This is a genomic window from Rhodothalassium salexigens DSM 2132 (genome assembly GCF_004341375.1).
In the GTDB taxonomy this organism is placed as follows: domain Bacteria; phylum Pseudomonadota; class Alphaproteobacteria; order Sphingomonadales; family Rhodothalassiaceae; genus Rhodothalassium; species Rhodothalassium salexigens.
In genome coordinates this window covers 1-56,363 of the sequence record NZ_SLXO01000005.1, presented here as the reverse complement: position 1 = coordinate 56,363, position 56,363 = coordinate 1, and the positions used below count along the sequence as shown (strand labels likewise).

The 56,363-nt window shown below is 67.2% G+C and carries 51 protein-coding genes, 1 tRNA gene and 1 pseudogene (1 of these 53 running past the window's edge); 17 read left to right on the top strand and 36 right to left on the bottom strand.

The features are described from left to right. Both EV659_RS08035 and EV659_RS08030 read right to left on the bottom strand, forming a co-directional pair. Positions 1 to 446, bottom strand: the 5' end (the start) of a protein-coding gene (locus EV659_RS08035; RefSeq protein WP_132708363.1) for a BCCT family transporter. It extends 1,519 nt beyond the left edge of the window; the window shows 446 of its 1,965 coding nt (coding positions 1–446); it begins with the start codon at positions 444 to 446; its stop codon lies beyond the left edge, outside the window. A gap of 81 nt (positions 447 to 527) precedes the next feature. After that, entirely contained in the window at positions 528 to 2,270 is a 1,743-nt protein-coding gene (locus EV659_RS08030) for a methyl-accepting chemotaxis protein (RefSeq protein WP_165878792.1), read from the bottom strand. 275 nt (positions 2,271 to 2,545) lie between these two features. Here EV659_RS08030 and EV659_RS08025 point away from each other — a divergent pair, with 275 nt between their 5' ends. Further along, positions 2,546 to 3,355: a glucose 1-dehydrogenase gene (locus tag EV659_RS08025; protein WP_132708361.1), complete on the top strand. Its 810-nt coding sequence runs from the start codon at positions 2,546 to 2,548 to the stop codon at positions 3,353 to 3,355. A 115-nt stretch (positions 3,356 to 3,470) separates the two neighbouring features. Continuing rightward, positions 3,471 to 3,644 carry a hypothetical protein gene (locus EV659_RS14685; protein WP_165878789.1) on the top strand — a complete coding sequence of 58 codons (174 nt, stop codon included), beginning with the start codon at positions 3,471 to 3,473 and terminating at the stop codon, positions 3,642 to 3,644. Positions 3,645 to 3,857: 213 nt separating this feature from the next. Here the strand turns inward: EV659_RS14685 and EV659_RS08020 are convergent, their stop codons facing one another. The 18 genes from EV659_RS08020 to EV659_RS14680 form a co-directional block, all read right to left on the bottom strand. Further along, positions 3,858 to 4,247 (bottom strand): YdbL family probable chaperone protein, encoded by a 390-nt coding sequence (locus EV659_RS08020; RefSeq protein ID WP_200287778.1) that lies wholly within the window; start codon positions 4,245 to 4,247, stop codon positions 3,858 to 3,860. Between the two features lie 4 nt (positions 4,248 to 4,251). Further along, positions 4,252 to 4,548: a YnbE family lipoprotein gene (locus EV659_RS08015; RefSeq protein WP_132708360.1), complete on the bottom strand. Its 297-nt coding sequence runs from the start codon at positions 4,546 to 4,548 to the stop codon at positions 4,252 to 4,254. After that, entirely contained in the window at positions 4,545 to 7,832 is a 3,288-nt protein-coding gene (locus tag EV659_RS08010; RefSeq protein ID WP_132708359.1) for an intermembrane phospholipid transport protein YdbH family protein, read from the bottom strand. Before EV659_RS08010 ends, EV659_RS08015 begins: the two co-directional genes overlap by 4 nt. Positions 7,833 to 8,071: 239 nt before the next feature. Next, the gene (gene atpC, locus EV659_RS08005; RefSeq protein ID WP_132708358.1) at positions 8,072 to 8,485 is read right to left on the bottom strand and encodes an ATP synthase F1 subunit epsilon; all 414 of its coding nucleotides are present in this window, start codon (positions 8,483 to 8,485) and stop codon (positions 8,072 to 8,074) included. A gap of 128 nt (positions 8,486 to 8,613) precedes the next feature. Next, positions 8,614 to 10,038: a F0F1 ATP synthase subunit beta gene (gene atpD, locus EV659_RS08000; RefSeq protein ID WP_132708357.1), complete on the bottom strand. Its 1,425-nt coding sequence runs from the start codon at positions 10,036 to 10,038 to the stop codon at positions 8,614 to 8,616. Between the two features lie 58 nt (positions 10,039 to 10,096). After that, positions 10,097 to 10,984, bottom strand: a complete 888-nt coding sequence (locus tag EV659_RS07995; RefSeq protein ID WP_132708356.1) for a F0F1 ATP synthase subunit gamma — start codon at positions 10,982 to 10,984, stop codon at positions 10,097 to 10,099. Between the two features lie 12 nt (positions 10,985 to 10,996). Beyond that, complete coding sequence (gene atpA / locus EV659_RS07990) at positions 10,997 to 12,526, bottom strand: F0F1 ATP synthase subunit alpha (protein WP_132708355.1); 1,530 nt, start codon at positions 12,524 to 12,526, stop codon at positions 10,997 to 10,999. A 3-nt stretch (positions 12,527 to 12,529) separates the two neighbouring features. Continuing rightward, the gene (locus EV659_RS07985; RefSeq protein ID WP_132708354.1) at positions 12,530 to 13,087 is read right to left on the bottom strand and encodes a F0F1 ATP synthase subunit delta; all 558 of its coding nucleotides are present in this window, start codon (positions 13,085 to 13,087) and stop codon (positions 12,530 to 12,532) included. A gap of 308 nt (positions 13,088 to 13,395) precedes the next feature. Continuing rightward, complete coding sequence (locus tag EV659_RS07980; protein WP_132708353.1) at positions 13,396 to 15,087, bottom strand: AMP-binding protein; 1,692 nt, start codon at positions 15,085 to 15,087, stop codon at positions 13,396 to 13,398. An 86-nt stretch (positions 15,088 to 15,173) separates the two neighbouring features. Then, a complete protein-coding gene (locus EV659_RS07975) occupies positions 15,174 to 17,411 on the bottom strand; it encodes a primosomal protein N' (RefSeq protein WP_132708352.1) in 2,238 nt (745 codons plus the stop codon). A gap of 156 nt (positions 17,412 to 17,567) precedes the next feature. After that, complete coding sequence (locus EV659_RS07970) at positions 17,568 to 18,065, bottom strand: PaaI family thioesterase (RefSeq protein ID WP_132708351.1); 498 nt, start codon at positions 18,063 to 18,065, stop codon at positions 17,568 to 17,570. After that, the gene (locus EV659_RS07965) at positions 18,058 to 18,531 is read right to left on the bottom strand and encodes a PaaI family thioesterase (RefSeq protein ID WP_132708350.1); all 474 of its coding nucleotides are present in this window, start codon (positions 18,529 to 18,531) and stop codon (positions 18,058 to 18,060) included. The genes EV659_RS07970 and EV659_RS07965 overlap by 8 nt, the downstream gene beginning before the upstream one ends. Positions 18,532 to 18,626: 95 nt before the next feature. Continuing rightward, entirely contained in the window at positions 18,627 to 19,070 is a 444-nt protein-coding gene (locus tag EV659_RS07960) for a SufE family protein (protein WP_200288080.1), read from the bottom strand. A 140-nt stretch (positions 19,071 to 19,210) separates the two neighbouring features. Further along, complete coding sequence (locus tag EV659_RS07955) at positions 19,211 to 22,534, bottom strand: TonB-dependent receptor domain-containing protein (protein WP_132708349.1); 3,324 nt, start codon at positions 22,532 to 22,534, stop codon at positions 19,211 to 19,213. A gap of 233 nt (positions 22,535 to 22,767) precedes the next feature. Then, entirely contained in the window at positions 22,768 to 23,151 is a 384-nt protein-coding gene (gene pspC / locus EV659_RS07950) for an envelope stress response membrane protein PspC (protein ID WP_132708348.1), read from the bottom strand. Then, entirely contained in the window at positions 23,138 to 23,377 is a 240-nt protein-coding gene (pspB, locus tag EV659_RS07945; protein ID WP_200288078.1) for an envelope stress response membrane protein PspB, read from the bottom strand. Before pspB ends, pspC begins: the two co-directional genes overlap by 14 nt. Positions 23,378 to 23,380: 3 nt before the next feature. After that, the gene (pspA, locus tag EV659_RS07940) at positions 23,381 to 24,094 is read right to left on the bottom strand and encodes a phage shock protein PspA (RefSeq protein WP_132708347.1); all 714 of its coding nucleotides are present in this window, start codon (positions 24,092 to 24,094) and stop codon (positions 23,381 to 23,383) included. Between the two features lie 178 nt (positions 24,095 to 24,272). Beyond that, complete coding sequence (locus tag EV659_RS14680; protein WP_165878791.1) at positions 24,273 to 24,449, bottom strand: hypothetical protein; 177 nt, start codon at positions 24,447 to 24,449, stop codon at positions 24,273 to 24,275. Between the two features lie 228 nt (positions 24,450 to 24,677). Here EV659_RS14680 and pspF point away from each other — a divergent pair, with 228 nt between their 5' ends. The 6 genes from pspF (at position 24,678) to EV659_RS07910 (ending at position 32,431) form a co-directional block, all read left to right on the top strand. Then, on the top strand, positions 24,678 to 25,820 hold the full coding sequence (gene pspF / locus EV659_RS07935; protein ID WP_132708346.1) for a phage shock protein operon transcriptional activator: 1,143 nt from the start codon (positions 24,678 to 24,680) through the stop codon (positions 25,818 to 25,820). Between the two features lie 58 nt (positions 25,821 to 25,878). Then, positions 25,879 to 26,286: a hypothetical protein gene (locus EV659_RS07930; RefSeq protein WP_132708345.1), complete on the top strand. Its 408-nt coding sequence runs from the start codon at positions 25,879 to 25,881 to the stop codon at positions 26,284 to 26,286. A gap of 64 nt (positions 26,287 to 26,350) precedes the next feature. Continuing rightward, positions 26,351 to 28,030 (top strand): amidohydrolase, encoded by a 1,680-nt coding sequence (locus EV659_RS07925; protein WP_132708344.1) that lies wholly within the window; start codon positions 26,351 to 26,353, stop codon positions 28,028 to 28,030. 98 nt (positions 28,031 to 28,128) lie between these two features. Beyond that, a complete protein-coding gene (locus EV659_RS07920) occupies positions 28,129 to 28,836 on the top strand; it encodes an ABC transporter ATP-binding protein (RefSeq protein WP_132708343.1) in 708 nt (235 codons plus the stop codon). A gap of 6 nt (positions 28,837 to 28,842) precedes the next feature. Continuing rightward, the gene (locus tag EV659_RS07915; RefSeq protein ID WP_132708342.1) at positions 28,843 to 31,224 is read left to right on the top strand and encodes an ABC transporter permease; all 2,382 of its coding nucleotides are present in this window, start codon (positions 28,843 to 28,845) and stop codon (positions 31,222 to 31,224) included. A gap of 4 nt (positions 31,225 to 31,228) precedes the next feature. After that, positions 31,229 to 32,431 (top strand): efflux RND transporter periplasmic adaptor subunit, encoded by a 1,203-nt coding sequence (locus tag EV659_RS07910; RefSeq protein ID WP_132708341.1) that lies wholly within the window; start codon positions 31,229 to 31,231, stop codon positions 32,429 to 32,431. Between the two features lie 157 nt (positions 32,432 to 32,588). Here the strand turns inward: EV659_RS07910 and EV659_RS07905 are convergent, their stop codons facing one another. From EV659_RS07905 to EV659_RS07895, 3 genes are read right to left on the bottom strand one after another with little or no spacing between them, the layout of a single operon-like run. Continuing rightward, complete coding sequence (locus EV659_RS07905) at positions 32,589 to 32,846, bottom strand: YtxH domain-containing protein (protein ID WP_132708340.1); 258 nt, start codon at positions 32,844 to 32,846, stop codon at positions 32,589 to 32,591. A 44-nt stretch (positions 32,847 to 32,890) separates the two neighbouring features. Continuing rightward, positions 32,891 to 33,070 carry a DUF1328 family protein gene (locus EV659_RS07900; RefSeq protein ID WP_132708339.1) on the bottom strand — a complete coding sequence of 60 codons (180 nt, stop codon included), beginning with the start codon at positions 33,068 to 33,070 and terminating at the stop codon, positions 32,891 to 32,893. Positions 33,071 to 33,111: 41 nt separating this feature from the next. Continuing rightward, positions 33,112 to 33,375, bottom strand: a complete 264-nt coding sequence (locus EV659_RS07895; RefSeq protein WP_132708338.1) for a hypothetical protein — start codon at positions 33,373 to 33,375, stop codon at positions 33,112 to 33,114. A gap of 305 nt (positions 33,376 to 33,680) precedes the next feature. Between EV659_RS07895 and EV659_RS07890 the strand changes: the two genes are divergently transcribed. Beyond that, the gene (locus EV659_RS07890; RefSeq protein WP_132708337.1) at positions 33,681 to 35,828 is read left to right on the top strand and encodes a TonB-dependent hemoglobin/transferrin/lactoferrin family receptor; all 2,148 of its coding nucleotides are present in this window, start codon (positions 33,681 to 33,683) and stop codon (positions 35,826 to 35,828) included. 257 nt (positions 35,829 to 36,085) lie between these two features. Continuing rightward, positions 36,086 to 36,727, top strand: a complete 642-nt coding sequence (locus EV659_RS07885; RefSeq protein WP_132708336.1) for a PAS domain-containing protein — start codon at positions 36,086 to 36,088, stop codon at positions 36,725 to 36,727. Positions 36,728 to 36,984: 257 nt separating this feature from the next. Here EV659_RS07885 and EV659_RS07880 read toward each other — a convergent pair whose 3' ends face one another. Together EV659_RS07880 and EV659_RS07875 are read right to left on the bottom strand one after the other, a co-directional pair. After that, positions 36,985 to 37,977 (bottom strand): zinc-binding dehydrogenase, encoded by a 993-nt coding sequence (locus tag EV659_RS07880; RefSeq protein WP_132708335.1) that lies wholly within the window; start codon positions 37,975 to 37,977, stop codon positions 36,985 to 36,987. A 238-nt stretch (positions 37,978 to 38,215) separates the two neighbouring features. Beyond that, positions 38,216 to 38,974 carry an SDR family NAD(P)-dependent oxidoreductase gene (locus EV659_RS07875; RefSeq protein WP_132708334.1) on the bottom strand — a complete coding sequence of 253 codons (759 nt, stop codon included), beginning with the start codon at positions 38,972 to 38,974 and terminating at the stop codon, positions 38,216 to 38,218. A gap of 155 nt (positions 38,975 to 39,129) precedes the next feature. Between EV659_RS07875 and EV659_RS07870 the strand changes: the two genes are divergently transcribed. Together EV659_RS07870 and EV659_RS07865 are read left to right on the top strand one after the other, a co-directional pair. Continuing rightward, on the top strand, positions 39,130 to 39,879 hold the full coding sequence (locus tag EV659_RS07870; protein WP_132708333.1) for an EF-hand domain-containing protein: 750 nt from the start codon (positions 39,130 to 39,132) through the stop codon (positions 39,877 to 39,879). Positions 39,880 to 40,184: 305 nt separating this feature from the next. Next, a complete protein-coding gene (locus EV659_RS07865) occupies positions 40,185 to 42,512 on the top strand; it encodes a TonB-dependent receptor family protein (RefSeq protein WP_132708332.1) in 2,328 nt (775 codons plus the stop codon). A gap of 30 nt (positions 42,513 to 42,542) precedes the next feature. Here the strand turns inward: EV659_RS07865 and EV659_RS07860 are convergent, their stop codons facing one another. After that, on the bottom strand, positions 42,543 to 43,232 hold the full coding sequence (locus tag EV659_RS07860; protein WP_132708331.1) for an MOSC domain-containing protein: 690 nt from the start codon (positions 43,230 to 43,232) through the stop codon (positions 42,543 to 42,545). Between the two features lie 105 nt (positions 43,233 to 43,337). On the opposite strand from EV659_RS07860, the gene EV659_RS07855 reads away from it, so the two are divergent. After that, a complete protein-coding gene (locus EV659_RS07855) occupies positions 43,338 to 45,476 on the top strand; it encodes a M13 family metallopeptidase (protein WP_132708330.1) in 2,139 nt (712 codons plus the stop codon). Between the two features lie 574 nt (positions 45,477 to 46,050). Here EV659_RS07855 and EV659_RS07850 read toward each other — a convergent pair. Further along, positions 46,051 to 47,358, bottom strand: a complete 1,308-nt coding sequence (locus EV659_RS07850) for a class I SAM-dependent RNA methyltransferase (protein WP_132708329.1) — start codon at positions 47,356 to 47,358, stop codon at positions 46,051 to 46,053. 215 nt (positions 47,359 to 47,573) lie between these two features. On the opposite strand from EV659_RS07850, the gene EV659_RS07845 reads away from it, so the two are divergent. Continuing rightward, on the top strand, positions 47,574 to 48,593 hold the full coding sequence (locus tag EV659_RS07845; RefSeq protein ID WP_132708328.1) for an MraY family glycosyltransferase: 1,020 nt from the start codon (positions 47,574 to 47,576) through the stop codon (positions 48,591 to 48,593). Here EV659_RS07845 and EV659_RS07840 read toward each other — a convergent pair. Then, positions 48,576 to 49,292 (bottom strand): TetR family transcriptional regulator, encoded by a 717-nt coding sequence (locus tag EV659_RS07840; RefSeq protein WP_132708327.1) that lies wholly within the window; start codon positions 49,290 to 49,292, stop codon positions 48,576 to 48,578. The two genes, EV659_RS07845 and EV659_RS07840, sit on opposite strands and share 18 nt — an antisense overlap. A 283-nt stretch (positions 49,293 to 49,575) precedes the next feature. Here EV659_RS07840 and EV659_RS07835 point away from each other — a divergent pair, with 283 nt between their 5' ends. After that, positions 49,576 to 50,373 carry a TorF family putative porin gene (locus EV659_RS07835; RefSeq protein ID WP_132708326.1) on the top strand — a complete coding sequence of 266 codons (798 nt, stop codon included), beginning with the start codon at positions 49,576 to 49,578 and terminating at the stop codon, positions 50,371 to 50,373. Positions 50,374 to 50,650: 277 nt separating this feature from the next. Here the strand turns inward: EV659_RS07835 and EV659_RS07830 are convergent. Beyond that, a tRNA-Arg gene (locus EV659_RS07830) sits at positions 50,651 to 50,727 on the bottom strand. Positions 50,728 to 51,057: 330 nt separating this feature from the next. Between EV659_RS07830 and EV659_RS07825 the strand changes: the two genes are divergently transcribed. After that, a complete protein-coding gene (locus EV659_RS07825) occupies positions 51,058 to 51,291 on the top strand; it encodes a hypothetical protein (RefSeq protein ID WP_132708325.1) in 234 nt (77 codons plus the stop codon). A gap of 53 nt (positions 51,292 to 51,344) precedes the next feature. Here EV659_RS07825 and EV659_RS07820 read toward each other — a convergent pair whose 3' ends face one another. From EV659_RS07820 to EV659_RS07805, 4 genes are read right to left on the bottom strand one after another with little or no spacing between them, the layout of a single operon-like run. Next, positions 51,345 to 52,103 (bottom strand): hypothetical protein, encoded by a 759-nt coding sequence (locus EV659_RS07820; protein WP_132708324.1) that lies wholly within the window; start codon positions 52,101 to 52,103, stop codon positions 51,345 to 51,347. A 25-nt stretch (positions 52,104 to 52,128) separates the two neighbouring features. Then, complete coding sequence (locus tag EV659_RS07815) at positions 52,129 to 52,488, bottom strand: hypothetical protein (RefSeq protein ID WP_132708323.1); 360 nt, start codon at positions 52,486 to 52,488, stop codon at positions 52,129 to 52,131. 35 nt (positions 52,489 to 52,523) lie between these two features. Beyond that, a complete protein-coding gene (locus EV659_RS07810; protein ID WP_132708322.1) occupies positions 52,524 to 52,925 on the bottom strand; it encodes a DUF1249 domain-containing protein in 402 nt (133 codons plus the stop codon). A 29-nt stretch (positions 52,926 to 52,954) separates the two neighbouring features. Beyond that, positions 52,955 to 53,161 carry a hypothetical protein gene (locus tag EV659_RS07805; RefSeq protein ID WP_132708321.1) on the bottom strand — a complete coding sequence of 69 codons (207 nt, stop codon included), beginning with the start codon at positions 53,159 to 53,161 and terminating at the stop codon, positions 52,955 to 52,957. A gap of 272 nt (positions 53,162 to 53,433) precedes the next feature. Here EV659_RS07805 and EV659_RS07800 point away from each other — a divergent pair, with 272 nt between their 5' ends. Then, entirely contained in the window at positions 53,434 to 53,991 is a 558-nt protein-coding gene (locus EV659_RS07800; protein ID WP_165878790.1) for an ankyrin repeat domain-containing protein, read from the top strand. Positions 53,992 to 54,098: 107 nt separating this feature from the next. Here EV659_RS07800 and EV659_RS07795 read toward each other — a convergent pair whose 3' ends face one another. From EV659_RS07795 to EV659_RS15210, 3 genes and pseudogenes are all read right to left on the bottom strand, one after another. Beyond that, on the bottom strand, positions 54,099 to 56,039 hold the full coding sequence (locus EV659_RS07795; protein ID WP_132708319.1) for a DUF3732 domain-containing protein: 1,941 nt from the start codon (positions 56,037 to 56,039) through the stop codon (positions 54,099 to 54,101). After that, on the bottom strand, positions 56,036 to 56,299 hold the full coding sequence (locus EV659_RS15215; protein ID WP_420877601.1) for a three component ABC system middle component: 264 nt from the start codon (positions 56,297 to 56,299) through the stop codon (positions 56,036 to 56,038). Before EV659_RS15215 ends, EV659_RS07795 begins: the two co-directional genes overlap by 4 nt. Further along, positions 56,269 to 56,363, bottom strand: a pseudogene (locus EV659_RS15210) (IS5 family transposase); the annotation flags it as partial. The gene EV659_RS15215 and the pseudogene EV659_RS15210, both read right to left, overlap by 31 nt.

The following is a 56,363-nucleotide window of genomic DNA, read 5'->3' as shown; positions in this document are numbered from 1 at the left end:
ATCGCCCAGGCGTGGATGCCGTAATGGAAGAAGGTCAGCTTCATGGCTTCGCGCGCGGCGTCCACCGTGCCGCCCGCCCCTTCGGGCGGTTCGACGAAGTGCATGACCGGCTCGGCGACGCCAAAGAACAACAGCCCGATCCCCATGCCGGCGGAAAACAGCATGGCGAACCAGGACAGGTGGCCATATTCGGGCTCCGAATTGTCGGGGCCCAATCGAATATGACCGTGGCGCGACATGCCCAGGTAGAGCACGAAAACCAGAAAGCCGGCGACCGACAGCAGGTAGAACCAACCGAAGGTGTCGGTAATCCAGTCGAGCGCGTGGGTCAGCACCGGTTCGGCATCGGCGCCGAACGCCACGCCCAGCCCGGCCAGGGTCAGGATCAGCCCCGCCGAGACGAAAAAAACCGGCGGGTTGATTTGAGGGTCGCGATCATCGGCCATGGGGTACCCGTCTGTTCCTTACCAAAGCCCGGGCTTCTATCAGGTTTTTGGGGCCGCTGTACACGTTTTCGCGATAGCGGGTCAGGCCGACTGCAACTGGGCGACGAAGGTGTCCGACTGCGCGCGGAGCCGGGACGACTGGGTTTGCAGGGTGCGCGCGGCCTCGCCCACATCGGCGGCATGGCTGCGCGTCGGCTCGGCAGCCTCGTTGACCGAGCGGATCAGCCGGGCCAGATGGTCGGTGCCGTCGGCGATCTCGGCCACCGAACGGACGATCCGCTCGGTGGCACGACCCTGTTCCTGCACCGCCGCGGCGACGGTGGTCGAGACCGCGCCCAGATCGTTGATCGTCCGCGTGACGCCGCCGATGGCCTCGACGGCCTCGCCGGTGGCCCCTTGAACCGAGGTGATCAAGGCCGCGATGTCGTCGGTGGCGCGCGCCGTCTGTGTGGCCAGCGACTTGACCTCTGCCGCCACCACGGCGAAGCCCTTGCCGACCGCGCCGGCACGGGCCGCCTCGATGGTCGCATTGAGCGCCAGCAGGTTGGTCTGCGCGGCAATGTCGGCGATCAGGTCGACCACATCGCCGATCCGCTGTGCTGCCTCGGCCAAGCCGGTCATGGTCTCGGACGTGGTCTCGGAGCGGTCGACGGCGTCGCGGGCCAGGGCGGCGGCGCGTTCCACCTGGCTTTCCACATCCTGGACCGAGGCTCGCATGCTGTCGGTTGCCTTGGCCACCTCGCGCGCCGCCCCGCTGGTCTGGTCCACCGAGACCATGGCGTCCTGAGCCGCTTGGCCGGTATGCGTCGCCAAGTCAAGGAGTTGGGCGGCCGCGGTGTCCACCTGGGCGGCCTTGTCCGAGACCGCGCCGACGACGGTGGCGATATCGGTGTGGAACTGGTTGGCAATGTCCGCGCGCAGCGCTCGGGATGCGTCCTGGCGTTGGCGCTCGGCGTCGGCGGTGCGTTGGCGGTCCTGCTCCTCGCGTGCGCGCTCGGCCTGTTCGTGGCGGCGGGCTTCGGCGCTGCGTTGGCGCTCCACTTCGGCCTGTTGGCGCTCGGCCCGGCGTTTCTCGGCCAGGGCGGCCCGAAACCCGGTCAGGGCCCGGGCCATGTCCCCCAGTTCGTCACGGCGGCTCTGACCGGGGATTGCCACGTCGGCGGTTTCGTTGTCGCTGAGTTGGCGCATGGCAAAAGCGATTGCCTTCACCGGTCGGCTGATGTTCAGCGACAAGCCACCGGAAATGCCGGTACCCAACAGCACCGACGCCAGCGATAGCCAGATGATCCGCCGGCGTGTGGCCCCGACCTGGGCTTCGCCTGCCGGACCCAGCCGATCCTGGGCGGCCTGAAGCCGGTTTTGAAGCTGATCCAGATCGTCCGCCAGTGTGGGGCCGATGGTGTCGAGCCGCTCGGCCAAGGCCGTGGCCTTGGCCGTTCGGTCCGGGCCGGTGGCGGGCGATGGGGTGATGGCGGTCAGGGCGCCGAACACCTGTCCGTAGGTGGTGCTGGTGTCGCTCAATCGCTCGAGCAGGCGGGCGGTCTCGGGGTCCTTCACGATGGTGGCGATCTGCCCGCGCATGGCGTCGATCTCGGCCAGGTTGGCCGTGACCTCGTCGGCGAATCCGGTGCCGAGCCCGAGCCGGAACTTCAGCGCCGCCAGCCGTGCTTGCATGAAATCTTCGGCCATATCGGCGACCAACATCTGCGCGCGGGCGGTTGCCCGGTAGCTCTTGAACAGATCGCCGGTGTCGCTCACCCCGCGGATGCCAAGCCACGAAACCAGCGCCACGAAGGCGGTGGTGACACCGGCCAGAAGCGCCATCTTTGCGCCAACGCGAAGGTGATTGAACATTTGTTGCCACCCTGACTGATTGGATGGCGAGACGGTAAAGATTTGCCGTTTAAGGGAGAGTTAATTGCAATAGCAGGTTTCCGTAGCCGCGACGATTTTGTGTCAACAAATTGTCGCAGCCTGCGGCCGGTAGCGCTGTTTTCGGCGCATTTCGGGGCTTGCGCTCGCGTGTTGGGGCGTAGACAGGCCGGATTCATATCATTAGGGGAGGGCGCCACCTCATCCTGGCGTTGAAAGGAGATATAATGACTCGTCTGGCTGGTAAGGTCGCCCTGGTGACCGGCGCGGTGCGCGGCATCGGACGTGCAATCTGCGAACGGTTTTTGGACAATGGCGCGACGGTGTTCCTGGCCGATATCGACGCCGAAGAAGGCGGCGCGCTGGCCGAGCATCTGGGCGCGCGCGCCACGTTCCTGCACCTGAACGTCTGCGACGAGGATCAGTGGCAGGCGGTGATCGCCCAGGTGGAGCGGCTGGCGGGCAAGCTCGACATCCTGGTCAACAATGCCGGCATCACCGGTCTGGCCGAACACAGCGGCCCGCAGGACCCGGAGAACACCACGCTCGAAGAGTGGTGCCATGTGCACCGGATCAATCTCGATGGGCTGTTCCTGGGCTGCAAGCACGCGATCCGGTCGATGAAGAAGACCGGCGGCGGCAGCATCGTCAACATGTCGTCGCGCTCGGGGCTGGTGGGCATTCCCGCAGCGGTCGCCTATGCGTCGAGCAAGGCGGCGATCTTGAACCACACCCGCTCGGTCGCCCTCTACTGCGCGGGGCAGAACTACAATATCCGCTGCAACGCGGTGGCGCCGGCGGCGATCATGACGCCGATCTGGGACGCCATGCTGGGGCGCGACGGCAATCGCGACGCCCGGGTGGCGCAGATCGAACGCGGCATTCCGTTGGGCCATATGGGCACGCCCGAGGATGTGGCGGGCGCGGTGCTCTATCTGGCCTCGGACGAGGCCGCCTACATGACCGGTACCGAATTGCACGTGGACGGCGGCATCCTCGCCGGCGCCGCCGCCGCGCCCCAGGGCAGCGTGGAATAGCGCCGCCGGTCAGCGCCCAAGCCGCCGCCGGACCGGGACAGCCCGGCCCGGCGGCCTTGATCAGCGGGGCGGTCGGGGCGATCTGTGCGGCATGGCCTTAAGCACAGGAGATCCGATGATGTCAGAGCGCGACCGAAACCAGCCCGACCCCGGCCACAAGACGCCCGAGGACGAGGTCGACCCGGTCGACGAGGCGTTGGAAGAGACCTTCCCGGCCAGCGACCCGCCGGCCTTCACGCCGCAACCGGCCCCGGACAGCGATTGTAACGCCGGCAAAAACAACCGCTGATCCGCCGCCGGCGCGCGGTGCGCTTGCGCCGGTCCGTCAGGAGCCAAGTGCCGCGACGCCATCCAATCGCCCCCGGCCCCGGGGGGCAGATCGGGCCGTGCGGTCACTTGGGCGCCGGCGCCCATGGATGGCCGCGCCGCCTGACCGCGGCTCGCAACGACAGTCTGGGGGCAAGCCTGGTCGGCCGGCTCGGACCGTCGGGGGCGGCGGGGGCTATTTCTTGCGCCAGCGGCCGGCGGCGTCCTGGAAGTACTGGCCCTTGGGCAGGCTGGCGATTAGTTGCCGGCCGGCGCGCGCCTGCACGGCGCTGAGCGGCGTGTTGGTATCGGCGGCGATGCGGCGATACTCGGCCAGGCGTTGCTGGTTGATGGTGTCAACCAGGCGCTGGATCGCCGGGCTCGGATTGCTCGATACGGCGCCGACCAGACCGTCGGGCTTCTCGCCCACCTGGCCTTGTGCCTTGGCCTGCGCCAACTGAGACTGCTGCGCCTGGGCTGCCCCCGGGGCGGGCTCGCCCATGAGCGGGGCCAAGGGGTTGCCGGGGATGGCGCCGGCGAACGTGAGGGCTGCGGCGGCAAGTGCCGGGCGGATCATGGTGCGCATGGTCTTATCTCCCTGAAGTCGGGGTCTTGTTGGGCTCGCTGGCGGCCGGCTCGGGCAGGTCCGCCGGGTCGACCCCAAACAGCGCCGGGTTCTGTTTGATCAGATCCAGCAGTTCCTTGTCGATTTCGAGGCGCTTCTGCTCGGTGATATTGACGTTGACGTCGAAGCGGATCGGCTCGTCGGGCGCCTGGAGCTTGACCGACGGCGTGCACGCGGCGGCCAGCAGGGCGCTGGCGCCGGCCGCTGCCAACGCGGTGTGGCGGCGACCCGGCCGGAACCGGGCGGGGGTGGGGCGGATCATGGGCGGTTCTCCTGTTGCGGGTGGCCGCGCTCGGGCGGGCCATCCGGGTCTCGCTGGCGGTCTTGCTGTTGTTGCTGTTGCTGTTGCTCGTAGAGGCGGCGCAGTGACTGGCCCGTGCGCGCGGCGCTTTCCACCGCGCTGACCAGCGGGCCGTTGAGGCTGACATTGAGTTCCACCGGGTGACCGTCGAGGAAGTCGGGATTGTTGCCGGCCGCCGACAGGGTCAACACCTGGCGCGCCAGGCTGTCGCCCGCCAGCGTCAGCGAGAGCGTGTCATAGTGAAAATTCTGCAACGCCTGTCGCAACATCCGGGTCCTCACATCGTCGCCCTGCAAAAATGCTGGCGGCTGGTCGGGAACGTAGCGCAGAACGCCGGTGGTGGCAGCCTGCAAAACGCCGTCGTCGACGCCGATGCCGTCGCGCCCCAGCCGCACCGGCAGCCGGCCTTCAAGCGTGCCGTCGCCGGCCAGCCCGTCGATGCCGGCGACCTGGAACAACTGTCCCAATGACACGCCGTCGGCGGCGAGCGTCGCCTTGATGGTACCGGGGTCCGCTGTATCGACGATGAATGGGTCGGCCCGGAGCGTGCCGCCGGCGAGCCGGAAGCGCGCATCGGTGACCCGCACGGTGCCGTCGGGCCGCAGGTCGAGGCGGACCAGACCGTCGGTGAACGGTGCGCCCATGTCGAGCAGGTCGAGCGTGACGCTCTGCGGTTCGGGCGTGGTGGGCGGCACCAGGCCGTCGAGGGCGAAGCGCGTGGCGATGCCCTTGACCGGGCTGCCGGCGACCGTGGCGTCGAGCCCCTCGACGCGGAGCGTGCCGCCGCTGTCGCTCAGCCCCGCGCCGGTCCAGGCCAGGTGGGCGTCGCCCGCCACCCGACCGGCGAGGTCGCCGGCGACGGTGGCGGCCAGGGGCGACAGGTCGGCCAATTCCGCGACCCCGGCCATGAACTCGATCGGCGCCAGCGCGATCTGCGCCCGGCCGGTGCCCGAGGCCGGGTCGTGGCGGCCGGTCAACTCGGCGACGAAGACACCGAACAGATCGCTCAGCCGCGCCGACAGCGCCAGAGGCCCCGGTGCGTCGGCCGGCGTATCGGCGGGCGTGTCGGGGGCGGGCGTGTCGGCGGCGGGCGCTGCGCTCGCGGTCAGGGTCAGCGGCGCCCACAGCGCCGGCTCGGCGGTGCTCAACAGGTCGATGATGTCGAGCCGGGCGTGGCGCAGGCGGCCTTGGGCGACCGTCGCGCGGCCCTCGATGCCCTGCGCGCGCAGGCCGGGGTCGGTCAGGGTCAGCGCGCCGTCGCCAAACCCAAGCGTGGCGTCGAGGTCGCCGGGGGCGGCGCCGGCCTCGGCGTCCAGGGTCAGGCGCGGCCAGGTGCCGGCGATCTCGCGCCCCCCGGCGTCGCCTGGTGCCGGCGTCAGCCGGGCGGTGGTGTCGGTGGCCGGGCTCTCAAGCGCCAGGGTCAGGCGTCGCGCACCCAGGTCATAGCGGGCCAGCGGTCGAGCAGCACCGTCATCGTCCGTTGCCGCGGCGAGGCAGGGCAGGGCCGAGATGCTCAGTCGCTGGCCGCCCACGGCGATGCTGTCGAGCCCGAGCGCCAGGCAGGCGTCCGGCAGGGCTGCGAGGATGGCGTCTTCGTCCAGTGTCAGGCGCCCCGACCAGCGCGCGCTGGCGCCGGTCAGGGTGGCGTCGCCTAAGGTGGCGTCGGCGCGCGCGCGAACGCTGCCCTCGAAGGCGCCCGTGAGCCGCCCGCCCGTGTCCAGTGCCGCCGACAACCGGCCCGAAAGCGCGTCGAGCGCCGCCCGCAGCTCCCGGGCATCCCCCTGGGCGTCACCAAGGGCGAGGGCGACGGGCTCGGTGCGCGCGTCGAGCGACCGGGCGTCGAGGGTCAGGCGCGCACCGTCGCCTTGGCGGCGCACGGTCCACTGGGTCCGGGCGCTGGCCCGGCCGAGCGCGTCGACGCTGGCGTCGAGCCGGGCGCTGGCGTCGAGGCCGTCGGGTCCGAGCGTGGCGGCGAGGTCGGCCACGGTGACGCGCAGCGGCGCCGGTGCCCGGTCGGCCAGGATCGCGGGCCAGAGCGCCGGTGCCGGGGTCAGGCGCACGGTCAGCGGTTCGGGCGCTCGAAGGCTCAGCCGGTCGAGCGGCCCGCTGGCCCGCAGCACCCACCGGGCGTCGGCGGCGGTGACCCGGTCGGGGATCGCCACGGCCTCGGCGGTCAGCGTCGCGCGGGCGTCGAGCGTCGGTGCGGGCCCCAGGTCGAGCCGGCCGTCAAACTCGACGGTCGCGCGCCCTTGGCTGTTGGCCGGCATGGGGTCGGGCAGGGCGGCGGCGAGGGCGGCCAGCGGCAGCGCCCAGCGCCCGGCGACGGTGAGGCGGTCCAGGGCGCTCCCGTCGCTCGGGGCGCCCCCGTCGCCCTCATCCCCCCCGTCGCTCAGGGCGTCGCCCTGGGGGCGGGCGGCGGGCGACCAGCGCGCGGTCAGCGTGCCTTGGGCGGGGCTTCGGGGGCTGGCGGTCAGGCGCAGGGTGGCGCCTTGGGGCTGGGCGGTGGCGGTCAGGCGCAACGGCGCCCAGGCCCGGCCGGCGGCCTCGGCGGTGGCGATCTCCCAGGCGAGGTCGGCGGCGGGGGCAGGGCTCAGCGCCACCGTTCCGGCCAGCGCGCCGGCCAGCCGCCGGTCGCCCTGGTCGAGCGCGGCGCGCTCGGCGGCAACGCGCAGGCCGGTGTCGCCGCGCCGGACCCGCACCGCGTTCAGGGCGAGCCGGGCGGCCGGTGCGCCGACGCCAGCGGTCGCCGTCACCCGGTCGACGGTCAGGGTCTCGACCGGCCAGGGCAGGGCGGCGGGGGCGGCTGCCGGGTCGCGCGGCGGCGGCGTGAAGCCCGGCAGCAATGCGGCGTCGGGGCCTTGGGGCCATAATGCGGCGGCGATGGTGCGCGCGTGAACATGGGCCAGATCGCCGGCGGCCAGGCTCGCGGCGGTGGCGCGCAGGGTCAGGTCGGTGACGGTGAGCGCCGGCGTGGGCGCGCCCAGTTCTGCCCGTGCGATGCGCAGGCCCAGGCCCTCGGCCCAGGGCCGCGGTGCCCAGCCGACGCCTTGCAGCGTCACGTGCTCGAAGCCCGCGTCGTGGAGCGCGCGTTGGGCCAGGAAGCCGGCCAGCGGCGGCCCGCCGGCCCAGAGCCCGATGGCACCGCCACCGCCGAGCGCGGCGAGGGTCAGGGCGGCAACCGCCAGGCGGCGCCGGGCAGGGCGGCGCGGCGGGCGGGGCGGCAACGGCGGGGCGGTGTCGGCCATGGTCGGTCCCGGTCAGCGAAGGCTCAAGACAGAAGAGCCGATCTGTGAGGCCATAGCATGACGCGGCCCTTAGCTTGAAGGTCGGGGCTTGAAGGCCGGGGGGCTTGAAGGCTGGTGGACGAGGCGCGCCGGCCGCCGGCGCGGGGGCGCAGGCCGCCGACACAAAGGGCCGCCGACACAAAAACGGCCGGTGCGTGGGGCACCGGCCGGTCGAACCTGTCGCTGGGGCGTGCGCCGGGTCAGGCGGTGCCGGCGGCCGCCGCCTTGAGCGCCTCGCGCCAGGCGATTTCGCTTTCGGCGCGGTCGCGGTCGAAGTCGGTGTCGGCGTTGGCCAGATCGTCGCGCGCGCGCAGCAATTCGCGGTCCAGCTCGGCCATGTCCACCTGCGCGGGGTCGACCGCGTCTTCGGCGAGCACGATCAGCCCTTCGGCGCGCACATCGGCCAGACCGCCGCGCACGAACAACCGCTCAGGGGCGGCGCCGTCGCGCTCATAGACCTCGATGACGCCGGGGCGGATGGTCGAGATCGCCGGCGCGTGGCCGGGCAGGACGCCGAAATCGCCTTCCATGCCGGGGATGACCACCATGGCGACGGCCTTGTCGACCATCAGACGCTCGGGGCTGACCAGTTCGAATTGCACGGTATCGGCCATGATGCGATCGCTGCCTTTTGTGGAGTGCTGGGGGCCGTCGCGCGGCGCGGCGGCCGGGTCTTGGGGTCACATGCGGGCGGCCGGGGCCTGGGTCGGCCGGGCCGCCCGCGGGGCTTAATGCCGGACGGTCAGGCCGCCTCGGCCGCCATCTTCTCGGCCTTGGCCACCGCTTCCTCGATGGTGCCGACCATGTAGAAGGCGGCTTCGGGCAGGTGGTCATAGTCGCCGTTCACCAGCCCTTCGAAGCTGCGCACGGTGTCTTCGAGCTTGACATACTGGCCGGGGAAGCCGGTGAACACCTCGGCGACGTGGAACGGCTGGCTGAAGAAGCGCTCGATCTTGCGCGCCCGCGCCACCGTCAGCTTGTCCTCTTCCGACAGCTCGTCCATGCCCAGGATCGCGATGATGTCCTGCAGCGACTTGTACTTCTGCAGGATCTCCTGGACCCGGCGGGCGACGTTATAGTGCCGCTCGCCGACCACGGCGGGTTCCAGAATCCGGCTGGTGGAGTCGAGCGGGTCGACGGCCGGATAGATGCCCTTTTCCGAAATCGCCCGGTTGAGCACCGTGGTGGCGTCGAGGTGGGCGAACGAGGCCGCCGGCGCGGGGTCGGTCAAGTCGTCGGCCGGCACATAAATGGCCTGCACGGACGTGATCGAGCCCTTGGTGGTCGAGGTGATGCGTTCCTGCAGCGCGCCCATGTCGGTGGCCAGCGTCGGCTGATAGCCCACCGCCGACGGAATCCGGCCGAGCAGCGCCGACACTTCCGCACCCGCCTGGGTGAAGCGGAAGATGTTGTCGACGAAGAACAGCACGTCCTGGCCTTCCTGGTCGCGGAAATATTCCGCCAGCGTCAGGCCGGTCAGGCCGACACGCGCCCGGGCGCCCGGCGGTTCGTTCATCTGGCCGTAGACCAGCGCCGCCTTCGACTCGCCGTCGGGCTGGATAACGCCCGAATCGATCATTTCGTGGTAAAGGTCGTTGCCCTCACGGGTCCGCTCGCCGACGCCAGCGAACACCGAATAGCCGCCATGGCCCTTGGCCACGTTGTTGATCAACTCCTGGATGAGCACGGTCTTGCCCACGCCGGCGCCGCCGAACAGGCCGATCTTGCCGCCCTTGGCGTAAGGGGCCAACAGGTCGACCACCTTGATGCCGGTTTCCAGCACCTCTTCCTCGGTCGACTGGTCGATGAATTCGGGCGCTTCGCGGTGGATCGGCGCGCGCGCCTTGGTCGTGACCGGGCCGCGTTCGTCGATCGGCTCGCCGGTCACGTCCAGAATCCGGCCGAGGGTTTCCGGGCCCACGGGCACCGAAATCGGCTCGCCGGTGTCGGTCACGTCCTGACCGCGGGTCAGGCCGTCGGTGCCGGCCATGGCGATGCAGCGGACGGTGTTTTCGCCCAGGTGCTGGGCCACTTCCAGCGTCAGCCGCTCGCCATTGTTGTCGGTGTGCAGGGCGGTCAGGATGTCGGGCAGATTGTCGTCGAACTGCACGTCCACGACGGCCCCGATGACCTGCAAAATGCGGCCCACATTGTTGGTTTGTGCCATCTTTGCCTCTTTCCGTTTAAGCGGCGGCTCAATGTTGCAAACGGTCCGATCCGACGGATCAGACCGCATCCGCGCCCGAGATGATCTCGATCAGTTCCTTGGTAATCACCGCTTGGCGGGTCCGGTTGTATTCCAGCGTCAGCTGGTCGACCATGTCCGTGGCGTTGCGGGTCGCGTTGTCCATGGCGGTCATCCGCGCGCCCTGTTCCGACGCGGCGTTTTCCAGCAGCGCGCGGAAGATCTGCACGACCACGTTGCGCGGCAGGATATCGGCCAGGATCGCGGTTTCGTCGGGCTCGTACTCGTAGACCGCGCCGCCCATGGTGTCCTCGGCCGCCGCGTCCGCCTCGGGCAGCGGCGTCGGGATCAACTGCTGCTCGGTGGGCTCCTGGGAGATCACCGACCGGAAGCGGGCATAGAACAGCGTCGCGACGTCGAACTGGTGCTCGTCGAACATCTTGAGCACCCGGTCGCCGATCGCGCGGGCGTTCTCATAGCCCACATTGCGCACGCCCGACAGTTCGATCAGGTCGACGATGTCGGCGGCATAGAGCCGCTTGAGGATGATGTACCCCTTGCGGCCCACGCACAGGATCTTGACCGTCCGGCCCTCGGCCTTCAGCCGGTCGATCCGGCGCCGGGCGGCCTTGACGATATTGGCGTTCAGGCCGCCGCACAGGCCGCGTTCGCTGGACGCCACGATGACCAGATGGGTCTGGTCGGTGCCGCGCCCGACCAACAGCTCGGGCGCGCCTTCCTGATCCTTGACCGACCGGCCCAGATTGGAGAGCACCTTTTCCATGCGCTCGGCATAGGGGCGGGCGTTCTCCGCGGCGGCCTGGGCGCGCCGCAGCTTGGACGCCGCGACCATCTTCATGGCCGAGGTGATCTTGCGCGTCGACTTGACGCTCGCGATCCGGTTGCGGAATTCCTTCAAGCTCGCCATGGCGCCGGCCCCTTACCCGAAGGCCTTGGTGAACTCGCTCACCACGGTTTCGATCTTCTGGTTGAGCTCGTCGCTGAGCTTGCCCTGGCTTTCGATCTGGTCGAGCAGGTCCTGGTGCTGCGAGCGCAGATGGGTCAGCAACTGCTCTTCGTAGCGGGTCACGTCCTTGGCGGCGACGCCGTCCAGATGGCCCTTGGTGCCGGCATAGATCACCACCACCTGTTCGGCCATGGACAGCGGCGCGTATTGGCGCTGCTTCAACAGCTCGGTCAGCCGCTCGCCGCGCGCCAGCAGCTTCTGGGTCGCCGCATCGAGGTCCGAGCCGAACTGGGCGAACGCCGCCATTTCGCGGTACTGCGCCAGTTCCAGCTTCATCGACCCGGCAACCTTCTTCATCGCCTTGGTCTGCGCCGACGAGCCGACCCGGCTGACCGACAGGCCGACATTAATGGCCGGGCGGACGCCTTGGTAGAACAGGTCGGTTTCCAGGAAGATCTGACCGTCGGTGATCGAGATCACGTTGGTCGGGATATAGGCGGACACGTCGCCGGCCTGGGTCTCGATGATCGGCAACGCGGTCAGCGAGCCGCCGCCCTGGTCGTCGTTCATCTTGGCGGCGCGTTCCAGCAGACGGCTGTGCAGGTAGAACACGTCGCCGGGATAGGCTTCGCGCGCCGGCGGACGACGCAGCAACAGCGACATCTGACGATAGGCGACCGCCTGCTTGGACAGGTCGTCATAGCAGATCACCGCGTGCATGCCGTTGTCGCGGAAATACTCGCCCATGGCGCAGCCGGTGTAGGGCGCCAGGAATTGCAGCGGCGCGGGCTCGGACGCGGTGGCCGCCACGACGATCGAGTATTCAAGCGCGCCATTGTCTTCGAGCGCCTTGACCAGTTGCGCCACCGACGACCGCTTCTGGCCCACCGCCACATAGACGCAGTAGAGCTTCTTCGATTCGTCGTCGCCGCGGTTCAACTCCTTCTGGTTGATGAAGGTGTCGATGGCCACGGCGGTCTTGCCGGTCTGGCGGTCGCCGATGATCAATTCGCGCTGGCCGCGGCCCACGGGCACCAGGGCGTCGATCGCCTTGAGGCCGGTTTGCACCGGCTCGTCCACCGACTTGCGCGGGATGATGCCCGGCGCCTTAACGTCCACCAAGCGGCGGCCGTCGTCCTGGATCGGGCCCTTGCCGTCGATCGGGTTGCCGAGCGCGTCGACCACGCGGCCGAGCAGGCCCTTGCCCACCGGCACGTCGACGATCTGCTTGGTGCGCTTGACGGTGTCACCTTCCTTGATGCCCCGGTCGGCACCGAAGATCACCACGCCCACATTGTCGACTTCCAGGTTCAGCGCCATGCCTTTGACGCCGTTCGGGAATTCGACCAGTTCGCCGGCCTGGACATTGTCGAGGCCGAAAACCCGCGCGATCCCGTCGCCGACCGACAGCACCTCGCCGACCTCCGACACTTCGGCTTCCGATCCGAAATTGGCGATCTGGTCCTTCAGAACCTTGGAGATTTCCGCCGCACGGATATCCATGGATCAAACCCCTTTCATGGACAGCTCAAGACGGTTGAGCTTGGTTTTGAGGGAGCCGTCGATCAGCCGCGAGCCAACCTTGACCATCAGTCCGCCGATCAGCCCGGCGTCGACGGATTCCTGGATGGCGACATCGCGGCCCATGGCGGCCTTCAACTTGGACGTCAGCGCCTTGCGCTGGGTGTCGGTGAGCGGCTGGGCGGTGGTCACGTCGGCGGCGATTTCGCCCCGGTGATGGGCCAGCAGCTTGGCGAAGTCGTCAAGCGACTTGGCCAGCACGCCGAGGCGACCGTTGATCGCCAGCGTGCCGAGGAATTTCTTGGTGGTATCGCTCAGGCCGGCCTTGTCGGCGAGCGCGGTCAGGGCGCGGGCTTGCGTGCCGCGGCCGAGGCGCGGGCTGGCTACCAGACGGCGCAGGTCGGCGCTCTCGTCGAGCATGGAGCGCAGCGTGGCCATGTCCTTTTCGACCTTGGCCAGCGCCTTTTGCTCTTCGGCCAGGTCGAACAGGGCGCTGGCATAGCGGCCGGCGAGACCGGAAACGATGGACTGGGCAGCGGGCACGGCTCTTCCTTTTCGTTGGGCGGCGGCGTCGGCGGTGTGCGGCGCAACGTCGGCCGGGCGCCGACGACGACGCTGCCGGGCGGCTGGCGCGCCGAAGCCCGGCGAGCGCAATCGAACCTGCATCGCCAAGCGACGCCCGGCGATACGGTGCTGGGCTCTAGCATAGGGGGTGGTGGCGTGCAAGCGGGCCCGGGCGAGATTTTCGCCCACAATGCCGCCCTGCGTGGCGCCCCACCACCCACGGGGACGACCCCATGGGGCCGGCATATGGGGGCCGGGGGCGGGCGGCCGGTGACCGGGGGCGGTGGTCAGGCCGCCGGGCGCAGCGCCTGGTGGTGGCGGATTACCCGGCTTTGGTCCGCGCCGTGGCCGAGCAGCGCGGCGTAGGCGGTCTCGATGGGGCCGCGGCGCAGCTTCAGGGTCGGGGTCAACAGGCCGCTGGCCATGTCCCAAGGGCCGGGCACGATATGCAGCCGGGCCAGCCTTTCATGGGGTTCGAGCCGGTCGTTGACCGCCGCCAGCACCGTCTCCAGCAGTCGGTCGACCGCGTCGGCGGGGCGTTGGGCGGCGGCGTCGGTCAGGGTCGCCACCGCCTCGGGCTGCGGCAGGCCGGCCCCCAGCACGCACAGGTTTTCAAACAGCGTACACTCGGCCAGCTTGGCCTCGATGGGCACCGGCGAGACATATTTGGCCTTGGCGGTCTTGAACAGTTCCTTGCGCCGGCCGGTGACCCAGATATGGCCGTGGTCGTCCATCCGCGCCAGGTCGCCGGTCTTGAACCAGCCGTCGGCGGTGAAGCTTTCGGCGGTCAGGTCGGGCGCCTTGTAATAGCCGGGGAAGACGCCGGGGCCCTTCAATTCCAGCTCGTCGTCCGCGCCGAGCCGCGCGGCCATGCCGGGCAGCGGCGGGCCGACGCTGGTCAGGCGCTCGGGGTCGCCGTCGTCGACCGCCCCGGGCGCGAAGGCGGTGGCGACGCCGGCGGTCTCGGTCATGCCGAAGCCCTGCGCCACCGGCATGTCGAGGCGGTGGAAGAACGCCAGCAGCGCCGGCGGCGCGGGCGCGGCCCCGGTGCCGAAGAAACGCGCCCGGTCGAGCCCCAGGCCGGTCTTGATCTTGCGTTTGACCGCACCCGACAGGCCGGGGACGGCGAGCATCCGGCGCAGCCGCGCCTCGGGCACGCGGGCGAGGATCTGTTCCTGCAACTTGGCCCACAGCCGCGGCACGGTCAGAAACCGGGTCGGCCGGCAGGCGGCCAGGTCGCGCGCGAAGGTGTCCAGCGCCTCGACGAAGTAAAGCGTGGTGCCGGCATAAAGGCTCACCCCCTCGCCCAGCGACCGTTCGGCGATGTGCGCCAGCGGCAGGTGGCTCAACAGCCGCTCGCCCCCGGCCACCGCCACATGGGCGCGGGTGGTGTCGGCGGCGAAGGCCAGATTGCCGTGGCTCAGCATCACCCCCTTGGGCGTGCCGGTGCTGCCCGAGGTGTAGACCAGCGTCGCCAGCTCGTCGGGCGCGGTATCGGGATAGGCGTCGAGCGCGTCGGCGCCTAAGAGGTCGTCCCACGCCCACTCGGCCGTCGCGGTGGGGTAGGGCAGGGCGATGCGCGCGATGCCCGCCGGGATCGCGCCATGGGCGGTCGCCGGGTCGTCGAGCTTGCCAAGGAAGATCGCCTTCACCTCGGCATGGTCGAGCACATAGGCGATGGTCTCGGCCCCGGCGGTGGGATAGATCGGCACGCTGACCAGGCCGGCGGCGAGGATCGCCAGATCGGCCAGCACCCATTCCGCGCAGTTCTTGGACAGGATCGCCACCCGGTCGCCGGGCGCCAGGCCCAGCCGGCGCAGGCTGGCCGCCATCTGGCGGACCTGGGCGTCGGTGTCGGCCCAGCGATAGGTGCGTGTGCCCCCGGCGCGCGGCTGGACCAGATGCGGTCGGTCGTGTCGGGCGCGCGCCTGCGCGGCGAGCGCGGCCAGCGGCATCGCCGGCGCGATCGATGAAGCCATGATCCTTCCCCAAGATTATTTTGTTTCTTTTTTTAAGGTATCGCAGATCGGATTGGGCGACAAGCGCGTGCATCGCGCAACGGTGGTCACAGGAAGCTGATCGGGTCGATGTCCACCTTAAGCCGTACCTTGGGCGGCAGTTTCAGCGGCTCGATCCAGGCGCGCAGCAGCCGCTGGATCGACAGGTCGCGGCCGGTCTGGACCAGCAGCCGGTGGCGGTGGCGGCCGCGCAGGCGCGCCAGGGGGGCGGGCACCGGGCCATAGATCGCCGCGCCCTCGACGCGCGGGGCGGTGCGCGCCAACAGCCGCCCGGCCTCGACCACCCCGGCTAGGTCGGGGCCCTCGACCACCAGCCCGGCCAGGCGGCCGAACGGCGGCATGCCGGCGCGGGCGCGCGCCTCTTCCTCCAGGTCCATGAAGCGGTCCTTGTCGCCGGTGATCAGCGCCCGGGTCACCGGGTGGGCAGGGTCGTAGGTCTGTAGATAGACCGCGCCTTCGCGGTCGGCGCGGCCGGCGCGCCCGGCCACCTGGACCAGTTGCTGATAGGTGCGTTCGGCGGCGCGCAGGTCGCCGCCCTTGAGGCCCAGATCGGCGTCGACCACGCCGACCACGGTCAGGGCCGGGAAATGGTAGCCCTTGGTGATCAACTGGGTGCCGACGACGATGTCCACCTGGCTTGCCTCGATCCGGGCCACGACGCGCGCCGCGTCGTCGGGGCCGGTCAGGGTGTCGGAGGCCAGCACGACGGCGCGGGCACCGGGCCAGCGCTCGGCCACCTCGTCGCCGAGCCGCTCGACGCCGGGGCCGCAGGCGACCAACTCGCCCTCGGCGCCGCACTCGAAACAGCGGTCCGGGGTCGGCATCGAATGGCCGCAATGGTGGCATTCCAGCCGGCCGCGATAGCGGTGTTCGACCAGCCAGGCGGTGCAGTTGGGGCATTCGTAGCGCGCCCCGCACTGTCGGCACAGGGTCAGGGGCGCATAGCCCCGGCGGTTGAGGAACAGCAGCGACTGTTCGCCCCGGTCGAGCGCGCCGTCGATGGCAGCGACCAGGGCCGGCGCCAGCCAGCGCCCGGGCTTGGGCCCGTCGGTGCGCATGTCCACGGTCTCGACCGCCGGCAGCACCGCCGCCCCGTGGCGTTCGGTCAGCCGCAGGTGGGTATAGCGGCCCTGGCGCGCATTGACCCGGCTTTCCAGCGACGGCGTGGCCGAAGCCAGGATCACCGGCGTCTGCGCCAGGCTGGCGCGCATCACCGCCATGTCGCGGGCGTGGTAGAGCACGCCGTCTTCTTGTTTGAAGCTGGGATCGTGTTCCTCGTCGACGACGATCAGCTTGAGCCGGCGATAGGGCAGAAACAGCGCCGAGCGCGCGCCGACCACCACCCGCGCCCGGCCCTCGGCGACGCCGCGCCATGCCTGCCGGCGCGCCGCCGCCGTCAATCCCGAATGCCACTGGACCGGCGCGCAGCCGAAGCGCCTTGCGAAGCGGTCCAGCCATTGCAGGGTCAGCGCGATTTCGGGCAGCAGCACCGCCACCTGGGCGTCGGCATCGTCGGCGAGCGCGCGGGCGATGGCCTCGAAATAGACCTCGGTCTTGCCCGAGCCGGTGACCCCTTCGAGCAGGAACGCCTCGAACCCGCCGGCGGTCTGGCGCCGGGCGATGGCCTGGAAGGCGTCATGCTGTTCGGGGTTCAGCGCCGGGCCGGGCGTCGCCGGGTCGGGGCGCGCCAGCGGCGGGTCGCGGTCCAGGTCTTCGAGCGCCAGGGTGCCGGCGTCGACCAGCCCGCGCACCACGCCGTCGCTGACCCCGGCCTCGCGCGCCAGGTCGGCGGGCACCCGCGGCAGGCCGTCGGCCAGTCGGTCGAGCACCCGGCGCCGGGCGTCGGTCAGCCGGTCGGGGGCGGGGCCGGCGCGCACCACATGGGCGCGGGTCGGCGGCGGGCTGAGCCCGGCGGGGCAGCTCAACACCATGCGCAGCACCGCGCCCGCCGGGCTCAGCGTATAGTCGGCGGTGCGCTCGACCAGCCGGCACAGTTCGTCGCTCAGCGGCGGCAGGTCGAGCACCGCGTCGACCGGCTTGAGCTTGGCCGCCGGCGGGGGTGTGCCGCGCCGCCCGGCCCAGACCACGCCGACACGCGGCTGGCGGCCGAAGGTCACGCGCACCAGCGTACCGGGGGCGAGCGGCCGGTCGCTGGCATAGTCGAACGCCTGGTCGAACGGCAGCGGCAACAGCACGCCGACCCGGCCGTCATCGGGTCGGGCGGCCGCCGGGGCGTCGCCGACCTCGGTCTCGGGGGCGAACAGGGATGGGGTGGTGGCAACCATGGCCGCACCATGGCCGCCCGGCGGCGCCATGGGAAGGGGGCACGCAGCAAGAGGGCTGCGGCCGCCGCGCCGGCGGCGTGTCGGCCCGTGTGCCGGCCGTGTGCCGGCTGTGCGGGGGCTCTGGGGCCCCTCGTCGGGCGCGCGCTTGTGGCGGGGCTATTGCCGGGCCGACCGGGTGGGACTGGTGCTGCGCTCGGCGGTGGGGGCCGAGGGGATCAGGAAGTGCATCAGCCCGGCCGCGATGGCGTCTTCTTCGCGGTCCTGCCAGGCCTGGGCGCGCACATTGGCGATGCGCCGGCCCTGGCGTGCCACCCGGGCCTCGGCGAACACCGCCTTGGGCTCGCCGCCGCGCAGATATTCCACGGTCATGCCGATGGGCTTGGGCAGGCGCTCGGGCGGGCCGCCATTGTCGCGCGCGGTCTCGAACAGCCATTGCAGCGACGCCGACAGTTCCAACAGCCCGCCGACCACGCCGCCGTGCAGGCGCGGCGGTGCCGGGCTGCCGATCAGCGTCGGCGAGAACGGCAGGCTGAGCAGCAGCCGCGCGCCTTCGCGGCGCAGTCGCACGCCCAGAAACTCGGCATAGGGAATGCCGGTCAGCGGCCCTTCATAGGCCGGATCGGCGAGCACCGCGTCGACCAGCGCCTTATCCATGGGCCGGCTCCGTGCCTTGGCCGCCTGGACCCTGGGGGCCCGGCGGCGGGGTCGGTGCGCCGCCCTTGAGCGCGAAGGTGCCGGTCACATGGGCGATCGGGTCTTGCGGGTCGCCATGGTCGGCGGTGCCGCGCACGAAGGCGATATGGTGGGTCAGCTTGATCACCTCGGCGCGGCCATAGACGGTCTGGTGCGGGGTTGCCGGGCGCAGATAGTCGATGCGCAGGTCGAGCGTGGCGATCGGGCGGTAGGTCTTGAGGGCGGCGAACACCGCCGCACCCGACACCGTGTCCATCAGCGTGTAGATGATGCCGCCGGCCAGCACGCCGCTGTCGGCGAAGCCCACCAAATCTTCGCGATAGGCCAGCGACATCACCGCCCGGCCGTCGTCGACGGATTCGAAGGTGATGCCGGTGGCAGCCAGGTGAGGCACGGCGGCCATGCCCTGGCGGAAGGCTTCGTTCATAGGCGTCGGGGCTCCGGTTCGGTCGGCGCCCGGCAAGGGCTCGCAGGCGCCGGGCGGGGGCGGCTGGGGCACCGCCGATTGAGGGGCCGGCGCGCTCAGTTGGCCGGTTGGGCGGCGGCGGTGTCGTTGATGCGTTGGACCATGGCGAACAGGCCGTTGGCGCGCTGCGCCGACAGATGGCCTTCGAGGTCGAGCGCCTGGAACTGGTTGCGTGCGTCGGTGGCGCGGATCTCGGCGGCGCTGCGGCCGGAATAGATCAACAGCAACAGCGCGATCAGGCCCTTGACGATATGGGCGTCGGAGTCGCCGCGGATGTCGATGCGGTCGCCGTCGGTGCGGTCGAACAGCATCCACACCTGGCTTTGGCACCCGCGCACCTTGTGGGCGTCGTCATACGCGTCGTCGGGCAAGGCGGGCAGTTTGCGGCCCAAGTCGATGATGAAGCGATAGCGGTCTTCCCAGTCGTCCATCAAGTCGAAGGTTTCGACCACATCGTCCCAGCTCATGCCGTCCAGGGTGAACGGGGTCGTGTTCGTCATGCCATGCCTCCCACGCCGGTTTCCGGCTTCAGCATGTGGGCCAGCGGTGGCGCCGTGTCAATGTGGCGGGGCGCCGGCCTGGGGGCGACCGTCGGCCGGTGGCGCATCCCCGGGCCGACGGTCGCGACGGTCGGCACGCCTTAGAGCTGGAAATTCAGCCCGAGGTAGAATTGCCGGCCCATGAAACCCACGGGAAACGATACGTCCGAGATGATCGGCTTGGCATCGGCCAGATTGTTGATGCCGCCGGCAAGCCGCAGATTGTCGTTGATCGCATAGGTGGCCGACAGGTCGTGGCGCCATTTGGCCGTCGCCCAGCCATTGACGAAATTATCCACGGTTTCGATCTGCACGCGCGGTGTGGTCTGGACCACCCGTCCCACATAGCGCGATTGCAGATTGAGCGTCAGGCCGCGCCAGAACCAGCGTGTGTCGATGTTGAAGCTGTGCCGTGGTTGCCGGCCTTCGAAGAGTTGCTCGTTGACCTCATTGGGATCGTTGGGGTCCTCGAAGCGGTCGAGCTTGTCGGTATAGTTGCCGGCGACGCGCAATTGCAGGGCGCCATAGGGGGCGAGCGTGTCCCACAGGTCGCCGAGGCCGAATTCGTACTGCACCGCATAGTCGATGCCGCGGGTTTCCACCGCGACGAAGTTCAATTCCACGGTCCGGAAGCTTTGCAGGCCCAGGAAGGTGGGCGAGTTCGGGTCGCGGTCGCGATCGATCTGGCCGCAGAAGTCGTTGGGGAAGGCGGACAGGTCGTAGCAGGCGTTGAGGATTTCCTGGACGTTTGGGGCGTCGATCGCGTCCTCGATGCGAATGTTGTAGAAGTCCACCGTGGCGCTCAGCCCCGGCGCGAACCGCGGCTGGAACACCGCTCCGATCGTGTAGGTCTTGGCGGTTTCCTCGCGCAAATCCGGGTTGCCGCCGGCGAAGCCCGAGATGCGAGCGGTCAGCGGATCGGTGAAGCTGGTGGGGATCCCGTCGGCGGCGCAGTTCTGCGCCCGGAATTGGCTGCCGTCGTCCAGATTGTTGGCGTCGCAGGGGTCGATGGGCCGCGCGGTGGCGCCGGTCAACGGGCTGAACAACTCATTGATGTTCGGGGCGCGGATGGCGCGCGAATAGGTGCCCCGGACCTGCAGGTCGGCGATCGGTGCCCAGGTGCCGCCGGCGCTCCAGGTGGTGGTGCTGCCGACGGTGGAGTAGTCGGCGAAGCGCACCGCGGCATTGATGTCCAGCGATCTGGCGCCGGGCAGGTCGCGCAGGATCGGCGCGCTGATCTCGCCGAACGCTTCCCACACGTCGAACTTGCCGAACACGTCGACGAGCGTCACCCGCGGGTCGAAGGTGTCGCCGCGCTCTTCTTCCGCCGGAGCGTCGAACAGGCTCGATTCTTCGCGGTACTCGCCCCCCAGGGCGAAGCCCACGGGGCCGGCGGGCAGGGTGAACAGGTCGGCACTGTCGCCGCTCACAAAGCCCATGACCACCACCTGTTCGAGCGCCCGGGTGCGGGTCAGCGTGGTGGTGGCGAAGTCGATGGCCGCGTCGCTCGGCGCACCGATACCGAACAGGTTCATGGGCACGCAACTGCCGTCGGTCGGGTCGAAGGTGTTGAAGCCCTTGAATACACCGCTATCGGGCAGGAAGGCGGCGCCCGGTTCCACAGGGTTGCCCTCGGCGTCGGTTTCGATCGCCGAGCGGCACGCGACCTCGCCGGTGGCCGGATCGGTGACCGCGTCGATGGCGGCGTAGAAGCGATCCATGATGAGCGCGTTACCGTTGCGGGTGTCGGCGTCGGTGCGGCCGTAGTTGAACGACACTTCGTAGCTCAGGCTGGTGTCGGGGATCTGGCCTTCGAAGCCGGTGACGACGCGGATCGTGGTGCGCTCGGCCACATCGCGGTTGGGGCCGATGTCGGTCATGTCGCGGCCCAGGAAGACCAGCACATCCTCGGCGTCGAAGACGTCGGGATTGTCGGCGATCAAGGTGTCGATGGGGTCGCGCAGGCTGGCCGGGATGAACGGGTTGTCGTAGCGGATCGGGATCGAATCGAAGAAGCCGTTGACCCCGGGGCCGCTGGTCACTGCCTTGGTGTAGACGAACTTGGCCTCGCCGAACCAGGTAACCCCGTCGATCAGGTCGAAGCGGGCGCTGGCGTTGGCAATGATACGGTCCTGTTCGGGGATGACATCGTTGCCGTCGCGTCCGCCATTGGTGCCGTCGCCGCCGAATTGATTGATCCCGTCGGCCACCAAGCCGTCCTGGAACGGCCGGATGGCGCCGCCCGGGCTGTCGACGACGTGGCAGCCGGCAAACCCCGAAAAGCGCTGGTTGAGTGTGCCATTGACGGTCTCGAAGCAGTCTTCGATGCCATTGTTGTTGACGTCGAACACGACGCCGTCGGCGCCCAGGTCGAGGCCCAGCCCGGCGATGGTGTCGGGATCGGGAAAGAAACTCAGGAAGCCGCTGCCGAAAAAGTCGACGCCGATCAGGCCGCCATAGTTGGACACGCCGAAGCGGGGGAAGGTGCCGACAAATCGGTCCGGTGCCCCGTCGATCCGGCCGCACAGCGCGCTTTGGCCGCTGCCCAGCGTGCCGTCGCCGGCGCCGCAGAATCCGCCGATGCTCTGGCCGAGCAGGATCTGGTCGAGACCGAACTGGTCGATATCAGCCTGTTGAAGCCGCAAGGCCGGGTTCGGCCAGTCGGTGGCGATCCGGTCGCCGCGGGTGTGAAAGCGGTCGCCTTGTTGCACCGCCCGCTGGTTTTCGTAGGTCAGGCCGAAGGTGGCGTTGCCGCGATTGTCGGCGAAATTGCCGCCGACCAGCAGGTCCACATTGTAGATTTCGCCATCGCCATTGTCCGAAATGTTGAACTGGGCATCGGCGTTGAAGCCCTCGAAATCGTCCTTGAGGATGAAGTTGACCACCCCGGTGACGGCGTCGGCACCGTAGATCGACGACGCCCCGCCGGTCAGGACCTCGACCCGCTCCACCAGAGCCGAGGGGATGGTGTTGATGTCGACCGTGGCGCTGCCGGCGACACCCGCCACATGGCGGCGCCCGTCGACCAGTACCAGCGTGCGTTCGGTCCCCAGGCTTCGAAGGTTGGCGGTGGCGGCCCCCAATGTGCCGAACGCGCCCGATGTCTGGAGCGTGTTGCTGGATGACAGTAACGCCGGAATGTCGTTGATCACGTCGATGACATTCACGTCGCCCGACAGGTCGATGTCTTCGCTGCTCACCGACGACACCGGGTTTGGCAGCGTCAGGTTGGAACTGGGGATGCGCGAGCCGGTGACGACGATTTCTTCGATCGACGCGGTGTCCTGATCGCCGACCAGGGCGGCGCTGGCATCGGTTTCCTGTGCCAGGGCGGGATGCGCGGCGAGGACCAAGGGAAGACATAGGCCGATGGCGGCTTGAGGCTGCCACGTTCGCAGTCCGCTGCGCGACGAATGTGTGTTCATGGGCGTCCCTCCTATCGTTTGCCGAGCCGCTTTTCGCGACCTCGGCTAAACGATAGGAGTAAACCGGGCATGATTTGGCAAGAAAATCGCCGGTCAGGGCACTTTTATGACGGGTGTTGCGTTGCAGCAACAACTTCTTGGGATTGATTTACATAAAAAGGCCCGCCGATGCGTCGGCGGGCCTTCTGGTCGGGTCTGGGCGGGGTTCGAGGTTGGTCGGCGCGGTCCGGCCTTTAGCGTTCCAGGTCGCGCAGTTCGCGTTCCAGGCGATATTTCTTCGAGGTCAGGAAGCTCTCCAGGCGTTGCATGCGGCGGTCCACATCGCGGAACCGGCGCTTGAGCTCGGCCTTGGTGACGTCGGGCCGGTTGCGGGCGGTGCGCCAGAACTCGGCGTCGCCCTCGTCGCGGTAGAGGTCGCGCGGCCGTTCGTCGAGCAGGAAGCCTAACCCGAAGTAGAGCGGCACCACGGGGATGAACCACAACAGCGCGCAGATCACCGTCAGCAGTCGGACGACGCCGACCTTGACGCCCAGATAGTCCGAGAGGCCGGCGCACACGCCCATCACCGTCCCCTCGCGCGGGTCCTTGTAGAGCTTGTTGCGGCTATAGCGGGTCATGGCGGCGGCTCCTCCAGTCGGGCACTTCGTCGTCCAGGATGCGTTCCAGGCTGTCCAGGCGGCGTTCCATCTTTTCGGCTTCGCCGCGCAGGTCTTCGAGCGTCTGCTCGTCTTCGGCCGACAGGCCCTTCATGGCCTTCCACTTGGTGGAGTAGTGCAGGACCAAGCCCAGCATGGCCACCAACGAGCCGAAGACGATGAAGACGATAAAGATCTCTTCTCCCACGGGTTACTCTCCCTTGCCGCGGTCGCCCGACTTGTCGCCCGACCGCTCCCCGGAGCCCTGCTTCATGCGGGCCTTGAGTGCGGCCAATTCATCCTCGATGGCGCTTTCGGTTTCAAGGTCGGCGATCTCGTCGGCCAGGCCGCGGCCGTCGCGGCCCAGGTCCATGGCCTCGGCTTCGCCCTCCAGGCGGTCGAGCCGGCTGTCGAGCTTGTCGAAGCGCTCGAAGGCGTCGTCGATGCGCGTGTCATAGAGGCTCTGCTTGACCCGCTTGGCGTTGGTCGCCGTGGTGTGGCGCGCTTCGAGCGTCTGCTTCTTGGCCTTGGCCTCGCGCAGCTTGGTCTCCAGCTTGACGATGTCGTCCTCGTGCTTGGCCAGCGCGTCCTTGAGCTGCTCCACCTCGGCTTCCAGGCTGTCGGTCATCTCGGCGACCCGGGCCTTTTCCATCAGTGCACCGCGCGCCAGATCCTCGCGGCCCTTGGACAGGGCCAATTCGGCCTTGCGCTCCCAGTCGGTCTGGGCGTCGGCCATGCGCTTCAGGCGGCGCTGGGTGTCCTTCTGGTCGGCGATGGTGCGGGCGGCGGCGGCGCGCACCTCGACCAGCGTGTCTTCCATCTCCTGGATGACCATGCGGATCATCTTTTCGGGGTCTTCGGCACGGTCCAGGATGTGGGTGATGTTGGAATTGATGATGTCGGTCAGGCGGGAAAAGATACCCATCGCTGTGTGTCCTTCTCGTTAGGGTGCTCGGGTCTACTCTGTCGTGGCTCGGGCGCGGGGTTTCGGTCCGCTTATCATTCTGTCGGTGGTGTTGGTCTGTTGGGTCTCGGTCGTGTGGGGCGGGGCCGCTCGGTGGCAGGCCCCGGCCCGGGGGGGTGGGGGTGGGCGGAGCGCTGGCTCAGCCGCGGTCGCGCCGGGCGCGGTCGCGGCGCCGCGAGAAGGCCGAATAGGCGGCTGGCGCGGTGCGTTGCGGGCGCGTGCCCGGGCGGCCCAAAAGGCCGAGGATCTGGCTGCTTTCGCGGTCGAGCGCGTCGCTGGCTTCGATGGCGGTGGTCAGGCTGGTCAGGCGGTTCATGCTGGCTTCCTCGTTTCTTTGCTGTCGTGGCTCGGGTCTTTGTTCTGTCCGGGTGGCGACGTTGTGCCGTCCACGTCTGCCTTTAAGCAGGCTCTGTGCCAGTTTTGCGAATGGCCTGAAAAATCGCTTATTGGCAGGGGGTTAGGGGGCTTTTGAGGGGGCGTCATTGGTTTGTCGCGACTGGCATAAATTTCTGGTGTTTGGGGAAAAATACCATATCTTAGGGCCATGAGCAGGTCGGCGAACATGGTGGTCGGCGCCAGCGGGGCGTTTCTCGACCTGATGGACCAGGTCTCGGCGCTGGCGCCCTTGACCCGGCCGGTGCTGGTGATCGGCGAGCGCGGCACCGGCAAGGAGTTGATCGCCCAGCGGCTGCACTACCTGTCGCGCCGCTGGGAGGCGCCGCTGGTCACCCTCAATGCCGCTGCGATTCCCGAGACCCTGCTGGAATCGGAGTTGTTCGGGGTCGAGCCCGGGGCGTTCACCGGCGCCCAGCGCCGCCGCGCCGGCCGCTTCGAGGCCGCCGACGGCGGCACGCTGTTTCTCGACGAGATCGCCACCCTGTCGCTGGCCGCCCAGGAAAAGCTGTTGCGGGTGATCGAGTATGGCGAGATCGAGCGGCTCGGCGGGTCCGACACCATCGAGGTGGACGTGCGCCTGGTCGGTGCGACCAATGCCGACCTGCCGTCCTTGGCGCGCGCCGGCACGTTTCGCGCCGACCTGCTCGACCGGCTGGCGTTCGACGTGGTCACGGTGCCGGCGTTGCGCTACCGCCGCGAAGACATCCCCGAGTTGGCCAATCATTTCGCGCGCCGCATGGAAGTGGCCCTGGGCCGCGACGGTGTGCCCGAGATCGGGCCCGAGGCGATGGCGATGCTGATCGACTATCCCTGGCCCGGCAATGTCCGCGAGTTGAAGAATGTGGTCGAGCGCGCGGTCTATCGCGGCCGCGACGGCGTGCCGGTGGCGCCCGCCGACATCGTCTTCGATCCGTTCGACAGCCCCTATCGCCCAGCCCCCATGCCGCTGGCCGGCGCCGTGCCTGGCCATGGCGCCGGGGCGACGGGCGCGGTGCCGCCCGCCTCACCGCCGGGCCCGCAGGCCGCCGACCGGCCGTTTGCGCCGCCGGCACCGGCCGTGCCGCCCGCACCATCCGTGCCCAGCGCGGCGGGGGCGGGCCGGGGCGATGGGCCGGCGCTGCCCGACCCGCGCGCGCCGTTTGACCTCAAGGCCGCGATGGCCGACATTGAACGCGCCCTGGTGGCCGAGGCGTTCCAACGCTGCCGTCACCACCAGGGCGACACGGCGGCGCATCTGGGGCTCAGCTACGACCAGGTGCGTCACCTGTTGAAGAAACACGCCCTGATCTGAGCCGGCGCGTCGCGGGTGCTGCGCGGCGGGCAGGGCGGCAACCGTCCGCCGGAGATCCATGCCTCGATCGAAGCCCAGACCGCCCCTGCCGCCGCGCGCTTCGGCCGCCTGGCGGCCGTCGCAGCGCCAACCGGCGCGCGGCCGCAAACCGGGCCAGCCGCTGCGCCGGCTGGTGATCACGCTCGGCGCCTTGGCGCTGTTGCTGGTGGCGTGGCGTGCCCACCGCCGCTATGTGGGCGCCTCGCCTTACGAATTGGGGCAGTTCGCGCTCGGCGTGGGCGTGTTCATCGCCATCGCCATCGCCGGCGCTGCGCTGGCGGTGATCGTCTGGAAGCTCGGCGCGCGCTTGTTTCGCCGCCCGGGGCACAGCATTCTCGACCGCGTCGAAGATCGCGTCGAAGATCGTCTCGGGGGCCGTGTCGCGGACCGCGCGGGCGATGGCGAGGACGGCGCCGGGCACGGCTGACCATGCGCACCGATCCGCGATCTGACGCCAAGACACCACAATACTATCGGGCAGGGAGAGACCCATGGGACTGTCGCACCGCCTGGCCGGCGCCGCTTTGGCGCTGATGGCCGGGACAACCGCCACCGCCGCCGCGCAGGAGAGCGCCGACCTGATCATCCGGGGCGGGCCGATCTACACCGCCGACGACGCCCAGCCGCGCGCCGAGGCGCTGGCGGTGCGCGACGGCGTGCTGGTCCATGTGGGCCCGGCCGCCGGGCTCGCCGCGCTCACCGGCCCCGACACCCGGGTCATCGACCTGGACGGCGCCGCCGCCTATCCCGGCTTCGTCGACGGCCACGCCCACCTGCTGGGCATCGGCCAGCGCGAGATGACGCTCAACCTCGATGACGCCGCCTCGCTCGCCGCCATGGTCGACAAGGTCGCCGAGGCGGTCGCCGCCGCCGAGCCCGGCGCGGTGGTCTATGGCCGCGGCTGGATCGAGACCCACTGGCCCGAAGGCCGCTTCCCCACCGCCGCCGACCTGGACCCGATCGCGCCCGACAATCCGGTCTATCTGGTGCGCGCCGACGGCCATGCTGCGGTGGTCAATTCCGCCGCGCTGGCCGCCGTGGGCATCGACGCCCGGACCGTGGCGCCCGAGGGCGGCGAAATCCTGCGCGACGCGGCCGGCCGGCCCACCGGCATGCTGATCGACACCGCCATGGGGCTGGCCGGCGATCTGGCCCCGGCGATGACCGGCCCGGACACCGAACCCGGTCTGGTCAAGGCGGGCGAGGTCTACACCGCGCGCGGCTGGACCGGCATCCACAATATGTCGGTGGCCTATGACCGGGTGGCGCGGCTTGAACGCCTGTCGGACGCCGGCCGGTTGCGCCTGCGGGTCTACAACTCGGTCGACAAGCAGGACGCCGACCAGTTGTTCGACAGCGGCCCGCGCCGCTCGGCCAACGGCCTGGTGGTGACCCGCGCGGTCAAGCTCTACGCCGACGGCGCGCTCGGCTCGCGCGGTGCGCGCTTGCTCGCCCCCTATAGCGACCGGCCGGACACCCGGGGGCTGTTCCTCGACCGGCGCGACGATGTGATCGACCTGTTCACCCGGGGCCTGCGCGCCGGCATCCAGATGAACACCCACGCCATCGGCGACGCCGCCAACCGCGCCGTGCTCGACTGGTACGCCGAGGCGTTCAGCGCGGTGCCGCCCGAGGCGCGCGCGGTTGCTGTGCCGCGCTGGCGGATCGAGCACGCCCAGATCGTCGACCCCGCCGACATCCCGCGCTTCGCGGCGCTCGGCGTCATCCCGGCCATGCAGCCGAGCCACGCCATCGGCGACCTGCATTTCGCCGCCGACCGGCTCGGCCTCGACCGGCTGGCCGGCGCCTATGCCTGGGCGCGCTTCGTCGAAACCGGCGCGCCGGTGGTCGGCGGCTCCGACGCGCCGGTCGAGGCCGGCGAGCCGATGGTCGAGTTCTACGCCGCCGTGGCGCGCCGCGATCTGTCGGGCTTCCAGGGCGAGGGCTGGCACCCCGACCTGGCGGTCAGCCGCGACGTGGCGTTGAAGATGTTCACCCTGTGGCCGGCGCTCGGCGCGTTTCAGGAACAGCGGCTGGGCAGCCTGAGCGTGGGCAAGCGCGCCGACATCACCGTGTTCGACGCCGACATCATGACCGTGGCCGAGGACCGTTTGCCGCACGTCGAGGCGGTGATGACCATCGTCGACGGTCAGGTGGTCTGGCGCCGATAGCCATAACGCCGCCTGGGCCCCGCCGGCCGCTCCAGCCGCCTGACGCCTGTCATGGACTTTACCCGGTCCATGGGGATACTGGCCCCATGGACCGCGCCATGCCCGAGCCGATCTATCGAACCCGGGGCGTCACCAAGGTCTACGGGACCGGCCCCGCCGCCGTGCACGCGCTGCGCGGCGTCGACCTCGATGTGCCCGAGGGCGAACTCGTCGTCCTGCTCGGCGCCTCGGGCAGCGGTAAGTCCACCTTCCTCAACATCATCGGCGGGCTCGACCATCCGAGCAGCGGCCAGGTGTGGTTTCGCGGCCAGGATCTCGCCGCGCTCAGCGACGCCGACTTGACCCGCTACCGCCGGCGCAATGTGGGCTTCGTGTTCCAGTTCTACAATCTGATCCCCAGCCTGACCGCGCGCGAGAACGTGGCCCTGGTCACCGAGATCGCCGAGGCGCCCATGGACCCGGCCGAAGCCCTGGACCTGGTCGGCCTCGGCCAGCGTGTCGACCATTTCCCGGCCCAGATGTCGGGCGGCGAACAGCAGCGTGTGGCGATCGCCCGCGCCATCGCCAAGCGCCCCGACATCCTGCTGTGCGACGAACCCACCGGCGCGCTCGACAGCCAGACCGGCGTTGTGGTGCTGAAGGCCATCGAAACCGTGCAACGCGACCTGGGCACCACCACCATGGTGATCACCCACAATGCCGGCATCGCCGACATGGCACACCGGGTGCTGCGCTTCGTCGACGGACGCCTGGCCGGCGTCGAGGTCAACGAGACGCGCGTGGCGCCCGACCAATTGAGCTGGTAGGCGGCCATGGTCCCGCCCAGCCCGCTGGCCGCACTGGACCGGAAACTGGTGCGCGACCTGTTGCGCATGCGGGGTCAGTTGGCCGCCATCGCTATGGTCATGGCCACCGGGGTGACCGTGTTCGTCATGTTCACCGGCATGATGCGCTCGCTTGAGGTGACCCGGGCGGCGTTCTACGAGCGCACCCGCTTCGGTGATGTCTACGCCACGGTCAAGCGCGCGCCCGAGCATGTGGCGGCCCGGATCGCCGCCATCGACGGCGTGGCGGCGGTGGCGACACGCATCCGGTCGAGCGCGATCCTGGCCGTGCCCGGGTTCGATGAACCGGTCACCGCGGCGGTGCAATCGGTGCCCGACCGTGGCCGGCCGCCGCTCAACGATCTGGTGCTGCGCCAGGGCCGTTGGATCGAGCAGCGCCGCGCCGACGAGGTGTTGATCAGCGAGGCGTTCGCCGAGGCCCACAATCTGGTCCCCGGCGATCGGTTGAGCGCCACGTTGCACGGGGTGCACCAACGCCTGACCGTGGTCGGCGTGGTGTTGTCGCCGGACTATGTCTATGCCATCGCGCCCGGGCGGATCGTCCCCGACGACCGCCGCTTCGGCATCGTCTGGATGGCGCGGCGGCAGTTGGAGGCCGCCTACGATATGGACGGTGCGTTCAACGAACTGGTGGTGACCCTGCTGCGCGGCACCCGCCCCGCCGCGGTGATCGATGCCATGGATCGCACGCTCGACCGCTATGGCGGCACCGGTGCTTATGCCCGCGCCGACCATCCCTCCGACCAGTTCCTCGACGCCGAAATCGACCAGTTGCGCACCATCGTGCGTATCCTGCCGCCGATTTTCCTGGCTGTCTCGGCCTTCCTGGTCAATGTGGTGATCGCCCGGCTGGTGGCGCTGGAGCGCGGCACCATCGGCCTGTTGAAGGCGTTTGGTTACGCCAATCGGGTGGTCGCCGGGCATTATCTCAAGCTGGTCGGCCTGATCGTCGCGGTCGCCATCGCGCTCGGCTTCGGCCTCGGCACCTGGCTCGGGCGCCTGTTGGCCGAGCTCTATGTGGCGTTCTTCCGCTTTCCGGTGCTGTACTTCGAGGCCGGGGCGGGGGCCTATTGGATGGCGGCGCTGGTGGCCGCCGGCGCCGGCACGGTCGGGGCCGTCGGCGCGGTGCGCCGGGCCGCGGCGCTCACGCCGGCCGAGGCCATGCGCCCGCCGAGCCCGCTCGACTATTCCCAGGCGGGGGGGCGGGCGTTGGCGCGCTGGCGAGCGGTCGACGGCATCACCCGCATGGTGCTGCGCCACCTGTTGCGCCATCCCGGGCGCACCGGCCTGACCGTGCTGGGCATCGCCCTCGCCGGCGGGCTGTTGGCCGCCACCCGGGCCAATCTGGATTCCACCCAGGCGATGATCGAGGTGACCTTCGAGCAGGCCGAGGTGCAGGATGCGACGGTCACCTTTACCGATCCGATCGCCGCCGACGTGCTCTACGATCTCGCGCATTTGCCGGGCGTGCGCCGAGCCGAGCCGTTTCGCGTCGCGCCGGCGATCCTGACCGCCGGCCGCGAAGAGAAGCGCCAGGGCCTGGTCGGCGTGCGTCCGGGCACGGCGCTCAATCGGTTGATCGCCGCCGACGGCAGCATCGTCTCGCCGCCCGAGGACGGCGTACTGCTATCGCGCAGCCTGGGCGAAAGCCTCGGTCTGGCCCGCGGTGACCGGTTCCGCGCCCAGGTCACCGACGGCCACCAGCCGGTGCTCGACCTGCGCGTGGTCGGGTTGGTGGAGACCTATGTGGGCACGCCCGTCTATATGAATATCGCCACCCTCAACCGGGCGCTCGAAGAGGGGCCGGCGATCTCGGGCGCCTATCTGTCGGTGGACGCCGCCGAGACCGATGCGCTGTTCGCGGCGCTCAAGGCGATGCCGCGGGTCGCCGGGGTCGAGTTGAGCGGTGCGGCCTATGCGTCCTTCCGCGAGATTATGGATGAAAGCATCGGCGTCATGCTGAGCATCAATCTCCTGTTCGCGTCGGTGGTGATCTTCGGCGTGGTCTATAATGCCGCGCGTATCTCGCTGTCGGAGCGCCAGCGCGAGTTGGCGTCCATGCGCGTGCTCGGCTTCACCCGCGGCGAGGTCACCGCGGTGATGCTCGGTGAACTGGCGGTCATGGTGGTACTGGCGCTGCCGCTCGGCACCGCGTTCGGTGCCTTGCTGTCCTACTTTCTGACCCAGAGTTTCTCGCAAGACCTCTATACGATTCCGTTTGTGTGGCGGGTCGAGACGGCGGCGCGCGCGGCCTTGATCATGATCGCGGCGGCGACCTTGTCGGGGCTGGTGGTGTGGCGCCGGATCGCCCGGCTGGACATGATTGCGGTGTTGAAAACACGGGAGTAGGGCCATGGGGGCGAAGACCTTTCGCCGGCTGATCTATGGGGCGGGCGCGGCGTTGTTGCTGGCATTGCTGGCGCTGGCCTTGCGGCCGGTGCCGCACATCGTCGACCTGGCCGAGGTGACGCGCGGCGACCTGGCGGCGACGGTGGCGGAAGAGGGCGAGACCCGGGTACGCGAGGTCTACACCGTCTCGGCTCCGGTCGCCGGGCGGTTGTTGCGCGTGCGCTTCGACGTGGGCGATCCGGTGACAGCGGGCGAGACCGTGCTGGCGCGCATCCGGCCCACCGACCCGGCGTTCCTGGACCGCCGGACCGAGGCCGAAATCACCGCCGAGATCGAGGCGGCGCGCGCCTCGCTGGCGTTGGCCGAGGCCGATGTGGCGCGTGCCGAGGCCGAACGCGACTTCGCCGCCTCCGAACTCAAGCGCGGCCAGGAACTCGCCGAGAAAGGCAATATCTCCACCGCATCGCTGGACCGGGCGCGCATGGCCTCGCACACCGCCGAAGCCTCGGTGCGCACCGCCAAGGCGGCGGTTGCCGTGGCGCGGTCGGAACTGAGCCGGGCGCAAGCCGCGCTGGCCCAGCCGGGCGAGGCCGAGGAGGGCGCAGAGTGCTGTATCGTGCAACTGGTCTCGCCGGCCACCGGTCGGGTGCTGCGGCTGTTGCAGGAGAGCGAGGCGGTGGTGATCGCCGGCCAGGGCATCATCGAGGTGGGCGATCCGCGCGACCTGGAGGTGGTCGCCGACCTGTTGTCCACCGATGCGGTGCGGGTCCGCGCCGGTGCCCCGGTGACCATCGAGGGTTGGGGCGGCGAGAGGTTGCGCGGTCGGGTGCGCCGGGTCGAGCCGTTCGGCTTCACCAAGGTGTCGGCGCTTGGCGTGGAGGAGCAGCGGGTCAACGCGATCATCGATTTCGTCGGTCCGCGCGAGGCGTGGCAGACGCTGGGCCACGGCTATCGCGTCGACGTGGCGATCGAGGTCTGGCGCGGCCGGGACGTGGTCAGCGTGCCGGGCCCGGCCTTGTTCCGCGAGGGTAATGACTGGGCGGTGTTCGTGGCCCGCGCCGGGCGCGCGCGCCTGCGCCGGGTCGAGGCCGGGCGCTTCGGGCCCGACCGGGTCCAGATCGTCTCCGGGCTCGACCCCGGCGAACGGGTGGTCATGCATCCAGGCCCGTCGATCGAGGACGGGGCGCCGATCAAGCCGCGCGGTTAGTCGTTGGCCAAGGGTGGGCCGGGCGGGGAGCGGGCGATGTCGCGGCGGGATCTCCTGCACCGCGCGCGTTCCCGGTCATCCCCCGCCCGAGCCCTGTTGGTCGCGCATCCGACCGCGGTCCCGCCGGGGCCGCGGTCGACACGATCGGGTGCGGCCTTTAGGCGTCTTCGGGCGGATCGGTCTCTTCTTCCGCCTCTTCGGTCATGTCCTCGGCCTTGTCGGCGGCTTCCTCGGCCAATTCCTCAGCCTTGTCCGCGGTCTCTTCGGCCGCTTCCTCGGCTTTGTCCGCCGCCTGTTCGGCGGTTTCTTCGGCCGTTTCGGTGGCGTCCTCCATCGGCGTGTCGTCTTCACACGCGGCCAAGAGTGCGCCGCTCAGCACCAGGGCGGTGACTGTGGTCAGCGTTCGTGGAGTCATGGTCTTTCTCCTGTCATCGACGGATTGGCAAGGCGAACCGCCTGCTACGGCAAAGGCGGACGTCGACCTCGCACCAGCGACACCACAAGGGTGGCGAGGAAAAGGATCAGAAATAGGGCGAACAGCAACTTGGCGATCGATGCCGCGGCGCCGGCGATGCCGCCGAAGCCGAACACCGCCGCAACAAGGGCCACGACCAAAAATGTGAGGGACCAGCCCAGCATATCGTTGCTCCTGTTTCGGGGGAAAGGGTGGGCGGGGGGCATCAGCCCTGACGGTAGCTGTCGATTACCCGGCGCAGACGCTCGCGACCCTGGTCGAAGCTCTGTTGCACTTCCTCCGACGCGGTTTCGCCTACCGCCTGGAGGCGCTGCCATTGGTCTTCCAGATCGGCCCATGCAGTATCCAGAAGTTGCGAGTCCGGTCCGTCTGGATTGGTTATGGATTGCTTGAGAGACTGCACCTCTCCTTTAAGGCGATCATAATCCTGTTTCGCAGCGTCTAAATATCGGTCATTAGCCTGAGCCATTTTATGCTCCTATGTCATTCAGGAATTTTGAAGCGTTCTTTTCAGATTTTAACGCTTCTGCTTCTGGGCAGGAGGTGAGGGTGACCAGGCGACGCGTCAACCCCCGGCCGGGTCATTTGGTCTCGGGCGGGCGCTGGAGGCACGGCCGGATGGGGGTTGCCGCCGGCCTTAATTGCGAACAGGTCGCATTTGCGATTGACGGCCTTGAGGGTCGAGATTAGAAGTGCGAATGCAAGTGCGAATCTTTCGCATAGAAACTCTCCCGTCGTGCCCGGTCCACGGGCCAAGCCACGAGGAAATCGCCCATGTCACCCACCCCGTTTGCCCGGTCGTCCCGGTCCTGTCGTCTGTCCAGCGCCGTTTCCCCCGTCGCCGTGGGGCTGGCATTTCTGGCACTGGGACAGGGCGGTGCGGCGGCCGCCGACCTGCCCGACAGCGTCGCCGCCGACAATGCCGAGATCGACGAAATCGTCGTCACCGCCACGCGCACCGAACGCGAGCGCTTCAAGACTCCGGTGGCCACCAGCGTGATCAACCGCGACATGATCGACGTGGCCCAGCCCTATGGCTATCAGGACATTTTCGAGACCATTCCCGGCGTCGAGATCCAAGGCGGCGCCCGGCGCATCGCCGAGGAGCCCAATGTGCGCGGCTTTTCCGACGAGCAGGTGGTGATCCGCGTCGACGGCGCGCGGCAGAATTTCGACCTGGGCCACCGCGGCCGGTTCTTCGTCGACCCCGACCTGTTGAGCGGCATCGAGGTGATCCGCGGCAGCGCTTCGGCGCTCTATGGCTCGGGCGCGCTCGGCGGCGTCATCTCGCTGGAAACCCGCGAGGCCGGCGACCTGTTGCGGCCCGGCGAGACCTATGGCGCGCGCGTCAAGCTCGGCTATCGCCAGCAGGGCAACGAGCCGCTGGTCTCGGCCGGCGCGTTCGGCGATCTGGGCGTGGTCGACTTCTTCGTCAACGGTGTCTACCGACAGGTGTTCGACGACCTGGAAGACGGGTCGGGCAATCCGATCATCGATTCGGAAGACCGCATCTTCAACGGCATCGCCGTGCTCGGCTTCGATCTCGGCGACCAGCACCGGCTCAAGATCGTCGCCGACATTCTCGACAATGACGGCGAAAACCCCACCAACGCCAATGCGGTGTCCAGCGACACCACGGTGGTCGACCGCGAAACCCAGGAACGCGGTATCCGCTTCAACTATCGCTACGGTGCGCCGACGCTCGACCTGATCGATTTCAATGTCGCCGGCTATTATCAGAAGATCGATCTGACCGAGGACCGCCGCTTCGACAACCGCGTCGACACCTCGGATTTCGAAAGCTTCGGCATCGACGCCTACAATATCAGCGACGTCTATGACAGCGACCTGATCTCGCTGCGCCTGACCTATGGCGTCGAGGCGTTCAAGGACCAGCAATCTGGCGAACGCGACCGCCAGGTGCGCCTGCAGTTCCCCGACGCCGAGCGCAGCTTCGTGGCGCTCTATGCCCAGTCGGAGATCGACCTGTTCGACGGCCGGGTATCGATCATTCCGGGCCTGCGCTGGGACAGCTTCTCCCTGACTCCCGAAGGCGACCTGCCCGAGATCGACCGCAACCGGGTGACGCCGCGCGTCTCGGTCGGCTTCTCGCCCATCGAGCAGATCTATATCTGGGGCGGCTATTCCGAGGCGTTCCGGGCCCCGAGCCTGACCCAGAGTTTCGCCGACGGCGTCCACTTCTCCGTGCCCCTGGGGCGCGACCCCGAGACCGGGATCGAGCAGATCGTGGTCAACCAGTTCGTGCCCAATGCCGAATTGGAGCCCGAAGAGACCCAGTCCTACGAAATCGGCATCCGCGCCCAGCAGCGCGAGGTGTTGGTCGCCGACGACTATATCGAGGCGTCGTTCACTGCCTATCGCTCCGACGTGGACAATTACATCGACCAGCGGGTGACTTTCATCGCCGGCCCGCCCAGCTTCCAGCCACCGGCTGGCCCGCTGATCTTCCCCGGCACCACCTCGACGGTCAATGTGGACGCCCGCATCGAGGGGCTGGAGATGGACCTGCGCTACGACGCGCCGCGGTTCATGGTCGCGCTCGCCGGCCATGCCATCGACGGCGACAACCGGCTGACCGGTGCGGGTATCGGCAGCATCCCGCAAAACCGGCTGACCATTCAGGCCGAGGGGCGCTTGCCCAACTGGGGCCTGCGCGCCGGCACCCGGGTGACCCTGGCCGCCGCCCAGGACGATGTGCCGGAGGAGAATGTGATCGGCGAATCTTATGAAACCGTCGACCTCTATGCGTCCTGGACGCCCCGGGACGGTACGCTCGAAGGTGCCACCTTCACCCTCGGGCTCGACAATATCTTCGACCAGACCTTCTCGATCTTCCCCACGGTGATCAACCAACCGGGCTTTGGCGTTCGGTTGACCGCGAGCTACCGCTTCGGCGCCTGAACGGGTCAGAGCGGGACAGCGGGCGGCGGTGCGAAGCCCGCCGGCAATCCGCCGCCCCAGTCCAATGCTCCGGTCCGCGGGCCCCGGTCCGCTGGCCAAACCTCACATCGTGCGGGGCGCGGCCTGCTCCCATGCCGATCCGTTTTGCAAACTGACCTTGCGTCTCCTCCAGGTTGCATTAAAATATTTTGCAAAAGTTTAAGTCCGCGCGGTCACCGGTCAATCCGGCGAAGCTGTACCGGGCTGAACATGACCGGATGGCGTGGCCCGTTTCCGGGGGAGGATCAGGAACCGCTTTGGCGCACAATGACCCCGACAGGGCAAAGCGGCTGGCGCAATTGAACGCCGGTCTGCCCGGCCCCGCCTATCGCCCGTTAAGCGAGGCGGACGCGCGGGCACGTGTGGATCTGTTCGATCTGGCGGTGCGGGGGTTCGAGGTTTGGCAGAGTTTGACGGGCGGCGGCAAATCCGTGCGACGGCGAGATTTTCGGCCCGAGCGGTTTGGCTCTTTATTGCCGCATATGGCGCTGATGGTGTTCGAAGCGTCGCCGCCGGATTTCTTCTACAAGGTATTCGGCGAGGACCAGGCCATGAATGTTGGGTTCGACCTCACCGGGCGCCGCATGAGCGAATTGGTCGACGGGAATGTCACCGACACCGCAGCGGGGCAGGCGTTGATGACCGTGTTGCGGTGGGGCCGGCCGCATTTTCTGGAACTGGAGTTCACCAATGCCAACGGCGTGGGCAAACTGGCGGCTTGCGCCATGTTGCCCCTAGCCGACGACGCCGGCGTCGAGGTGTGCGAGGTGCTGTCGATCGCGCGGTTCGTGACCGTCCCCGTCGATCGCAAGCGCGATCCCACACGCGGCGAGCGCCCGCCCGCCAATGGCTCGATGTGACGACGCGTCCCCGCCGATCCCGAAACCGGCCGAGGAGCGGCCGGCCTTGCCGCCATCGTTGCTGACCGCCGGTGCGGCGTCTGACCGTTCGCGTTGGCGGAACGGTGGTGCAACGCCGGTGGCGCGGCGACGCGACCGGCCGCCGCCGGCCAGCCAATCCGGTAGCCCGCAACTCGACTGTCCCCGGCTTACCCGTCCGTCGCTTCGCCGCGCGCCGCGCACCGCGCGTCGAGTGCGGGGGCGACGGTGCTGTCCGGTCACTCGGGCGCAATGTCCAACACCACCTTGCCCACCGCCCGGCCGCCTTCCAGGTGGCGATGGGCATCGGCCACCTGGTCCAGGGTAAAGCGCTGCGGGTCCAGATGCGGGCGGAGTTGGCCGGCGTCGGCCAGGGCGGCCGTGGCGGTCAGAATGTGCCCATGGGCCTCGCGTCCGCGCCCGAGCAGCATCGGCAACAGCATGAACACCGCGTGGATCGACAATCCCTTGGCATGGGCATCGGTCAGATCGGCGGTCAGCGCGGCGACGATCGTCGCCACCTGGCCCAGAGGGCGCGCCAGAGCCAGGGCGCCCTCCAGATCCTTGGCGCCGGTGGTGTCGAACACCGCGTCGAACCCGGCGCCGTCGGTGTGCGCGGCGACGATGTCGGCGGCGCTTTTCTGCCGGTAATCCACCGTCGCGTCGGCGCCCAGATGGTGGGCGAGTGCGGCCTTTTCGGGCGATGACACGGTGGCCACCACATGAGCGCCGCGCGCCTTGGCCAGTTGGATCGCCACATGACCGACGCCGCCGGCGCCGCCGCGCACCACCAGCCGGGTGCCGCGCCTGACGCCGAGCCGGTCGAGCCCTTCCCAGGCGGTGATGGTGACCAGCGGCAGTGCCGCGGCTTGGCGAAACGACAGCGCGGCCGGCACACGCGCGAGCAATCGGCGGTCGGCGACCACATGGCTGGCATAGGTGCCGCCGAGCCCGCGTACGCCGCCGACGCAGCCGAACACGGCGTCGCCCTCGATCAGGTCGTCGACACCGGGGCCCAATGCCGCGACCCGGCCGGCCACATCGCAGCCCAGCACCGCCGGCAAGGCCGGCGCCACCGCCGGGCCCTGGGCGCGCAGCTTGTAATCAACCGGGTTGACCGAAGCGGCGACGCTTCGGATCAGCACCTCGCCCGGCCCGGGGGACGGCGTCGGCATCTCGGCGGGCTCGAAAACCTCGGGCCCGCCGAACGAGCGGACAATCTGCGCACGCATTGAAACAGCCTCATACCCTGCAAAACCGACCGGTTTGACGGTGTGGAGAATTGGTCTCTTTTGTTCAACTATAATAACTAAAGCAGGTGGACGCCGCCGCCAAGAGGCTTTGCCGACCCGGCCGCCGGAGCCTGCCCGCCCGTGACCGGCGGCCCGTATCTGGCCGGTCCATGTCTGGCTGTCCGCATTGGGCCGCGGTATCTGGCAGATTGGGCCTCACCGACCGGCTGGGCCGGGGTCAGAACGGAATACGGCTGCCGTCATAGGCGAAGACGTGGCCGCTATCGCCCGGCGCCAGGGCGTCGAGGGTTGCCAGCAGGCGCCCGGCGGACTGGTCGGGGGTGAACAGCTTGCCATCGGGCACGTTGCGCTGGAACGGTTTGGACAGGGCGGTGTCGACGGTGCCGGGATGCAGCCCGACGCACAGCGCCCGGTCGGCCTTGCGGGCCAGTTCGATGGCGCCGTTGCGCAGGATCTGGTTGAGCGCCGCCTTGGACGCCCGATAGGCGTGCCAGCCGCCGATCCGATTGTCCTCGATGCTCCCGACGCGGGCCGACAAAGCGGCGAAGCAAGCCTTGGCGTCGCGCCGCAGCAACGGCAGAAAGTGCTTCATGGCCAAGGCGGGGCCGATGGTGTTGGTGCGGAAGACCGCCGCCATGGCGTCGGCGTCCAGATTACGCCAACTCTTTTCCGGTCGGATGCCGCGCGCCGGGTCCTGCAGAACGCCCACGGACACCAACACCAGGTCGACCCGGCCGGCCAGATCGGCGACCGTGCACGCCGCCGCTGCGACGCTGGCCTCGTCGTCCAGGTCGATGACGCCGGGCACGAGCTTGGGGCGGTCGGCGTGCTCGTCCGGCCGGGATGTGTGACGGCTCAGCGCGACCACCCGCGCCACCCGCTCGGCGTCGAGCAATTGGCGGGTCAGGGCGCTGCCGATCCCGCCGGTCGCGCCGATAACCACCGCGGTCAATGCATTATCGAAACTGGTCAGCATGATGGGCAGCCTCCCTGCTCGCGACGATACGGCGCCGGCGGTCGGTCGGATCGCCTTCCTCCCCACCCGCACGCACCGAAGGGTCGGGCACGACCCCATCGTACAGCAAGGGACGGCCCCGCAAGCGGTCGATCCAATGAAACAGGAGACAGCAGATGACACGGACCCGCACCCTTTGCCTCACCGCTCTGGCCGCCAGCTTGGCGGTCGCAACCGCTGCCAGCGCCCAGACGCCGCACCGCTACCATGCCCACGCCGCCGAGCAGGGGCGTGGTGGTCCGGCCGCCGCCCAGCGCCCCGCCGATCAGGGCGCCGCGCGGGCGATGGGGCAACGCTTCACCGTTGCCGATACCGATGACAGCGGCAGCCTGACACTGGCCGAGATGACCGCGCACCGGGAGAAGCGATTCGTCGACTTGGACAGCGACGGCGATGGCGTCCTGACACCGGAGGAATTCCTCGCCGGTGCGCGCGGCAGCGGCGCTCGGTCGGTGCGCGACGATCGGCGCGGTCGCGGCGAGTTTCCGCGTCGGCAGGCGTTCGCGCGCGGTCTGTTTGCGTCTTGGGACACCGACGACAGCGGCACGGTGACGCGGGCGGAGTATCTGGCACCGGTGGCCGACCGGTTCGAAGCCCTGGACGCTGACGGCAATGGCGAGGTGACACTGGACGAAACCCGCCGCCGCTGGCGCGACCGTCGCGACGCCCGCTGGGGAGACCGGCCGATGATGCGCTTCGAGCGGCTGGACCAGGATGGTGACGGACAAGTCACCCGCGCCGAATTCTACACCCATGTGGACGCCATGTTCGACCGGATGGACGGCGACGGCGATGGGACCATCACCGCCGACGAAATGCCCGACGGTCGCCCCGGTCCGCGCGACGGGCGCGGCCCGCGCCGCTGACCGACGGCGCAAACGCCGAACGCGAGGCGGGCGAGGTGGGGCGATTCGTCTGGCCCCGCCCGCCGCCGTCCTCGGCTCGGCCGCGCAGGCTCGCCGTTCCGGTCGCCCGGCCGGGGCGGGTCGCGGTCCGGCGCCGGTCGAAGCCATTACCACCTTTCCGTGCAGGGCGGGTCAGTTTCCCTTGACAGCAACTGACCTGGACGGGTACGCGGTTTGCGAATGCAGATGACAAGCGTTCGCAAAAATGGTCGCGCTGGTATGGTGTGGCCGCCGTCCTGGTCAATGGTTGAAAAGGGTCAGACCTCATGCCTCAACGTCCTGCCGATGCCGTCGCCGGCGTTTCCTTGCTTGCGTTGCTGTTCGCTGCGCCGTTGTCGGCCGACGAACCCGGTCCGGTGGAACCGCTCGACGAAGCGACCTGGGACGCCAGTCACCGCCCGGCCGAGCGCATGTTGGTGATCGGCTCCAAGGACGACCGTCGCGACATTCCCGGCGCTGCCACGTTCATCGGCGAGGAAGAGATCGAGACATTCCAGTATGAAGACGTGCTGCGCATGTTGCGCCTGGCGCCCGGCGTCAACATCCAGGAAGAGGACGGCTTCGGCCTGCGCCCCAATATCGGCCTGCGCGGCACCAGCGTCGAGCGGTCGGAAAAGATCACCCTGATGGAAGACGGCGTGTTGATCGCGCCGGCGCCCTATGCCGCACCGGCGGCCTATTTCTTCCCCACGGCCGGCCGCATGGAAGGCATTGAGGTGCGCAAGGGCTCGGCCGCCATCAAGTTCGGCCCGCGCACCGTGGGCGGCGCGATCAACCTGCTCAGCCGGTCGATCCCCGAGGACTATCAAGGCTTCATCGAGGGCCGCTTCGGCGAGCGCGACAATTTCACCATCCACGCCGCCGGCGGCGGCCAGGGCGAGCATGTGGGCTTCGTCGCCGAGACCTTCCAGTCGGGCAGCAACGGCTTCAAGCGCCTGACCAACGACCCGGATGCCGACACCGGTTTCCGCATCGAGGATTACATGGCCAAGCTGCGGGTCAACACCGACCGCGACGCCGACATCTTCCACAGCTTCGAGGTCAAGGCGGACTATACCCGCAACGATTCGAACGAAACCTATCTGGGCCTGACCGACGCCGATTTCGAGGCCGACCCGTTCCAGCGCTACGCCGCCAGCCAGTTGGACCGCATCGAGACCGAACACTACCAGGTGCGCGGCACCTATTACGGCGAGTATGGCGACAATGTCGACCTGACCGTGGTCGGCTATTACAACAATTTCTATCGCAGTTGGTTCAAGCTCGACGATCTGGATTTCGGCGACGGCCGGTTCCGCCCGTCGGATCTGTATCGCGGCGACGCCTTCTTCCAGGGCGTGTTGTCGGACCTGCGCGGCACCGATGTGGGCCGGGCGGAAGCGGCGGCCGAACGCGCGCGGGTGCTCGACGTGCTGCGCGGCGCCGCCGACAGCCCCGACGACGCCTTGCAACTGCGCAACAACAACCGCGACTATTACAGCGCCGGGGTGCAGGCGATCGTCGGCTGGCGCTTCGCCACCGGCCCGGTGGGCCACGAGATCGAAGCCTCGCTGCGCTATCACCGCGACGAAGAAGACCGGGTCCAGAACCGGGAAAACTTCCGCATGGACAACGCCAGCCTGGTCGCCACCAGTGTCGACCCGCTGGGCACCCAGGCCAACCGCCTGGCCGAGGGCGAGGCGGTCGCCGCGTTCATCCAGGACACCATCTCGTGGGGGCGGTTCCGCTTCGTGCCCGGTCTGCGGGTCGAAAGCATCGACCTGACGCGCACCGACTTCGCCACCGGCGACCCCGAGCGCACCACCGGGGCGACCGGCATCCGCCGCAATTCGATCACCGAGGTGGTGCCGGGCTTCGGCGCCTTCTTCGACGCCACCGAAAGCCTGACCCTGTTGGCCGGGGTGCACAAGGGCTTCAATCCGCCGGGCGCCAGCGATGCCGAGGCCGACAGCGAGACCAGCGTCAACTATGAGGCCGGCGCGCTCTACCAACGCGGCGCCTTCTCGGCCGAGGTGATCGGCTTCTATTCCGACGTGTCCAACCTGCTTGGGACCTGTTCCAATTCGGCCGGGCCGGTGACCGGCGAATGCGAGATCGGCGACCAGTTCAACGGCGGCGCGGTCGATGTGGTGGGCCTGGAACTGGCCAGCTCCTACCGCGCGGCGACGCCGATCGCCGGGGTCAGCGCGCCCTTGTCGTTCAACTACACGTTCACCGACGCCGAGTTTCAGTCGAGCTTCGCCGACGGCTTCTGGGGCGACGTGGCGGTGGGCGACGCGCTGCCCTACATCCCGCAGCACCAGTTTACCGTCAGCACCGGGCTGGAAAGCGCCAAATGGTCGCTCAATCTGCTGGCCAACTATGTGGGCGACGTGCGCACCGAGGCGGGGCAGGGCGCGATCCCGGCCGACCAACGGGTCGACAGCCGGATCGTCTTCGACCTGGCGGCGGCGTACTTCGTGGCCGAGAATGTGCGCCTGCACGTCACCGTCAACAATCTGTTCGACAATGACTATGCGGTGGCGCGGCGACCCTATGGCCTGCGCCCCGGCCGGCCGCAGACGATCATCGGCGGCCTGACCGTCGATTTCTGACCGCGGCGGTCGGCACAACCGGCGCGCCGCTCAGCCTCGGGCGGCGCGCGCCAGCCGCTGGCGGGCGCGATCGCGGTGCGCGGCCGCCAAGGCGGGCAGGGCGGCGAGGGCGGCGAGGGCCGCCCGGTCAGGCGTTGCGGTCAGCACCGCGTGGGCGCGGACCAAGGGCCAGTCGGGGTGCGGGCGGTCGACCAGGGTCAGCGGATCGTCGGCGCCGGCGTGGCCCGGGCTGAGCACGCGATAGTACCAGCCGGTGCGCCCGGTGCGTTCCACGTCGCGCGCCATGGTCCGGGTGTCGAAGCGCACATTGAGTTTCCAGCAGGGCTGGCGGGTCTGCGAGACCTGAAGCTGCGCGGTCCCCCAAGCGATCACGTCGCCGATGCAGATGTCCGACTCGACCCAGCCCCGGGCCGCCAGATTCTCGCCGAACGCGCCAGGGCGCGTCAGGCGCGGCGCCAGGGCCGGGTTTTCGGTCGCCCAAACGGCATAATGGTCAAAGGGATAGTGGTGCACCGCCTTGTCCGCGCCGCCATGGTTGCGGGTATCGGCGACCCGGTCGCCGGCCAGGCCTTCGGGCCCCAGGGCCAGCCGCCCGGCCACCGGTTGGCGATCCATGGCGCTCGGTTCGCCCTTGGGGCCGAACGGTTTGGGCTCGCCCACCAGCAGCGCCTCAAGCCGGGCCGGCCGGGGCGGGTTGGGGCGGTCGGTCGGGGCGATCATCGGCGGCGGCTCTCCAGGCCGGCGGTCGCGGCCATTGCTTTCACGGGGCGGGACGATAGGGTAACCACACCATATTCCAATGGCTGAACAAAGAGAGAGTGCGTGATGAAGCAAATTCTCCTCCCCGGGGTGCTGGTGGGTCTTCTGGCCGCCTGCAACCCCAATGGCGACAGCGAGGACGCCAAACCGGCCAACGATCAGCCGTCCGCTCAAAGCCAAAGTGCGGGCACGACCGCCCAAGCCGATACCGGCGCCGCGGCGGCGGGCGCCGAACTGGGCGCCTGGGGTGTCGAGACCGGCGCCATGAACACCGACGTGGATGCCGGCGACGATTTCTACCGCTATGTCAACGGCACGTGGATCGACAGCTATGAGCTCAAGCCCGACGAAGTCCGCTATGGCGCCTTCGTCAAGCTGCGCGATCGCTCGGAAGAGCGCGTCAAGGCGATCATCGAAGAGGTTTCGGGCGGCGATCCCGAGCCCGGCACGGTCGAACAGAAGGTAGCCGACTATTACAACACCTTCATGGACATGGACGCGCGCAACGAGCGCGGCATCGAGGCGATCCGCCCGGAACTGGACCGCATCGCCGCCATCGGCGACCGCGAAGCGCTGATGAAAGCGTTCGGCCGTACCGGTCTCGACGGCACCATCGCGCCCATCGACGGTTATGTGAGCTTCGACCGCAAGAACCCGGATCGGCACATGTTTTCGATCAGCCATTCCGGGCTCGGCCTGCCGGATCGCGACTATTATCTGAACGAGGGCGAGCGCTTCGAGAGCATCCGGGCGGCCTATCAAGACCACATCGCCACCATGTTGCAGTTCAACGGTGTCAGCGAACAGGACGCCCAAGCCCAGGCCGAGGCGGTGATGGCGCTTGAGACCGCGATCGCCGAACAGCACTGGCCGCGCGAGGAACTGCGCAACCGCGACAAGACCTACAACATCTACACCCTTGACACGCTGCAAGAAGAGTTCCCGGATTTCGCCTGGTCGACCTTCTTCACCGCCGGCGGCATCGATCCTGAGACGCTGGGCGAGGTCAATGTCAGCACGCCGAGCGCCATCGAGCCGCTGGCCAAGCTGATCGCCGAGACCGATCTCGACACCTTCAAGGCGTATCTGACCTATCACGCCATCTCGAACCACGCCGGCTATCTGTCGGAAGAGATCGACCAGGCTAATTTCGCCTTCTACGGCACCACCATGTCGGGCCGCGAGCAGCAGCGCGACCTGTGGAAGCGCGCGGTGTCGACCATCGGGTCGCGCAATTCGCTCGGTGAGGCGATCGGTCAGATCTATGTGGAGCGTCACTTCCCGCCCGAAGCCAAGGCCCAGGCCGAGGAACTGGTCGAGAACATCCGTGCGGCCTATCGCCAGCGCATCGCCGACCTTGACTGGATGGGCGAAGAGACCAAGAAGGAAGCGTTCCGCAAGCTCGAAGCGTTCAACCCCAAGATCGGCTATCCCAATGAGTGGCAGGACCTGTCGGCGATCGAGATCGTGCCCGACGACCTGATGGCCAATGTGCGCGCGGTGCGGAACTTCTTCTATCAGGACCAGATCGACCGGTTGGACGAGCCGACCAACAAGGACGAGTGGTTCATGACCCCGCAAACGGTCAACGCCTATTACAACCCCTCGTTCAACGAGATCGTGTTCCCGGCGGCGATCCTGCAACCGCCGTTCTTCGACCCCAAGGCCGACATGGCGGTCAATTATGCGGCCATCGGCGGCGTGATCGGCCACGAAATGGGCCACGGCTTCGACGATCAGGGCTCCAAGGTGAACGCCGACGGCGTGCAGCAGAACTGGTGGACCGACGAGGACCGGGAGCGCTTCGAGGCGCGCACCCAAGCGCTCGTTGAGCAGTACAACCAGTTCGAGCCCATCAAGGGCGAGCATGTGAACGGCCAGCTGACGCTGGGCGAGAATATCGGCGATCTGGGCGGCCTGTCGGTGGCCTACACCGCCTATCAGATCGCGCTCGACGGCAAGGAAGCGCCGGTGATCGACGGCTATACCGGCGACCAGCGCTTCTTCATGTCGTGGGGTCAGGTGTGGCGTAGCAAGCAGCGCGAGCAGATGATGCTGCAACGGCTGAAGTCGGACCCGCACAGCCCGCCGCAGTACCGGGTCAATGGCATCGTCCGCAATGTGGACGCCTGGTACGACGCTTTCGGTGTGACCGAGGACGACGCCTTGTACCTGCCGCCCGAAGAGCGCGTCAGCATCTGGTAAGCTTGGGGGCACCCCTGGGCAAGCAAGAGCCCCGCAAGCATCGGCTTGCGGGGCTTTGTCGTTTCTATGGGCGTCGGGTCGGTTGCCGGTGGCCCGTTGAGGGGCGCGGCTCGGGAAAGCATCGGGCGTTTCCCCCGCCATGACCGGCGTCTTTCGCGGCGGTCTTCTCCCCCAGGCAGGCCCCGAGGATCAGGCGCCCAGGCGGTTTTGCAGGCGTCGCGACCGGCGGCTGCGGCGGACGGTGTAAAGCGCGGCTTGGCGGGTTTGCACGGTGATCATGGTTCGCGTCCTCATCTGTCTCTGTCGGCGTCATGCGCGACGTGGGTTGCTGTCGTGTCTCGGGCGGGTGCCGGTCCGTCCGGCTGCTTTATCGCCTCGGTGTGGTACTTATGTATAACACCAAGGCGGCGACGTCAAGGGCGGCGTAAGCCCAGAGCCGAAAAAAAAGCGTCGGAGCGGCGGTCGCACGTGCGCGGCCTGGGGCGAGCCGGGTGGGGGGCTGGTGAGGCGTTCGGTCGGGCGGCCCCGGGTCTGGCGGTGTCTGGTTCGGGGCGTGTTTCGGTCGGGGACCGGGTCAGCGTCGGAACACGGCCGCCAGTTCCACATGAGCCGACCAGAGAAATTGGCCGACGGGTTGAAGGCGCTCCAACCGATAGCCGCCGTTGACCAGCACCCGGGCGTCGCGGGCAAACGTGGCCGGGTTGCACGACACGGCGGCGATCACCGGCACCGTCGAGGCCGCCAGGGCCTCGGCCTGGGCTTTGGCGCCGGCGCGCGGCGGATCAATCACCACCGCGTCCATTGGGGCCAGTTCGGCGGCCAGAAGCGGGCGGCGGAACAGATCGCGATGTTCGGTCTGGATCGGGTGGCGCAGGCGGCTGCGTCGGGCGCCGGTGTCGAGTGCGTCGAGCAGGGCGCGACTGCCCTCGACCGCCCGGACGCCGGCGCTTCGGGCCAGCGGGACGGCGAAGGTCCCGAGGCCGCAGAACAGATCGGCGACCCGATGGGCACCGGCGCATGCGTCGGCAATCACCGCGCGCAAGGCTGCCTCGCCCTCGGCGGTGGCTTGGATGAACGCGGCGGGGGGCAAGGGGATCTCCGCGGCCCCGGTGCCGAAGTCCATGGTCGGCGCGCGCCGACGCACCAAGGTTTCCGGCGCGGCATCGGTGGTCCAATTGATTGCCGCGAGGTCATGGTCCTCGGCGAGGGCGGCGGCCGCTTCGCGGGCGGCGAGGCCGGGGTCGACGGCGGCCGTCACCGTCAGGTCCACACCGGTGTCGGTCTCGGTCAAGGTGAGGGTTGCTTGCTGGTCGCGGCCGTCGTCGAGGGCGTCGGCGAGAAAGGCCCGGATCGTCGGCAAGAGGGCGACCAAGGCGGGGCGCGCCACCGGGCAGGCTTCGACCGCGACGATCCGGTGACTGCGCGCCTCATGGAAACCCAGTTGGACCGCGCGGTTGCGCACCCGAGCGGCGAGCACAAGACGCCGACGGCTTCCCGGCGGACTGATCCGCGGCGGCGCAAGCGGCGTGTCGCCCAGGCCGTGTTGACTGAGCGCGGCGTGGATCTTGTCGCGCACGAAATCCGCATAGACGGCGTCGGTGACATGTTGCAGCCGGCAACCGCCGCAACGTCCGTAATGGTCGCAGACCGGATCGGCGCGGCCGTCACCCGCGGTCTCGATGTGGGCTGTCGACGCCGTCTGACGCCCCTTTCGGTCGGGCGCCCAGGTCACACGGACCCGATCGCCGGGAGCGGTGAAGGGAAGAAAGACCGGGCCGGTGTCGGTGCGCGCGACACCGTCGCCTTGGGCCCCGAGCCGCTCGACGGTCACGGTCGCGTCCGGGGCGGCAATGGTGTCGGACGGAGCTGCTTTATGAGTCATGGCTGCGGACCCTATCGGCAAAGCGCGCGGACGCCAATAAGACCGTTCATAACGACTTATCAATATGTCCATTCTAAGACCCGGAGCCAATGCCTCAAAAACTTCATAAGCCGGCAGAAGAAAAGGCGAAACCGGCCGCGGGTTTTGTTGACTGCCCGCCGATTGTCCGGTAACGCCAAGTCCACGTGACGCGCGTTTTTTTTTGGCAGGGGTGTATGCTGGAGCTCCTTCTCGCTCTGACCACGATGGTGTCCTTGGGTGTCTGCCTGTTGGCAGGGCCGCTCGGTGTGGTCCTGGATGTGGTCGATTGCCCCTCTGCCAGCGGCGGGCGCAAGCGGCATGCCCGGCCCACGCCGATGGTTGGCGGTTTCGCCGTGATCGTGCCGGCCTTGCTGGCGCTCGCCATGATGGCCTTGGCGCAACCGGGGTTCGCGTTGCTCGGCGGGGCGGTGCTCGTCATGCTTGCCATGGGCATGGTCGACGACCGGGTCGGGCTCGGCGCCGGCAAGCGGTTGGTGGTGGCGGCCGCGGTTCTGTTCGGTCTGATGGCGCTGCTGCCGGCGTTCACGCTCACCAGCCTGCGTTTTACCTTTCTGGACACGCCGGTGGTGCTTGGTGCCTGGGCTTTGCCGTTCACCCTGGTCTCGGTGCTTGGCCTGCAAAACGCTGTCAACATGGCCGACGGCAAGAACGGACTTGTGCTCGGCATGGGGCTGGTCTGGACGGTGCTGTTGGGCTTCTTCGCGCCCGGCGAGATGGTGCCGCTGCTATCGGTCCTGGCGGTGGCGCAGGCGGTGACGCTGGTGTTCAATCTGCGCGGCAAGCTGTTCCTGGGCGATGCCGGCAGCTACTCGATCAGCGTGTTGCTGGGCTTGGCGTCCATCTATGTCTACAACACCAGTCCGGCTGGCCTGTTCGCCGACATGTTGGTGGTGTGGTTCTTCCTGCCGGTCATCGATTGCCTGCGCCTGATCGGCTCGCGGGTTTGGCGCCGGCAGACGCCGTTCGCCCCGGACCGGACCCATTTCCATCACTATCTGCACGCATTTACGCCGCGCTGGCGGTATGGGCTGGCGCTCTACATGACGCTGGTGATCGTGCCGTCGGTCATTGTGGCGGTCTATCCACCGGCCACGCCGCTATTGCTCGTCACGCTGCTGGTCTTCTACGCCGGCCTCTACGCCTATTATGCCCGTCGGACGGCAAGCTGTTACGCCCTATTCGCCCGGCGGTAAGCCGACCGCCATCGTGCCCGCACCGGTCCCCGCCCCGGCCCCCGCACTTCCTAGAGCCCCATATTGCAGACCAGCGGCGCAGAAGCCCACCACGGCGTCGATCAAGCCCTCGGGATCGGCGTCGGCGGCGTGGCCGGGGAACAGTGCCTCGAAGCCGCGGTCGAACGGGGCAGCGACCATGGTCGCCGCGACAAAGCCGAAGCAGCGCACCAGCCTTGGGCGGTCGACCTGGGGTAGGGAGTCGGCCAGCGCCGCGATCAAGTCCTGCCGGACTGGCCCGATCTCGCTGAGATAGATGCGGATGGTCAGGGCCCGGGGCTCGACGGCAAATCGCGACAAGAGTTGAAGATAGTCCTTGCCGTCCGGGTCATAGAGCAGGCGCAGATGCGGTGCGATCATGGCGCGCAGGATGGCGTCGACCCGGTCGGGATGGTCCGGCGGCAGGCACCGGGCCTCGCCGAGCATGGTTTGGCGGGTTGGTCGGATGCGGTCGAAGAAGCGCTGCACCACCGCCTGATAGAGACCCTCTTTCGAGTCGAAATAGTATTTTACCGCAGCGACATTGGTTTCGGCCGCCGCTGTGACCCGTCGGATCGAGGCGCCATTGAAGCCGTGGGCGGCAAATTCCCCCGCACCGGCAGTGATCAGGCGTTCCTTGGGCGAATCGCCGGCGTCGGGCGGTGAGTGACCGGTTGGCATGGCGGGCGCGTTCCGTGGAAACAGGCCAGACGAACCGGGCACCGGCTCCGCCGTCGCATGCCCAGTCGGCTCCTGCGCACCGGCCACGCCCCGTAACCGGCGGCCATCGGATCGGTGCGTGGCGCGCGGTCGTCGGGGGCCGGTTGGTGGCCCAAATCAAAAACACTGCATCGTAACACGTTATTAAGGGCACAGATAACATAAACTTGCTCCAGGGCCGTGGTCTGGCGCTGCGTCTGCCAGCCGTTTCGGTGGTGTCGACGTGTGGTGTTTGGAGAGTGGTATGAGTGGTGATCGGCGTGGGGTGTTGGGCAGCACTATCGGCTGCCGGTGGCGGTCACGGGTGGCGGCGGGTTTCCTCGCCGGCGGGCTGGCCGTGGTGGCGGTTCCGGGCGCGGCGGCTCAACCTCCGAAGGAGGGAATGGTGCTCGCGGAGCCTGCCGCGCCCGTCGCGGCCGAAGTGGATAGCTGGAGTTGGACGGCGACGGCGGCGCTGGTTAGCGACTATCGCTATCGGGGCACCTCGTTTTCGGATCGGGATCCGGTCGTGCAGGGCGCGCTCCAGTTGGCCCATCGCTCTGGCGTATACGCCGGCGTGGGGACGACAACCCTGGCGTCCTATGGCGGGTCGAACGTCGAGGTCGACGTGTTTGCGGGCTATGGCACCGAGGCTGCCGGCTTTACCTTTGATATCGGGTATCTGGGTTTCCTGTTCGTGGGGTCTCCGGGGCAGAGCCTGAACTCCCACGAGGTCTATGGCTCGGTCTCGCGCACCATTGGGCCGGTCGATGTGACCTTGTTGTCGATCAACTACGCGCCCGCACAGAACGGTCTCGGCGGTCAGGATGGTGTTTATGCGACGACGGGGGCCGCTTACAGCCTGCCAGGCTTGCCGCTGACCGTGTCGGCCAAGCTGGGTTTCGAGGACGGTGCATTCGGCACCAACAAGGTGGACTGGAGCCTGGCGCTTGACTATGCGCCCTTGCCGTATCTGAGCGCGAAGATCGAGTATGTGGATACCAATAAACCCGGGCGTTTGGTGGGCGCTGGCCCGGTGGCGACCTTACGTCTGACCTTTTGATCCGCGCGCCGCTGCCGGGGCTTGAGGACGGCACCGGCGTGACGGTTGCGCTCGGCACTTCCGACAATCGGCCGTCGCGCCCCGAGAAGCGGCGAAACCGACCGTCATGGCACTAGATTGGTCGGGAAATGGTGCGCCCGGCAGGACTCGAACCTGCGGCCCTCAGATTAGGAATCAACAGAGCCCTTATTTATCTCACTGATATTACACAGGAATTTTTTAAAAAATGTGAAAGTGTGTAAGGAAGTGTGAAAATTTCGGCCATTTTCGGAGGGGATGGCCTCCCCGACTGGATTCGAACCAGTGGCCTCAGGATTAGGAATCCTGCGCTCTATCCTGCTGAGCTACGGGGAGACACTGGCTAAACATACCTGTCTCCATGAAAATGTGGAAGTTTTAACTGTTCCACACCTTCCTGATCGGCACATCCGTTGCCTGTTCTACAGCTTCCATCAGCTATCAATCTTCCCCTCGTATCTCAAGGCTCGCGTTCCGCGCGGGCCTTTTTCCTTCGTTCTGGCGCACCGCCCTGGGTGCGCCGCAACTGGCTGCCGCGTGAGCGGCTGAGGCCAGTCCTTCTCTTTCGTTTCGGTCCTGGCGGATGCGGCTCCGGGCGGAGCGCTTCTTCCGAGCGTCATCAAGGCCGCGGCGGTCGCGGCCAGAGAGACGAGAAGGAGAAGACCAATGACCTACCGGATGAGCTGCGAACAACTCCACGGCCTGTCGATCAGGGAACTGAGTGCAATGTTCAAACTGGCACGCAAGGCCATTATCTCGACACGGCCCTGCACACCGGAACACGCCGAAGCCGTCGCGGCAATGCGCCGGATCGCCAAGGTGATCGCATACAAGGATGCGCAGTTGCGCGCCTTCATCCCGGCACCGCGCCGGATCAAGGCACCGAAGCCGGGGCTCTGAGCCCCGGCTTTTTGCGGTCAGCAAATTTTACTGCATCCTACTGAAGCAAGCCACTATTCCGCTGACTTCCGGCTCTGACCAAACAACTCATCTATTCGTTTCTGAACAGTTCGCTGATCCTCAACGCATTCACCGTTTTTGTCTTCGAAGCAGGGCTTACACGAACTCGGGGCTTCGGGCAATGATGCTATTGCCTGATTGAATTGTTTGGCGTATGGCAAAAACACCAATTTGAACGCGCTCAAGGGTATCGTTCGTTCGCTTTCAAGCTTTGCCCACCCTGGTATAGTGACGAATTCGTACTCTCTATCTGCCTCAAGTGGGCCGTGCTTGCAGCTAAGGCCCGGCAGTTTTGGAGATGAGAAAACGCAATTCCTACCACCAAAGCACCTGCTCACTTCAGGTGTATTTATAAAGAAAATACGTTCCTGCTCTGCAACGCGAAGAGCATTTTCAATCGGATCTTCTTTAAGAAGCGAACCAATTTCGGCCCGATAGTTCTTTAACTCTGGATTTTCTCTAAAAAACTCGATCCGTTTGGGCAAGTCTTCCCAACCCGGAACGTCAAACGGATAAGTGAAACCTGACGAGTCTTCGACATAGGAATTGTACTGGGCCTCTAAAATCTCCGCACTCTCAGCAGCATAGGCGGTAGCGGCTGCGTAGTGGTAAGCAGAAATGCACAAAATAAGGGCGATACTGATACGGAAGAATCGAATTTTCAACATAGCTATAATCAACGCGAACAAGAGTTGTGAATCACCGTAGTGCAATACGTTAAAAATACTGTTAGCAGAAGAAGTGGAATTCACCTGCCAGATCGCCTTGATGGCGCTGTCAAAATAGCGCCATTTGGGCGTCGGACGGGTCTTTGATGTTATAGACCTCGCGGGCTATGCGGATGGTGGCCGTGCCCTGAAAGATCGGCTTGCAGTCACGGTCGGGAACGACCGTGTTCCAGTCGGCCCAGATTTTTAGCCCGGCGGCCTGGAAGGCCAGTGACATATCGCCAGGGCCACAACTGCCGCCATAGATGCCAAGTTCAAATTCGAGCGCGGCCTTTAGCTCTTCGTCGGTCAGTCCGCGTTCAGCGCGTTCTTTCCAGCGTCCTCCGGACTGAGAGAAGCCGTTGGTGGCGCGTTTGAAGGCGTACAGCTTGTCCTCGTGCGACAGCTCGCGGTGTTCTTTAACGGTCATAGCAATTCTCCATTCGTGAAAATGAAGGAGACCGCTCAAGCGGCCTCCGTAAAGCGGTGGCCCTGCCGGAGGCAGTTGTTCAGCCACAGGTTCAGAAAATCGTTCAGCTCACGCTTGAGCTCCGGCACGACCTTGCCGGGCGCGGGATAGACTTCCCTGTAGAGCGGCGGAATCGCCTGCTGGAAGGTCAGCGCCTCGGCCATGGCCCGCTCGGGATAGATGCGGATTTCCATGTCCGGGTCCGCGCAAAGGTCGCCGTTCTGCTGGAAATAGTGCGAGAGCGCGATGACGATGGTGTCGGCCCGGCGTTCCAGCACGTCCATGTTCAGGTCCATGAACGGTTCGCCGATATGGCTCTTGTCGTAGTCCTTGCCGGATTGGATGGCGGCGATTGCGCCCAACCGGTCCAGCTTCCTGTAGATAGTTTCGTAAAGCATGGGTGTTTCCTCCTTCTTGGTGGGGCCGCTTATGCGGCGGCCCCGTTCTTCGGTTGATTGCGGCAGACGAAGATGCGGCCCGGTGCGGTCGGGAAGACGTTGAGCACCTGGCGGAAGCTCTTGCCGTTCTTGGTCGGCCACTGTGCCCCGATGCGGGTCCAGGGCGCGTTTTCCCTGTCTGGCGCGAACCACACGATGTGGCTGGGGGCGCTGGTGTTTCTGGTGTTCTCGCTCATGTCGATGTCCTCCATCGTTGGGGTTGAAGTCCGAATACGGTTCGTGGGAAGCCGTCGTTGGAGGACCGGACGGCAAGGCCGCGCTAGCGAGTGGTGCGGGTTACACGGTCGCGGCAAAGCGCGCCGCCTGCTATGCTGGCGGGCAGCCTTGCGGACGGTCCCAGACGGCTAGAACAGGCCGTTTCAGGAGGACGAAACCCGGCGGGGGATGGTCATCTTGAGCGTGAACCGAACACCTGCCGCCGCAAACAAGGGTGCGAAAGGCAAGACGGGTGAATGAAAACGCGGAGCTGATCGGGCGAAGTCTGAAGAAGGCGATACGCGAGGGCGATCTCGCAAGGTGTCGATCCCTGATCCTGACCGGGGCCAAAATGTCCGTGCCCGGTGAAGACGGCTGGATGCCGCTGCACACGGCAGCGCTGGAGGAAACCCCTGAAATAACCCGCCTGCTACTGGAAGCCGGTGCGCCTGTGAATGCGCAGACTACAGACAAGGGCACATGGACCGCGCTCCATATCGCCGGGAGTTACGGCCATACGAAGACAATGGACGTGCTTCTGAAGAACGGTGCGGACGTTAACGCCAAGGCAGGCCGGGACTGGACGCCGCTGCATGTCGCGGCGTGGTGCGGACGTGGTGATGCGGTCGCGCTGCTACTCGATCACGGGGCCGATACAAACGCGCTGACCGACAAGGGCCGAACCGCCGCCTTTTGGGCAGAGAACAAGGGCCATGAGGAAGTCGTGTTGGAAATCGGAAAGGCCGTCAGCCTGCGACATGCACAGCGGGTGAAGGCTTTAAAAATACTGAGAAGCGGAACAGAAAAGTGAACCGTCGACGGTAAACCCTGTGGCAAAAATTTTTATAAACATCTGGTTCTCAGGAGACAGGACATGGAACTCACTTTCTCGTTTTCCATTACACGAGCATGCATCGGTTATGGTGACTCAATCCAACTCGCAGGCACCAGAGCCTTTGCTCCCCTCCACTCTTCAACAATTGCATCCTCGAACCAGTCGACTTCTAAATGTGCATGGTCAAAAACTATTAACTGAAACCCGTCGCCGATATCCTCACTTGCCTCGTGCATAAGCTCAAAGAGATTATGCACAGCACGCCTGTCATCGTCTTCCAGAGGGTCTAACCGTCCCTCCTGATCTGCTTCAGGAGGATAGTGCGCTTGAGAAGGTTGGTCGAATACCAAGAATCCAGGAACAGGCCGGTTCCGTGATCGGAACCAGTGGTGCAAAGCGAGATGCGTCAAGACATGATAGCCGATCCAATTCTCTCCACTGCCCATTCGGTTGAGAGGAATTGGACCTGTAACCGTGTCCGCAACCACCGTCAGTTTCTTCAGGTCCAATCGGACACGACTCCCGCCGTGCTCCAACTCAAGTTGCTTGGCGTAGTAAGACATCTTGTCGCTAATGAGATTTAAGAATGTATCGATGCGCTGTCCAACGTCCTCAGCACTGACAACCTCTTCAAGAGCCTCTACGCTGTGCTTCGCTCGCTCGATCTGATTATCGAGATCTGAATCTTCTTCGGATGGAGCAAGCTCTTCGAGAAAAGCACTAATACGTCCCACCACACGAGCCCGCTCAATAACCTGATCCCGTTGAGCCTTTGCCCGAGCATCCTCGGTATAAGCTCGTTCTAAAGCCCGCTGCGCATCAACGATGGCAGTGCCGATCTCGGACTTCTTTTTGTTAAGCACGTCGAGCCGTTGCTGCAAATGAGGACTTTCCGCAACCACTGTTTGGAGTTGTTTATCTAAGACAGCCAAAGAGGAGTTGATGTCTTCTACCGAAGGCGTGGGGGCCTCTAATTGGCTTTCGCATAATGGACACTCTTCTATAGACTGTGCTTTTCCTGTGAACAGGTGAAGCGACGAAAGGCGGGCACGTTGCTCGACCACTTCTCTTGTGTATGCGTTTTGTTCGCCCAAAAACAACCGTGTAGCACGGGTGTCCGATTGAACGTTCGAAAGCTGTTGGCGCAAGGTGTAGAGTTCGTCTTCAAGTCTGGAAATTTGCTCACTCGAATCGGAATGAATCGCTGGAGCCTGAATGTCTGCCTTTATTGCATTGCCAAGCGTTTGAACACATACATCAAAGTCATCGCTATCAAAGTGTTGGTCAATCACACCAACACGCTTTCCATCAAGTAGGAACCGCCTTAACCGCTGAAGTACGTTTGTCGAATTTCTGGATAGCGCAACGCGGCGAGACTCAAGCTGCCGAAGGTGAGCGCGGGCTACGTCAAGCTCGTTTTGGCGAAGAAAGTGCTCCTCATTCACAGCTCCCAAGAAATAGGGAATCGTGTCTTTGATATGTTGCGGAATGAATTGATCGCCCTGCCTGTGGAACAATCGCTCTCGACTGGCAATCTCATCCTGCTTTTGAAAACAAAGCCACAATGCATGGCGAATCGTCGCCTGGAGCGGTCCTCGCGTGCCGGTTAATGGCCTATTTTCGTTTTCTGAAATGCCCGCAAAACGGGTCAATAGGCGTATTAGAGCTTCTTCCGTGGTGTTTTTGTGAAGGTCCGGATACAGCGGCGGTGCATCATAAGCACCACGACGGATATAGATATCCGGGCTGGTATTGCCAGATTGGCCTGGATTACGGCGTGCTATGAACAATACGCCGTCGCCATTTTGAACCTCGACGCCGAACCACGATACGTGCTGGCGTATAACGCCTTCCGCCACATAACACTCACTACGACCAAAACAATAGTCGAGGATATCGCTGATCGACGACTTTCCGGTCTTTGCGCGGCCCGTAATAATGTTCAGACCGTGGGTGCGGAAGGTCAGCGTACGCGTCTCACCTGCATAAGAATAAATCGTGATTGATCGAATGATAAAGCTCATACTCTGATCCCCCAAGCGGCCAGTATAGTTGTGGTGTCTCCAGCAGCAGCGAACCAACGACCAATCTTTCGGCACGCATCAACCGTTTCGCGCACCTCCAATGTGGTTTCATCCATAACGGCTTTTGTAAAAGAGGCTCGCTTCGGCCCTAGGGCTATCCGTCCATCCGCTTCAAACACGAGAGCGCTGCTCTTGACAGCGTATGAAATCCCTTGCCGTATGTACGGCACTAGGGGCTGTTGACGAAGTGGCGGAACCAGAGGCGGATCGAGGTGAGATGGATGAAGCCGAGATAGCTGTCGGCGGTTTTGTCGTAGCGGGTCG

Coding starts and splice junctions, on each gene's coding strand:
- EV659_RS08030 (WP_165878792.1), bottom strand. CDS start 2,270: ATGGCGCTTCTGGCCGGTGTCACCACCGCCTTCGTGGCGCTGGTTTCG.
- EV659_RS08025 (WP_132708361.1), top strand. CDS start 2,546: ATGACTCGTCTGGCTGGTAAGGTCGCCCTGGTGACCGGCGCGGTGCGC.
- EV659_RS14685 (WP_165878789.1), top strand. CDS start 3,471: ATGATGTCAGAGCGCGACCGAAACCAGCCCGACCCCGGCCACAAGACG.
- EV659_RS08020 (WP_200287778.1), bottom strand. CDS start 4,247: ATGCGCACCATGATCCGCCCGGCACTTGCCGCCGCAGCCCTCACGTTC.
- EV659_RS08015 (WP_132708360.1), bottom strand. CDS start 4,548: ATGATCCGCCCCACCCCCGCCCGGTTCCGGCCGGGTCGCCGCCACACC.
- EV659_RS08010 (WP_132708359.1), bottom strand. CDS start 7,832: ATGGCCGACACCGCCCCGCCGTTGCCGCCCCGCCCGCCGCGCCGCCCT.
- atpC (WP_132708358.1), bottom strand. CDS start 8,485: ATGGCCGATACCGTGCAATTCGAACTGGTCAGCCCCGAGCGTCTGATG.
- atpD (WP_132708357.1), bottom strand. CDS start 10,038: ATGGCACAAACCAACAATGTGGGCCGCATTTTGCAGGTCATCGGGGCC.
- EV659_RS07995 (WP_132708356.1), bottom strand. CDS start 10,984: ATGGCGAGCTTGAAGGAATTCCGCAACCGGATCGCGAGCGTCAAGTCG.
- atpA (WP_132708355.1), bottom strand. CDS start 12,526: ATGGATATCCGTGCGGCGGAAATCTCCAAGGTTCTGAAGGACCAGATC.
- EV659_RS07980 (WP_132708353.1), bottom strand. CDS start 15,087: ATGGCTTCATCGATCGCGCCGGCGATGCCGCTGGCCGCGCTCGCCGCG.
- EV659_RS07975 (WP_132708352.1), bottom strand. CDS start 17,411: ATGGTTGCCACCACCCCATCCCTGTTCGCCCCCGAGACCGAGGTCGGC.
- EV659_RS07970 (WP_132708351.1), bottom strand. CDS start 18,065: ATGGATAAGGCGCTGGTCGACGCGGTGCTCGCCGATCCGGCCTATGAA.
- EV659_RS07965 (WP_132708350.1), bottom strand. CDS start 18,531: ATGAACGAAGCCTTCCGCCAGGGCATGGCCGCCGTGCCTCACCTGGCT.
- EV659_RS07960 (WP_200288080.1), bottom strand. CDS start 19,070: ATGACGAACACGACCCCGTTCACCCTGGACGGCATGAGCTGGGACGAT.
- EV659_RS07955 (WP_132708349.1), bottom strand. CDS start 22,534: ATGAACACACATTCGTCGCGCAGCGGACTGCGAACGTGGCAGCCTCAA.
- pspC (WP_132708348.1), bottom strand. CDS start 23,151: ATGACCCGCTATAGCCGCAACAAGCTCTACAAGGACCCGCGCGAGGGG.
- pspA (WP_132708347.1), bottom strand. CDS start 24,094: ATGGGTATCTTTTCCCGCCTGACCGACATCATCAATTCCAACATCACC.
- EV659_RS14680 (WP_165878791.1), bottom strand. CDS start 24,449: ATGAACCGCCTGACCAGCCTGACCACCGCCATCGAAGCCAGCGACGCG.
- pspF (WP_132708346.1), top strand. CDS start 24,678: ATGAGCAGGTCGGCGAACATGGTGGTCGGCGCCAGCGGGGCGTTTCTC.
- EV659_RS07930 (WP_132708345.1), top strand. CDS start 25,879: ATGCCTCGATCGAAGCCCAGACCGCCCCTGCCGCCGCGCGCTTCGGCC.
- EV659_RS07925 (WP_132708344.1), top strand. CDS start 26,351: ATGGGACTGTCGCACCGCCTGGCCGGCGCCGCTTTGGCGCTGATGGCC.
- EV659_RS07920 (WP_132708343.1), top strand. CDS start 28,129: ATGCCCGAGCCGATCTATCGAACCCGGGGCGTCACCAAGGTCTACGGG.
- EV659_RS07915 (WP_132708342.1), top strand. CDS start 28,843: ATGGTCCCGCCCAGCCCGCTGGCCGCACTGGACCGGAAACTGGTGCGC.
- EV659_RS07910 (WP_132708341.1), top strand. CDS start 31,229: ATGGGGGCGAAGACCTTTCGCCGGCTGATCTATGGGGCGGGCGCGGCG.
- EV659_RS07905 (WP_132708340.1), bottom strand. CDS start 32,846: ATGACTCCACGAACGCTGACCACAGTCACCGCCCTGGTGCTGAGCGGC.
- EV659_RS07900 (WP_132708339.1), bottom strand. CDS start 33,070: ATGCTGGGCTGGTCCCTCACATTTTTGGTCGTGGCCCTTGTTGCGGCG.
- EV659_RS07895 (WP_132708338.1), bottom strand. CDS start 33,375: ATGGCTCAGGCTAATGACCGATATTTAGACGCTGCGAAACAGGATTAT.
- EV659_RS07890 (WP_132708337.1), top strand. CDS start 33,681: ATGTCACCCACCCCGTTTGCCCGGTCGTCCCGGTCCTGTCGTCTGTCC.
- EV659_RS07885 (WP_132708336.1), top strand. CDS start 36,086: ATGGCGTGGCCCGTTTCCGGGGGAGGATCAGGAACCGCTTTGGCGCAC.
- EV659_RS07880 (WP_132708335.1), bottom strand. CDS start 37,977: ATGCGTGCGCAGATTGTCCGCTCGTTCGGCGGGCCCGAGGTTTTCGAG.
- EV659_RS07875 (WP_132708334.1), bottom strand. CDS start 38,974: ATGCTGACCAGTTTCGATAATGCATTGACCGCGGTGGTTATCGGCGCG.
- EV659_RS07870 (WP_132708333.1), top strand. CDS start 39,130: ATGACACGGACCCGCACCCTTTGCCTCACCGCTCTGGCCGCCAGCTTG.
- EV659_RS07865 (WP_132708332.1), top strand. CDS start 40,185: ATGCCTCAACGTCCTGCCGATGCCGTCGCCGGCGTTTCCTTGCTTGCG.
- EV659_RS07860 (WP_132708331.1), bottom strand. CDS start 43,232: ATGATCGCCCCGACCGACCGCCCCAACCCGCCCCGGCCGGCCCGGCTT.
- EV659_RS07855 (WP_132708330.1), top strand. CDS start 43,338: ATGAAGCAAATTCTCCTCCCCGGGGTGCTGGTGGGTCTTCTGGCCGCC.
- EV659_RS07850 (WP_132708329.1), bottom strand. CDS start 47,358: ATGACTCATAAAGCAGCTCCGTCCGACACCATTGCCGCCCCGGACGCG.
- EV659_RS07845 (WP_132708328.1), top strand. CDS start 47,574: ATGCTGGAGCTCCTTCTCGCTCTGACCACGATGGTGTCCTTGGGTGTC.
- EV659_RS07840 (WP_132708327.1), bottom strand. CDS start 49,292: ATGCCAACCGGTCACTCACCGCCCGACGCCGGCGATTCGCCCAAGGAA.
- EV659_RS07835 (WP_132708326.1), top strand. CDS start 49,576: ATGAGTGGTGATCGGCGTGGGGTGTTGGGCAGCACTATCGGCTGCCGG.
- EV659_RS07825 (WP_132708325.1), top strand. CDS start 51,058: ATGACCTACCGGATGAGCTGCGAACAACTCCACGGCCTGTCGATCAGG.
- EV659_RS07815 (WP_132708323.1), bottom strand. CDS start 52,488: ATGACCGTTAAAGAACACCGCGAGCTGTCGCACGAGGACAAGCTGTAC.
- EV659_RS07810 (WP_132708322.1), bottom strand. CDS start 52,925: ATGCTTTACGAAACTATCTACAGGAAGCTGGACCGGTTGGGCGCAATC.
- EV659_RS07805 (WP_132708321.1), bottom strand. CDS start 53,161: ATGAGCGAGAACACCAGAAACACCAGCGCCCCCAGCCACATCGTGTGG.
- EV659_RS07795 (WP_132708319.1), bottom strand. CDS start 56,039: ATGAGCTTTATCATTCGATCAATCACGATTTATTCTTATGCAGGTGAG.